At 55.4% G+C, this 56,534-nt stretch carries 53 protein-coding genes and 5 pseudogenes (1 of these 58 cut by a window edge); 27 read left to right on the forward strand and 31 right to left on the reverse strand.

What is annotated here, in order from left to right; all coding sequences use genetic code 11:
* Positions 1 to 295 precede the first annotated feature (295 nt).
* From QFZ34_RS06960 to QFZ34_RS06980, 5 genes are all read right to left on the reverse strand, one after another.
* Positions 296 to 1,966, reverse strand: coding sequence for a thiamine pyrophosphate-binding protein (locus QFZ34_RS06960; RefSeq protein ID WP_307278620.1), 1,671 nt, complete (start codon positions 1,964 to 1,966; stop codon positions 296 to 298).
* Positions 1,967 to 2,163: 197 nt separating this feature from the next.
* On the reverse strand, positions 2,164 to 2,658 hold the full coding sequence (locus tag QFZ34_RS06965) for a lipocalin-like domain-containing protein (protein WP_307278624.1): 495 nt from the start codon (positions 2,656 to 2,658) through the stop codon (positions 2,164 to 2,166).
* 631 nt (positions 2,659 to 3,289) lie between these two features.
* Positions 3,290 to 3,874, reverse strand: a complete 585-nt coding sequence (locus tag QFZ34_RS06970; protein WP_307278628.1) for a dioxygenase family protein — start codon at positions 3,872 to 3,874, stop codon at positions 3,290 to 3,292.
* Between the two features lie 51 nt (positions 3,875 to 3,925).
* A complete protein-coding gene (locus QFZ34_RS06975) occupies positions 3,926 to 5,008 on the reverse strand; it encodes an aldo/keto reductase (protein ID WP_307278631.1) in 1,083 nt (360 codons plus the stop codon).
* Between the two features lie 29 nt (positions 5,009 to 5,037).
* Positions 5,038 to 6,030 (reverse strand): MBL fold metallo-hydrolase, encoded by a 993-nt coding sequence (locus tag QFZ34_RS06980; protein WP_370878704.1) that lies wholly within the window; start codon positions 6,028 to 6,030, stop codon positions 5,038 to 5,040.
* On the opposite strand from QFZ34_RS06980, the gene QFZ34_RS23355 reads away from it, so the two are divergent.
* Entirely contained in the window at positions 6,025 to 6,114 is a 90-nt protein-coding gene (locus QFZ34_RS23355; RefSeq protein WP_370878718.1) for a hypothetical protein, read from the forward strand. The genes QFZ34_RS06980 and QFZ34_RS23355 overlap by 6 nt on opposite strands.
* A 43-nt stretch (positions 6,115 to 6,157) precedes the next feature.
* Complete coding sequence (locus QFZ34_RS06985) at positions 6,158 to 7,063, forward strand: LysR family transcriptional regulator (RefSeq protein WP_307278637.1); 906 nt, start codon at positions 6,158 to 6,160, stop codon at positions 7,061 to 7,063.
* Positions 7,064 to 7,285: 222 nt separating this feature from the next.
* On the opposite strand, the gene QFZ34_RS06990 is transcribed toward QFZ34_RS06985, so the two are convergent.
* From QFZ34_RS06990 to QFZ34_RS07005, 4 genes and pseudogenes are all read right to left on the reverse strand, one after another.
* Complete coding sequence (locus QFZ34_RS06990) at positions 7,286 to 7,429, reverse strand: molybdopterin cofactor-binding domain-containing protein (RefSeq protein ID WP_307278640.1); 144 nt, start codon at positions 7,427 to 7,429, stop codon at positions 7,286 to 7,288.
* Positions 7,426 to 7,872 (reverse strand): hypothetical protein, encoded by a 447-nt coding sequence (locus QFZ34_RS06995; protein WP_307278645.1) that lies wholly within the window; start codon positions 7,870 to 7,872, stop codon positions 7,426 to 7,428. Before QFZ34_RS06995 ends, QFZ34_RS06990 begins: the two co-directional genes overlap by 4 nt.
* A 208-nt stretch (positions 7,873 to 8,080) precedes the next feature.
* Complete coding sequence (locus tag QFZ34_RS07000) at positions 8,081 to 8,269, reverse strand: FAD binding domain-containing protein (RefSeq protein ID WP_307278649.1); 189 nt, start codon at positions 8,267 to 8,269, stop codon at positions 8,081 to 8,083.
* 236 nt (positions 8,270 to 8,505) lie between these two features.
* A pseudogene (locus tag QFZ34_RS07005) lies at positions 8,506 to 9,343 on the reverse strand (SDR family oxidoreductase).
* A gap of 94 nt (positions 9,344 to 9,437) precedes the next feature.
* Between QFZ34_RS07005 and QFZ34_RS07010 the strand changes: the two are divergent.
* Positions 9,438 to 10,346, forward strand: a complete 909-nt coding sequence (locus tag QFZ34_RS07010) for a LysR family transcriptional regulator (RefSeq protein WP_307278654.1) — start codon at positions 9,438 to 9,440, stop codon at positions 10,344 to 10,346.
* Between the two features lie 50 nt (positions 10,347 to 10,396).
* Here QFZ34_RS07010 and QFZ34_RS07015 read toward each other — a convergent pair whose 3' ends face one another.
* From QFZ34_RS07015 to QFZ34_RS07040, 6 genes are all read right to left on the reverse strand, one after another.
* Positions 10,397 to 10,999 carry a class I SAM-dependent methyltransferase gene (locus QFZ34_RS07015; RefSeq protein WP_307278657.1) on the reverse strand — a complete coding sequence of 201 codons (603 nt, stop codon included), beginning with the start codon at positions 10,997 to 10,999 and terminating at the stop codon, positions 10,397 to 10,399.
* Positions 10,999 to 11,634 (reverse strand): DedA family protein, encoded by a 636-nt coding sequence (locus tag QFZ34_RS07020; RefSeq protein WP_307278661.1) that lies wholly within the window; start codon positions 11,632 to 11,634, stop codon positions 10,999 to 11,001. The genes QFZ34_RS07015 and QFZ34_RS07020 overlap by 1 nt, the downstream gene beginning before the upstream one ends.
* A 2-nt stretch (positions 11,635 to 11,636) precedes the next feature.
* Entirely contained in the window at positions 11,637 to 12,617 is a 981-nt protein-coding gene (locus QFZ34_RS07025; RefSeq protein WP_307278663.1) for an oxidoreductase, read from the reverse strand.
* Positions 12,618 to 12,756: 139 nt separating this feature from the next.
* Positions 12,757 to 13,806, reverse strand: coding sequence for an aldo/keto reductase (locus QFZ34_RS07030; RefSeq protein ID WP_307278666.1), 1,050 nt, complete (start codon positions 13,804 to 13,806; stop codon positions 12,757 to 12,759).
* 71 nt (positions 13,807 to 13,877) lie between these two features.
* On the reverse strand, positions 13,878 to 14,723 hold the full coding sequence (locus QFZ34_RS07035; protein WP_307278669.1) for an SDR family oxidoreductase: 846 nt from the start codon (positions 14,721 to 14,723) through the stop codon (positions 13,878 to 13,880).
* A 63-nt stretch (positions 14,724 to 14,786) separates the two neighbouring features.
* Entirely contained in the window at positions 14,787 to 16,100 is a 1,314-nt protein-coding gene (locus QFZ34_RS07040; protein ID WP_307278672.1) for an MFS transporter, read from the reverse strand.
* Between the two features lie 162 nt (positions 16,101 to 16,262).
* On the opposite strand from QFZ34_RS07040, the gene QFZ34_RS07045 reads away from it, so the two are divergent.
* The 6 genes from QFZ34_RS07045 to QFZ34_RS07070 all read left to right on the forward strand — a co-directional run bounded on the left by QFZ34_RS07045 (position 16,263) and on the right by QFZ34_RS07070 (position 23,314).
* Positions 16,263 to 17,186, forward strand: coding sequence for an AraC family transcriptional regulator (locus QFZ34_RS07045; protein ID WP_307278674.1), 924 nt, complete (start codon positions 16,263 to 16,265; stop codon positions 17,184 to 17,186).
* Positions 17,187 to 17,802: 616 nt separating this feature from the next.
* Positions 17,803 to 18,273: a DUF2147 domain-containing protein gene (locus tag QFZ34_RS07050; protein WP_307278678.1), complete on the forward strand. Its 471-nt coding sequence runs from the start codon at positions 17,803 to 17,805 to the stop codon at positions 18,271 to 18,273.
* Between the two features lie 311 nt (positions 18,274 to 18,584).
* Positions 18,585 to 20,192, forward strand: a complete 1,608-nt coding sequence (locus tag QFZ34_RS07055; protein WP_307278681.1) for a methyltransferase regulatory domain-containing protein — start codon at positions 18,585 to 18,587, stop codon at positions 20,190 to 20,192.
* A gap of 421 nt (positions 20,193 to 20,613) precedes the next feature.
* Positions 20,614 to 21,333, forward strand: coding sequence for a response regulator (locus tag QFZ34_RS07060; RefSeq protein WP_307278684.1), 720 nt, complete (start codon positions 20,614 to 20,616; stop codon positions 21,331 to 21,333).
* Positions 21,330 to 22,844, forward strand: coding sequence for an ATP-binding protein (locus QFZ34_RS07065; protein WP_307278687.1), 1,515 nt, complete (start codon positions 21,330 to 21,332; stop codon positions 22,842 to 22,844). Before QFZ34_RS07060 ends, QFZ34_RS07065 begins: the two co-directional genes overlap by 4 nt.
* Before the next feature lie 332 nt (positions 22,845 to 23,176).
* On the forward strand, positions 23,177 to 23,314 hold the full coding sequence (locus QFZ34_RS07070) for a hypothetical protein (RefSeq protein WP_307278690.1): 138 nt from the start codon (positions 23,177 to 23,179) through the stop codon (positions 23,312 to 23,314).
* A gap of 392 nt (positions 23,315 to 23,706) precedes the next feature.
* Here the strand turns inward: QFZ34_RS07070 and QFZ34_RS07075 are convergent.
* Positions 23,707 to 24,077: pseudogene (locus QFZ34_RS07075) on the reverse strand (IS21 family transposase); the annotation flags it as partial.
* 42 nt (positions 24,078 to 24,119) lie between these two features.
* Between QFZ34_RS07075 and QFZ34_RS07080 the strand changes: the two are divergent.
* The gene (locus tag QFZ34_RS07080; RefSeq protein ID WP_307278695.1) at positions 24,120 to 24,470 is read left to right on the forward strand and encodes a transposase; all 351 of its coding nucleotides are present in this window, start codon (positions 24,120 to 24,122) and stop codon (positions 24,468 to 24,470) included.
* Between the two features lie 74 nt (positions 24,471 to 24,544).
* Positions 24,545 to 24,742: pseudogene (tnpB, locus tag QFZ34_RS07085) on the forward strand (IS66 family insertion sequence element accessory protein TnpB); the annotation flags it as partial.
* 103 nt (positions 24,743 to 24,845) lie between these two features.
* Here the strand turns inward: tnpB and QFZ34_RS07090 are convergent.
* Positions 24,846 to 25,259, reverse strand: a complete 414-nt coding sequence (locus QFZ34_RS07090) for a winged helix-turn-helix transcriptional regulator (RefSeq protein WP_307278698.1) — start codon at positions 25,257 to 25,259, stop codon at positions 24,846 to 24,848.
* Positions 25,260 to 25,385: 126 nt separating this feature from the next.
* Here QFZ34_RS07090 and QFZ34_RS07095 point away from each other — a divergent pair, with 126 nt between their 5' ends.
* Positions 25,386 to 26,297, forward strand: coding sequence for an NmrA/HSCARG family protein (locus QFZ34_RS07095; RefSeq protein WP_307278700.1), 912 nt, complete (start codon positions 25,386 to 25,388; stop codon positions 26,295 to 26,297).
* Between the two features lie 118 nt (positions 26,298 to 26,415).
* Here QFZ34_RS07095 and QFZ34_RS23415 read toward each other — a convergent pair.
* Both QFZ34_RS23415 and QFZ34_RS07105 read right to left on the reverse strand, forming a co-directional pair.
* A pseudogene (locus QFZ34_RS23415) lies at positions 26,416 to 26,944 on the reverse strand (IS21 family transposase); the annotation flags it as partial.
* A gap of 198 nt (positions 26,945 to 27,142) precedes the next feature.
* The gene (locus QFZ34_RS07105; protein WP_307278703.1) at positions 27,143 to 27,772 is read right to left on the reverse strand and encodes a TetR/AcrR family transcriptional regulator; all 630 of its coding nucleotides are present in this window, start codon (positions 27,770 to 27,772) and stop codon (positions 27,143 to 27,145) included.
* Between the two features lie 128 nt (positions 27,773 to 27,900).
* Between QFZ34_RS07105 and QFZ34_RS07110 the strand changes: the two genes are divergently transcribed.
* Together QFZ34_RS07110 and QFZ34_RS07115 are read left to right on the forward strand one after the other, a co-directional pair.
* Complete coding sequence (locus QFZ34_RS07110; RefSeq protein WP_307278706.1) at positions 27,901 to 28,320, forward strand: nuclear transport factor 2 family protein; 420 nt, start codon at positions 27,901 to 27,903, stop codon at positions 28,318 to 28,320.
* Between the two features lie 133 nt (positions 28,321 to 28,453).
* Positions 28,454 to 28,612 carry a hypothetical protein gene (locus QFZ34_RS07115; RefSeq protein WP_307278709.1) on the forward strand — a complete coding sequence of 53 codons (159 nt, stop codon included), beginning with the start codon at positions 28,454 to 28,456 and terminating at the stop codon, positions 28,610 to 28,612.
* A gap of 147 nt (positions 28,613 to 28,759) precedes the next feature.
* Here QFZ34_RS07115 and QFZ34_RS07120 read toward each other — a convergent pair whose 3' ends face one another.
* On the reverse strand, positions 28,760 to 29,668 hold the full coding sequence (locus QFZ34_RS07120; protein ID WP_307278712.1) for a hydroxymethylglutaryl-CoA lyase: 909 nt from the start codon (positions 29,666 to 29,668) through the stop codon (positions 28,760 to 28,762).
* Positions 29,661 to 31,058, reverse strand: coding sequence for an aminotransferase-like domain-containing protein (locus QFZ34_RS07125; protein ID WP_307278715.1), 1,398 nt, complete (start codon positions 31,056 to 31,058; stop codon positions 29,661 to 29,663). The genes QFZ34_RS07120 and QFZ34_RS07125 overlap by 8 nt, the downstream gene beginning before the upstream one ends.
* Before the next feature lie 134 nt (positions 31,059 to 31,192).
* On the opposite strand from QFZ34_RS07125, the gene QFZ34_RS07130 reads away from it, so the two are divergent.
* From QFZ34_RS07130 to QFZ34_RS07145, 4 genes are all read left to right on the forward strand, one after another.
* On the forward strand, positions 31,193 to 32,482 hold the full coding sequence (locus QFZ34_RS07130) for a hydroxymethylglutaryl-CoA reductase, degradative (protein ID WP_370878719.1): 1,290 nt from the start codon (positions 31,193 to 31,195) through the stop codon (positions 32,480 to 32,482).
* Positions 32,483 to 32,544: 62 nt separating this feature from the next.
* Positions 32,545 to 33,003, forward strand: coding sequence for a hypothetical protein (locus QFZ34_RS07135; RefSeq protein ID WP_307278719.1), 459 nt, complete (start codon positions 32,545 to 32,547; stop codon positions 33,001 to 33,003).
* 1 nt (position 33,004) lies between these two features.
* Positions 33,005 to 34,387 carry a tripartite tricarboxylate transporter permease gene (locus tag QFZ34_RS07140; RefSeq protein ID WP_307278722.1) on the forward strand — a complete coding sequence of 461 codons (1,383 nt, stop codon included), beginning with the start codon at positions 33,005 to 33,007 and terminating at the stop codon, positions 34,385 to 34,387.
* A 37-nt stretch (positions 34,388 to 34,424) separates the two neighbouring features.
* Positions 34,425 to 35,462 carry an SMP-30/gluconolactonase/LRE family protein gene (locus tag QFZ34_RS07145; protein WP_307278726.1) on the forward strand — a complete coding sequence of 346 codons (1,038 nt, stop codon included), beginning with the start codon at positions 34,425 to 34,427 and terminating at the stop codon, positions 35,460 to 35,462.
* A 29-nt stretch (positions 35,463 to 35,491) separates the two neighbouring features.
* Here the strand turns inward: QFZ34_RS07145 and QFZ34_RS07150 are convergent, their stop codons facing one another.
* On the reverse strand, positions 35,492 to 35,830 hold the full coding sequence (locus tag QFZ34_RS07150; RefSeq protein ID WP_307278728.1) for a hypothetical protein: 339 nt from the start codon (positions 35,828 to 35,830) through the stop codon (positions 35,492 to 35,494).
* Positions 35,831 to 36,077: 247 nt separating this feature from the next.
* On the reverse strand, positions 36,078 to 37,055 hold the full coding sequence (locus QFZ34_RS07155; protein ID WP_307278732.1) for an asparaginase: 978 nt from the start codon (positions 37,053 to 37,055) through the stop codon (positions 36,078 to 36,080).
* Positions 37,056 to 37,320: 265 nt separating this feature from the next.
* Between QFZ34_RS07155 and QFZ34_RS07160 the strand changes: the two genes are divergently transcribed.
* The 7 genes from QFZ34_RS07160 to QFZ34_RS07190 all read left to right on the forward strand — a co-directional run bounded on the left by QFZ34_RS07160 (position 37,321) and on the right by QFZ34_RS07190 (position 45,927).
* Positions 37,321 to 38,196 (forward strand): LysR substrate-binding domain-containing protein, encoded by an 876-nt coding sequence (locus QFZ34_RS07160; protein ID WP_307278735.1) that lies wholly within the window; start codon positions 37,321 to 37,323, stop codon positions 38,194 to 38,196.
* 843 nt (positions 38,197 to 39,039) lie between these two features.
* Complete coding sequence (locus tag QFZ34_RS07165; protein WP_307278738.1) at positions 39,040 to 39,936, forward strand: ABC transporter substrate-binding protein; 897 nt, start codon at positions 39,040 to 39,042, stop codon at positions 39,934 to 39,936.
* A gap of 4 nt (positions 39,937 to 39,940) precedes the next feature.
* Positions 39,941 to 40,852: an amino acid ABC transporter permease gene (locus QFZ34_RS07170; protein ID WP_307278742.1), complete on the forward strand. Its 912-nt coding sequence runs from the start codon at positions 39,941 to 39,943 to the stop codon at positions 40,850 to 40,852.
* Between the two features lie 3 nt (positions 40,853 to 40,855).
* Entirely contained in the window at positions 40,856 to 41,632 is a 777-nt protein-coding gene (locus tag QFZ34_RS07175) for an amino acid ABC transporter ATP-binding protein (RefSeq protein WP_307278746.1), read from the forward strand.
* 161 nt (positions 41,633 to 41,793) lie between these two features.
* On the forward strand, positions 41,794 to 43,008 hold the full coding sequence (locus QFZ34_RS07180; protein WP_307278749.1) for a trans-sulfuration enzyme family protein: 1,215 nt from the start codon (positions 41,794 to 41,796) through the stop codon (positions 43,006 to 43,008).
* A gap of 40 nt (positions 43,009 to 43,048) precedes the next feature.
* Positions 43,049 to 44,446: a M20/M25/M40 family metallo-hydrolase gene (locus QFZ34_RS07185; RefSeq protein WP_307278752.1), complete on the forward strand. Its 1,398-nt coding sequence runs from the start codon at positions 43,049 to 43,051 to the stop codon at positions 44,444 to 44,446.
* Positions 44,447 to 44,448: 2 nt separating this feature from the next.
* The gene (locus QFZ34_RS07190; RefSeq protein ID WP_307278753.1) at positions 44,449 to 45,927 is read left to right on the forward strand and encodes an aspartate ammonia-lyase; all 1,479 of its coding nucleotides are present in this window, start codon (positions 44,449 to 44,451) and stop codon (positions 45,925 to 45,927) included.
* A gap of 562 nt (positions 45,928 to 46,489) precedes the next feature.
* Here the strand turns inward: QFZ34_RS07190 and QFZ34_RS07195 are convergent.
* The 7 genes and pseudogenes from QFZ34_RS07195 to QFZ34_RS07225 form a co-directional block, all read right to left on the reverse strand.
* On the reverse strand, positions 46,490 to 48,115 hold the full coding sequence (locus QFZ34_RS07195) for a GMC family oxidoreductase (protein WP_307278756.1): 1,626 nt from the start codon (positions 48,113 to 48,115) through the stop codon (positions 46,490 to 46,492).
* 26 nt (positions 48,116 to 48,141) lie between these two features.
* A complete protein-coding gene (gene dgoD / locus QFZ34_RS07200) occupies positions 48,142 to 49,368 on the reverse strand; it encodes a galactonate dehydratase (protein ID WP_307278759.1) in 1,227 nt (408 codons plus the stop codon).
* A gap of 16 nt (positions 49,369 to 49,384) precedes the next feature.
* A complete protein-coding gene (locus QFZ34_RS07205) occupies positions 49,385 to 50,278 on the reverse strand; it encodes an aldose 1-epimerase (RefSeq protein ID WP_307278762.1) in 894 nt (297 codons plus the stop codon).
* A gap of 10 nt (positions 50,279 to 50,288) precedes the next feature.
* Positions 50,289 to 51,278 (reverse strand): ABC transporter permease, encoded by a 990-nt coding sequence (locus QFZ34_RS07210; RefSeq protein ID WP_307278764.1) that lies wholly within the window; start codon positions 51,276 to 51,278, stop codon positions 50,289 to 50,291.
* An 11-nt stretch (positions 51,279 to 51,289) separates the two neighbouring features.
* Positions 51,290 to 52,237 carry an ATP-binding cassette domain-containing protein gene (locus tag QFZ34_RS07215; protein WP_370878720.1) on the reverse strand — a complete coding sequence of 316 codons (948 nt, stop codon included), beginning with the start codon at positions 52,235 to 52,237 and terminating at the stop codon, positions 51,290 to 51,292.
* A gap of 90 nt (positions 52,238 to 52,327) precedes the next feature.
* A pseudogene (locus QFZ34_RS07220) lies at positions 52,328 to 52,820 on the reverse strand (ATP-binding cassette domain-containing protein); the annotation flags it as partial.
* A 45-nt stretch (positions 52,821 to 52,865) separates the two neighbouring features.
* On the reverse strand, positions 52,866 to 53,846 hold the full coding sequence (locus QFZ34_RS07225; protein WP_307278770.1) for a substrate-binding domain-containing protein: 981 nt from the start codon (positions 53,844 to 53,846) through the stop codon (positions 52,866 to 52,868).
* A gap of 243 nt (positions 53,847 to 54,089) precedes the next feature.
* Between QFZ34_RS07225 and QFZ34_RS07230 the strand changes: the two genes are divergently transcribed.
* Both QFZ34_RS07230 and QFZ34_RS07235 read left to right on the forward strand, forming a co-directional pair.
* Complete coding sequence (locus QFZ34_RS07230; protein WP_307278773.1) at positions 54,090 to 54,860, forward strand: SDR family oxidoreductase; 771 nt, start codon at positions 54,090 to 54,092, stop codon at positions 54,858 to 54,860.
* Positions 54,861 to 54,895: 35 nt separating this feature from the next.
* Entirely contained in the window at positions 54,896 to 55,660 is a 765-nt protein-coding gene (locus QFZ34_RS07235; protein WP_307278775.1) for a FadR/GntR family transcriptional regulator, read from the forward strand.
* A gap of 516 nt (positions 55,661 to 56,176) precedes the next feature.
* Here the strand turns inward: QFZ34_RS07235 and QFZ34_RS07240 are convergent.
* A protein-coding gene (locus tag QFZ34_RS07240; RefSeq protein ID WP_307278778.1) for a GntR family transcriptional regulator crosses the window boundary here: on the reverse strand, positions 56,177 to 56,534 show its 3' portion. The gene runs 326 nt beyond the window's last position; the window shows 358 of its 684 coding nt (coding positions 327–684); its start codon lies off the right edge, out of view; its stop codon occupies positions 56,177 to 56,179.

Consider the following 56,534-nt stretch of genomic DNA (forward strand, 5'->3'; position numbering starts at 1 on the left):
TCGCTACGCTATTCATATTAATACCGTAGATGGTCGAGCGGTCATCAAAAACCGCTCAAAACTGTGTGAAGATTGAGACCGGTCGCTCAGTGACCTGGCCAGCTCGATGAAAGCGTCTATCCCAATACCCTTGCCAAAGGATCGCTGCGCCTATGCCGCTCCACGCCCGCCGTACACGTGGCGCTAATCGAGCCCGAGGGCCTACCATCCTTGGCCGTCGGCTGCTGCGCCGGGGTATGTCGGCGTACCGCATCTGATTGGCCAAGAGGCAAGACACAACGTACGGGAACACCCACTAACCATTGCCAATTGTAATTTCCACGAGATTGGGTTTTCCAGATTGAACTGCGGCACTAATAGTGGGTTCGATTTCATCCGCGTAATCAATTCGTCGCGAAGGCAAGCCGAACGCTGCCGCCAAAGCTTGAAAGTCGATAGCCGGATCGTTCAATTCCATTCCTGCTATAGATGAGCCTCCACTTCGCTCATAACCTTGAGCCACCGAGTAGCGCTTGAGAATGTTGTATTCGGCATTGTTCATCACCACGAATGTCACCGGAACTTTCAGTCTTGCCGCAGACCAAAAGCCTTGGGGGGTATACAAGGCTGAACCATCACCTAGCAAGGCGACAACCGGTGCGCGGCCTGCCCCGAGGGACACTCCGACAGAGGCTGGCAATCCCCAGCCCAAGATTGCGCTTCGCATGAAGAAATAGCGACGGACGGAGGTGCGCTCCAGGAATGCTCTCGTGTGATGCATCGTCGCGGGAGCCTCATCAACAACTATCACCTGATCACCGAGTGCTCTCAACGCTTCGCCGGCAGCCACAAAAGGCAAAATCGGCGTCATATGTTTTTGCTCTAGAAGTCGAGCATCTCTACCGGCCAATCGTCGTTCCCGATCTGCCTGAGCGATGGCTCGTATTGATGAGATCGCTTCCTGATGGTGTGCGGTCCTGTCGATAATCAGCGGTAAAAGTGCTTGGAGCGAGGTTTTAACGTTGCCGATACAGGCCAGCTCGGTCGTATAGTTCCGCCCCGCCTCAGACGCGTCCTGAGTAAGCTGAAACAGCGGTAGGCCATCCGGAACCGCTCGCCCCTCACTATAAAGGTAGGGAATAAATGGATTTTCCCCAACGATCAGCACTGCTTTTGCGCCCGAAAGAGCCGAGTGCATTTCTGCCGCGGTCGTTGGCAGATTTCCGCACCAGAGCGGATGCTCGCTTGGAAATGACATGGTTCCTGGCCAGGACGGCCCATAAACTCGAGCGCCAAGCATTTCGATGAGGCAAACAAGTTCGGACTTCGCATTGCTCGCATCAACCTCATCGCCTGATATGACCACCAAGCCGCCCGGCGGGAAACCGGATAGAGCGAAGGCCAATTCCTGCAACCCGCCAGCAGTGCTTAAACGATTGATACTGGAGCTGAATCCAGCATCCTCTGCGGTTTCGGCGGTCAAAACATCAATGGGCAGAGACAGAAATACCGGTCCTGCTGGCGGCGTCGTCGTGGCGTGCAGTGCTCTGCGCACAAGAGGTGGTATTTGATGGGGATGAGAGAGTTCGCAAGCCCACTTCACTGTCGGCTCAGACATTTTGAGAGCGTTTCCGTAAAGCAGGGGGTCACTAAGGATGTGCCGAGTATCCTGCTGTCCCGCCGTCACCAGCATAGGTGTTCTCGCAATATGAGAATGCAAAAGCGCGCCCATCGCGTGTCCCAGTCCGCCTGCAGTATGGAGATTGACAAAGGCCGGTCGACCGCTTGCCTTTGCATAGCCATCAGCCATGGCAACGACGGCCGCCTCCTGTAGCCCAAGAATATATTGGATCTCCGGGTGGTCGCGAAGCGAGTTCAGGATTGGCATCTCGGTCGTTCCCGGATTCCCAAAAATGTGATTGATCCCCTCGGAAGCAAGGACGTCTAACAGGAGGTCAGAACCAAATTTACTCGTGCGGTTTTTCAAAACATGTCCTCAATGGTTCGATGTCGATAAGGTTGGATCGGCGCTGCTTCAGCGTTGCAATCGCAGGTCAATAATAGCCCAGTTCGATGAACTGAGGGACAGCCCGTTGGGTGCGTTGCGGATCGATGCGCCGGCGCCGGCCGTCGATCAACTCTTCCGCCTTTTGAAGGCAGAAATCTCGACGCTATGGCAGGGCGCTATTTTACCCGCTCAAATTCAATGACTATCTTGGTGCCTTCGGGACGAACGAACTCTTCGTACATGCGGTCCGCCACAACGGTAAGCCTGAGCTCTTTTGTCGTGCGCGTATTGCCCACCCAGTTGGGGAAGGTTGAGCCTTCGACTCGATTCCCACTGAATGCACCATTTTGATCTACAGTATATGTGCCGAAATGACCGATACTCCGCCCCATTGCTTCGCGGTTCTCACTATCGGTTCCTTCGCCTCGGACATTGGACGCAAAACGAGGGGTGTCGGCATCTGTGAGCACTTCCACGTAACGCATGTCCGGTGTGAAAACGAGCAAACCATTGGGCTTTTCACCGTAGGCGGGAAGGTTTTTCCCATCCGGATCGATCCGGGCCGCGACCATACGCCAGGTGCCGACAACTTGATTAGCCGGGCCGGTCTGCGCCAAAACCGTCATCGGTGGAAAAGCGAGGAGAAGGCTGAGAAGTGTTGCGCGTAGCATTGTCATGTCCTTTCTGATCTGTCTGAAGAGCGCGCGGATGGTCGCGTCAGGTGTCAAAGAACTTGCCGGCCATCGGCAAGTTCTCGTGCTGCCGCTCTTTGATAAAGACACCCTGGAGACGCGGTCGCTAAGCTGAACACTGCGAAAAGAACGAAAATCAAGCCGATATCGGCGATCCACCGCCTTGGGGTGTGGGCAGCGTCATCAATGCGTCTGTGGACATAATACGCATCACGGTCGTTCGTCATTGTTGCGTCCTTCTGTTTTTGGGCCCCGAATTGAGCCGGGGACACGCAACGCAAGCTTCATCGCCTAAAGGCGCGTGCCAGGTTTGTCGTAGGGATGCTACAGTCCAGTTGTCACAGATATGTGCCCGGCAAAACCCATTTTGTATCAAAATGTATGAGCTTCGCGAGTGCACAGTCGTAGCTCTTAGGTCGATCATTCTAGTCTGTCAGATGTGCAAACTGACATCTCAGATGCTGGGGACGGCATACATTCCTTACGTATTTGCTTCCGCACAACTCAGGACGCCGTTTTAGCGTCTAAGTACAAACAGGCCCATTGAACGGATCGATCTTGAGTCCTAGTCGCCTGACGTGCATGGCGCTTGAGCCGCCGTAGGGTCGATCTAGACGACGAAGTCGAAGCGCCCAAAAAAGCCATCTCCGGTATCCTGCATGTCGAGGAGCAGAGAGTCGTGGAAAATCCTATCTCCGGCGTTTCCAGGTTCTCCAGGAAAGTAAAGCTGGGTTGTCAAGACACTTCCGCCTGGACGCTGAACCTTGAAATGGAAATGACGTGTTCGGCCAGGATAAAGCGCTGGCGTAATCGTGTGGAACCACCAGCGCCCTTGAGCGTCGGCAAACTGGTGTCCGCGCAATCGAAACCCATCCTGGTCGTATTTGCCGTTTTCGTCCGCATGCCAAATCTCAACAAGGCTGCCGGGAAGTGGATGGCAGCGATTGTCGACGACAAACCCCGCCACGGTTATCCGTTCCCCGCCGGGCGAACCGGGGAAGAGATCTCGATTGAGCGGCGTGTTCGGCTTGAAGAATGGGCCCGCTTCGCGTTCAAGGGTGAGGCCGTCCCCATCGTCGCATGCACGGGTAAGGGGCAGTTCCGGCGCGACTTGCGCGAATGCGCTCCTGTTGGCAGCCTCAAGGAGTGGTAGCGACAAAAATGCTGTCAGAAGAGAGCGTCGGGTCGAGCGCATGATATTCTCCGGTCTTTAGAAAGCCTGATGCGTGCAGCGGTTGACCTCGCGTTACTTTAGGCGCTCCGCAGCGTTTGCCTGCGCCTCTCGGATAAGGCCGGAGTACATCTTCTCCTTGCCCGGATACCACGGCATGCTGGCGATGGAAGCGAAGGCGGGGATCGTTTCCATATGCGAGACCATTCGTCTGCGCATACTTTCGTCCGGAAGCGGACCTGTCATCGCCTGAACATTGTCGCTCATATGATCAGGATTTGACGTCCCGCACAGGACGCTTGTCACGGCGGGATGAGCCATGACCCACTTCAGGAAGAACTGAGCCCAGGTCGTTGCGCCGAATTCCTGCGCGAAGTCCGGAAGAGCACGTCCTTCCACCACTTTCATCAGCCGCGCCTTTTCGAGTGGAAGATTGATCAGAACGCCGACGCCCTTGTCGGCCGCGGCGGGAAGCAAACGTCGCTCGGCGTCGCGGTTGAAGATCGAATAGTTCGTTTGCACAAAGTCGACATCGCCACGTTCCACGATTTCCGTGAGTTGATCTTGCGACGCGGACTCGTGATGGGTCACGCCGACATGGCGTATCAGACCTTCCTGTTTCCATGCCTTCATCAGCGGGATGACGACAGGCGCATTGGTGATGCTATGGCACTGCATCAGGTTGATCGTGTCTCGCCAGGTGCGCAGTCGCGACTGCCGGAAGCTCTCCTGCGCGTGGCTTTCATCGCCGAGATATTCTCCCGTCGACCACACTTTGTTGGCAAGAAAGAGTTCGTCCGATCCGGGAAATTCCCCCATGAACTGGCCAACACTGACTTCAGCCGAGCCGTAAAGCGGGGAGGTGTCCACCACGCGACCGCCAGCAGCTACGTATCGATTGAAGACCTGCCGAAGGTCATCGCGACGATGACCCGGCATCTTGTCGAAGGTCAAAAACGTGCCCAGACCAAGGACTGTGACCTTTTCACCGGTGCGCGGCAACGCACGGGTCAGAACATCCGGGTTCGATCCGGACCCTGTCGACTTTGAGTTCGTATCCTGAGCATGCACGGTCGCCGGAACGGCTAATGCCAGTCCAGTTGCGGCCGCGCCGACCGTTCCGAGAAAACCGCGGCGGTTGATTTTAGACTGATCCATAAATTTCTCCTCTTTTGCTGTTGTCGGTTTCAAAACTGCCAGCCGGCTGGGACCCAGGCGTAGCCGCCATCGGTCTTGAGCATTCGGCCAAGGCCGGGAAACGGATAGTGGAAACCAAGCACCGGCATGCGATCAGCGGCGGCCATGTCGAAGATGCGGCGGCGAGAAGCAAGGGCAGTCTCCTTGTCGCGATCAGGGCCCGGCAGCCAGGGATTGTCGATATTGACGACGGGGTGATAGGCAAGGTCTGCTGTCAACAACAATTGTTCATTTCCGGAATGGACGAGGAAGGTCGCCATGCCGGGCGTGTGGCCGGATGCAACGATCGTCGTAAGGCCCGGCACGATCTCGGCGCCAGCCTCGTACAATTCAACATCCTTCGTGACGGGTTCGAGGCTGCTCTTGATTGCTGCACCGAAGCGCACACGAAAATCCTCCGGCACGGGCATATAGGAAAGATCCGGATCGTTGCGAACGAAAAATTCCCAGTCCGCCTTTGGCAGGAAAACTGTGGCGCGAGGGAAAGCCTTCCCGCCATCTGCGGTTCGCAAATTGCCGACATGGTCTGGATGGGTGTGCGAGATCACCACCGTATCAATGTCTGCGGCGGTGAGATCAATGGCAGCCAGATTTTCGAATATCCGGCCAGCATTTGGACCCATCGTTCCGCCCGCACCGGCTTCGATGAGGATCCGCCTACCTCCGGTTTCAATGAGAAGGGTATTGAGGTTTAGCGTCATGTGGTCATTTGGCAGGAATGCACGTCGCAGCACCTCCTGAAGCTCCGCTTCCGGTGCATCACTTGCATAGACACGTGGTGGACCACCGATAACGCCATCGCTCAAGACCGTCGCACTGATCTCGCCGACCCGAAAACGATAGTGGCCAACATTACCGCCAAGGGATGATCTGGTCTGGGTATTGGCAATCCCGCTGCTGGCCATGCCTGAGACAAATGTGCTCGATGCGCCAACAACCGCAGAGAGCATGATAGTCCGCCTATTAAGTGTGAACGTATTCACTGGGGTTCCTTTCAAATTACCATTGATGCGGAAGGCGCGTCGAAGCCGTCGAGAATTCATCATGACATCTGCACTTCGCGCTGATAAGTAACGTAAATAAGATCGGGTTGATAAGGTAGGCTTCGCAATGACAGCACTTCGTCTCGATAGCTTCGATGTTTTTGTTGCGATCGTACGCTGCGGTGGTTTTCGCCCTGCGGCGCTTGAGCGCGGTGTTTCTTCGTCCGCATTGAGCCAAACAATCAACGCTCTGGAAGAGACGCTCGGCATCCGTTTGCTCAATCGAACCACAAGGAGTGTATATCCCACTGAGGCTGGACAACGTCTCCTGGACCGCCTCACTCCAGCTCTCACAGACATCAGACTTGCAATTGCCGAGGTTGACGAACTGAGGGACACTCCTTCAGGAACTTTGCGGATCAACGCCCCAGCTCCTGCTGTTGATCATCTTCTGTGTCGCCTTGTGTTCGACTTCATGGAAACATATGGCGAGGTAAAGATAGAGATTATCAGTGACGCCGCCGTAATCGACATCGTTGGACAGGGTTTCGATGCAGGAGTGAGGTTCGGAAATCAGTTGGCACAGGACATGATTGCGCTCCCGTTGGGAACCTCGCTAAGATATGCCATCGTCGCGTCACCGGCTTACATCGAAAGGCAAGGCAGGCCTGCAACGCCGCACGATCTCGTCAATCACGATTGCATCAGGCGAAGGTTCCCTGGCGGCACGCTTGTGACATGGCAGTTTGTCAACGGAAGTGAAGAGCTCGATGTCACACCGGAGGGACGCCTGACACTTAGCTCGGCGCACAATGAGCTTCAGGCGGCGTTGGCGGGCAAAGGTATCGCTCACGTTCTGAACGACTATGCGAAACCTCATATTGACAACGGTCAGTTGGTTGAGCTCCTTATTGACTGGCGCCCTGCCTTACCAAGCTGGTTCTTGTATTACCCTAACCGCCGCCTTCCAAGCGCGGCCATGCGGGCGTTTCTCGATTATATGAGGAACTACAAATGGGGCGTCAGCGAATAGTCGCGAATGCTTTGAGGGCCTCCCACGCTCTGCTCTCTACCCATGCTGTAGCTAATGTTGACGAACGGAACTAAAGCAGATCGTCAATGCGAATTAACAGGTGCCGGATACGTTTGCCGGTCGCGTTATGGGCCGCGTTGCCGATGGCTGCAGTTGCGCCAACCATAGCCACTTTACCAAGTCCCTTTACGCCCGATATATTGAGCTTGGTATCCGGCTCGTCTATGAAAGTTTGACCGGTTTGCGAAGCAGCATCGCGGCGCTTGCGGCCAGCCCGCTCTGCTCCTGTATGCCGCTCTTCTGGCCGAACCCTCCGCCGGTGTAGGGGCTTACGCCACGAAGCACCTGCGGCTCCATTCCCATCATGCCGGCGAGGCCACCGGCAAAAGCCGCCGCCGACTGGGTTCCTTCGTAAATTTGACATCAATGCGATAGGAGGCGCCAACGTAAGCGGTCTCGGCGTCGCCGGACGAAAGTTCGCTGACGGCCTCTGCCCCTTCGATCGCCGCCTCCAGCGTCTCGGCGATCGCTAGGGAGACCGGTTCACCCCGGTGGCGTACCTGCGTCGTCGTCATGGGCTGATAGCCTTTTCCAAGCCGTCCGTACGCCCCGCACGCTGCAGGTGTCGTTTTAAGCTGCGTGAAATCTTGGTAGGTGAAAATTCGCACGACACCCGAAATGCTTTGGGCGACGGTCGTATCGATCGCCTCTACACCTCCCTCGGCGATCACCGTGGGAACCGTCGTCCCATCAAGCAGTCCGGGAACTGGCTGATCGGCGGCATACAATGCTCGGCCGAGTACCTTCATTGGCATCGATCCTGGGACGATCAGCGGTGCGTTCCAGCGTCATTGGTACTTCCTTCCAGCATTCACGAGGGCGTCAGCAAGGGTTCGAGCGCTCAGTTCGATTTTGACGGCGTTGTGCTTGCCGGCTTTGGCGGCACCGAATGCCGCCCTGGCAGCATTCAGCGCTTGTGTCGGGTTGATGGTCCGACCAGTCAGGCGGAGCTCTGCCTCACGAGCGCCAAGGACGCGTCGCCACGCCGCCCAACGCGATATGCGCTTGCCTTACCCAACCTTCTCTATCCATTGCGAGTGCGACTGCAGCAGAAGCGAGCGCAAACGCGTAGGACTTGCGGTCGCGCACCTTAAGGTAGGTGGAATTTCGTCCAGCATCTGTTTTGGGCACTGAAATACCGGTCACGATCTCGCCTGGAGCTGCCCCGAACTCAAGGTGTGGTGTCTACCAGACGTCTCCCGGCTGGACCTTGGAGTTCTATCGTTGCATCCATCGCTGTCAGTGCCACCGGCCAATCGCCGGCTGCGCGATGGCAGCGACGGGCGAAATGGAGATGAATGTGCCGAGAAGTGCTGAGCGAAGTTTCATGATGAATTCCTTTGCTATAACGTTGTGGGGTTCGAATGAGCTTGATCTGAGGATCAAAGGTTCTGCCGGTCAGCGGATAGTGCAATCTGCTGCTGCCCTTGGATCGCCTCAAGACGCGCGGCCAAGGCTGTCGAAATGGAAGTGTAAGCAGTGCTGCCGAGCGCGAGACGCAAGCTAGGTTTGGCGCTGTCGGCGGCCGAGATGATCGCCCTGACTGTTCGAGCGGCATCACCCTTCAGGACGAAGCTGCCGTCACTGATGGCGCATCGCACTGCGCCTGCCGGTGTGTTTTCATAAATGTCCATGGGCGTGGCGCGCACCAGTCCAGCACCGAAATTCGTTCCGGTCGGACCCGGTTCGACGATGATGAAGTCTATGCCGAAGGACGCAACCTCCTGAGCGACCGATTCGACAAAGCCTTCGACGCCCCATTTGGTGGCATGGTAAAGGCTGAAGCACGGATAGGCGATCTGGCCACCTTCCGATGAAATCTGGATAATCCGTCCACCACCCTGATGACGAAACCGTGGCAAGACAGTCCGAATGAGTTGTATCGAGCCTGTCAGGTTCGTCGCGATTTGTTGATCGATCTGATCGTTCGTCAGCTCTTCCGCCGCGCCGAACAAGCCGTAACCCGCATTGCTTACGACAACATCAATCCGCCCCCATCTGCTCGAACGCCTTGCCGACTGCGGTTTGGATGCTGGTAACATCGTCCAGATCGAGAAGGGCGGCATGAAAGTTTGCGCCGTATCGTTGCTCGAGATCCAACAGCATATCTTTTTTGCGCACCGTTCCGACTACCCTGTCGCCACGGGCGAGTAGCTGTTGGGTCATCTCTTGACCCAAGCCAGAGGACACTCCTGTGATTAACCAGGTCTTCATCGTCATAAACCCTTTCATAAGAACTCAGTTTAATGTAGCGAAGACCGATTGGTGCAGTAAGGCATCCAATTCAGGATGACCAAGTGCAAAGAATTCACGAATGGTACGACCGACCCTGAATGACCTTGCTTCATTTGCTGCGGTGGCCAGCCACCGCAATTTTCGCGTTGCCGCCGAGACACTCGGCATCTCGCGGTCGGCTCTTAGCCATGCCATCATCGCTCTCGAGAGCAAGCTCGGTATCCGACTTTTCAATCGTACCACGCGCAGCGTGTCACTTACGCAGGCAGGAGCGCAGTTGCTCGCGCGTCTCGACCCCGTTCTTCAGGATCTGGACGAAGCGCTCGACACGCTCGCCGAAACGCGCGGAACGCCAAGTGGAATGTTGCGGATCAACGCCAACAAGAGCGGGGCTCGCATTCTTCTTCGCAGCGTCATTCCCCATTTTCTCGATTGCTACCCGGAAGTCGAAATCGATCTCGTTTCGGAAGGGCGCCTCGTCGACATTGTCGATCAGGGATTTGACGCCGGTGTACGGCTGGCCGAAGCCGTGCCGCTGGACATGGTTGCCGTGAAGTTCGGGGGGACAGTCCGATTCATAACGGTCGCCGCGCCGTGCTATCTCAAGGACAGAGTGCCCCCTGGCACTCCGGATGACCTCCAAGCCCACGCCTGTATCCGGCAGCGCCTGCCCAGCGGAAAGCGGTATCGGTGGGAGTTTTCGAGAAGAGGGGCAGAGGTTGCGATCGACGTGCCAGGTATGCTCACATTGGACGACAACGACCTTCTCGTTCAAGCTGCAGTGGACGGACAAGGCATTGCCTACGTTCCGGATAGCTTTGCACAGCCGTTCCTGGCCACAGGGCAACTTGTCACGCTCCTGGACGAGTGGTGTCCGCCATTTCCCGGGTTGGTCCTCTATTATCCTCGCAACCGCCATGTTCCGGCGACATTGCGGGCGTTCATCGATACCATGAAGGAAATCTTCCAGGATGAGGACAGGAAGTAGCTCCCCCATTCAGGCTATAGCGAAGGAAGGGTATATTTTTGTCAGGTTGTTCACCTCACCTGGTTGACGAGCCGCCGCGGAGCCCGGCGGCTAATACGATAGACTGCTGCGGGCGGGAGGTTTGCGAGCGTGCGCCCGACGTACGTTGCTTTCAGGCCCAAACGATCGAGTAATGGTCTTGGTACCGGACATTTTGGACCATAAGTGAATTGATAGAAGGCCCCGTTTTCACTTAAGTGCGAAAACGCACCGTCAAGTATAGCGATGACTTTCCGTGCCGGCATCGAAAGGAGCGGAAGGCCGCTCACAACTGCGCCAACCCGCGCTTGTGGCTCAGGTGCCAGTTTGTGAAGTTGCGCGGCATCCATCTGGATTGTTCTGGCCTTGGGAAATCGCAGTGCAAGCTGCGTCGCAAAATCCTCACCGTACTCCACCAGAATGAGGTTTTCTTCGAAAACTCCTCGATTGAGAAGAGCTCTGGTGAATGCACCCGTTCCTGGCCCAAGTTCGATAACAGTTCCGGTTTGCGCCGTGATCCCTGTCGTCATCAGCGCAGAAAGTGCGCGTCCAGACGGTGTGATGGAAGCGACCTGTAATGGTGCGGAAAGCCAGGCTCGAAAGAACAGGGACGCTTCGGCGATCTTGCTCGTCATCACTTGTTACCCCCGGTGGCAAGCAGGCGTGGCAGGAGGCTTTGAAGTCGCCAACCCAGGGCAACGAGCGCTTCGGTGACGACAAGTAAGGCAAGCACTTTAAGTGCAAGCACAGACGAGTTGATGTCGGGCACCACCAGTACGACGAAGTGACCGGCAGCGATGAAGAAACTATTCCATATCAGAATGCCCACGGCGGAGCCGGCCATGAACTTCGAGGGACGTATTTGCACAAGGCCGGCAATCACCGGCGAAATCAACCGCACGGTGGGAATGAGTTGCGAAACGATCGTCAGCATTCGCTCTCGCGTGTGCAGGTAGGAAAATGATTTGTCGATACGTCCATGCGACAGGCCGATCCATTTACCGATCCAATAGAGGAGGGACGTCGAACGTTTTGTCCCGAGAGCACGGACGGCTAGATACAAGCTGGAGGCTCCGACGAAACTCCCGATGGCTGTTCCTACAACAGCCGCAGGGACAGACCAGACGTCTTCGGCGGCCGCGATGCCTATGGCGACAAGGACGCCATAGGATGGTATGGCAGGGACGAAACGCTCCGCCATTCCCATCGCTATCAAGCCGAATATCCCATAGAGCGCAATCCAATCAATGAGGTTCCCAAGAGGATCCATGTCTAAATCTCCCGCCTGGTTGCCGGTTCGATGTCAGCGATCGCTGGCGGTAAGATCCGCGTGTCGAAGGCAACGCCGGTGAGCTTTTCGGACATTTGCCACAGCCGATGTGCGACATGTTTCTCCAAGGCTTGCGGGGGGATCTTCGCTAAAGTTGGGTGACCCCGCGTCTCGCCCAATTTATCCGGGCCATAATATGAACCGCCACGAGCCTCAGCGGAGGTCGCTGCAAACAGAGTGGGTAGTGCTCCTTGTGCTGCCGGTTGAAACAGGAACCACATAAACGATCTGAGAAGGCCCTGGACGCTTCGTCGACCCGGCTCGTTGTGAAGAAGGTCCGTACGCGAGATACCGGGATGTGCGGCAATGCTTTTGATGCCCCAACCACCTTCTTCACTGCGTCTTTGAAGCTCGAACGCGAACATCAGGCAAGCCAGTTTCGACTGGCCATAGACCGGCATGGGCTTGTATTCATGTTCTGCTTGCAAATCGGCAAAGTTGATTGCGACATTGGCGCCACGCACAGCCACGCTGGATAGCGTCACTACCCTGGGATCTTTGCCGCGCATCAGCATCGGCAGAAGGTTTGCTGTCAGAGCGAAATGACCGAGATAATTCGTGCCGAACTGCAGTTCGAAACCGTCGACCGTTGTCTTGCGGTTAGGGGGCGTCATGACGCCGGCGTTGTTGATGAGAACATCGATATGATTGCGTCCATCTTGTAGCCGATGCGCGAGAGCTGCGATTGACGCGAGGTCGCCAAGATTGACTGGCTCGAAGGTAACCGAGGCATCCGGCACCTGGCTCTTGATGCGTTTTATGGCCTCTGCGCCTTTGACCGGATTGCGTCCGGCGATGATAACGTCACCACCCGCACCGGCGAGTGCAAGCGCGTCCTCGAAACCTAGTCCCCCCGTGCCGGTGACCACGATCGTCCGACCGTCCTGGGAAGGCATATTCTCGAGTGTCCAGATTTTTGTCATTATTTTTCCTTTCGCGTCAGTCGCAAAATTGAGCATGTCCGCCGAAGATGCCGAGCATGGCGAGACACCTTGAAGGTCGCCAATGGGGTAAGGGCGATCTATGTCGGATCCAGGAATGGGACGGTTCCTGGATCCGGGTTCATTCTGCAGCCAGCAATGGGTCTACCAGCGGTGGCTTGGAAGGAACCTCACGGACACGTTGCATCCAGGCCGGATATTCCGGTGCGACCTTGCTCGCAGCGTCCAGGACGGCAAGATCTTCAGCACTTAGCGCGACCTCGGCGGCGCCGACATTGTCGTCGAGTTGCTCGATGCTTTTGGCGCCGACAATAACGCTCGTGACATGTTGTTGATTCAGCAGCCAGGAGAGCGCGATCCGGGCGACGCTTACACCCTTTCCTTCTGCCAGCCTCTCCATGACGTCGATCACCTCGTAGGCGCGTTCCATGGCAACGGGCGGAAAATCGAACGTGGTGCGACGGCTGCCTAGCTCTCCTTGCCGCTCGCGATTATATTTACCGCTGAGCAGTCCGCCGGCGAGTGGGCTCCAAACCAACAAGCCGAGCTTCTCCGCCTTGAGCAGCGGAACGATCTCGCGCTCCAGCTCTCGGCCCGCGAGCGTATAGTAGTTCTGAGTCGTTGCGATCTTCGCGAGGTTCAGGCGCTCGCTGTATCCCAGAGCGCGGGCGATCTGCCATGCCGACCAGTTCGACACACCGACATACCGGACAAGGCCTTGGCGCACGAGCATATCGAGGGCGGCCAGGCTTTCCTCGATCGGCGTTACGGTATCGATGTTGTGAAGCTGATAGAGGTCGATATGGTCTAATTGCAGCCGTTTGAGACTGCCCTTGACGCTGTCGAGGATATGGCCGCGCGAGTTGCCGGCATCGTTTGGACCAGAGCCTATCGGTCCACACGCTTTCGTCGCGATGACGATATCCTCGCGCCTGATACTCAGGTTCTTTAATGATTGGCCGACTATTTCCTCGGACCTGCCGCCTGAGTAGATATCCGCAGTGTCGATAAAGTTGATCCCATGTTCGAGTGCGCGTGCGATCAGAGCCTGGGCGCCGTCCTGTTGAACATTGCCTATGTTCGCCCAGACGCCTCTGCCTCCGAAAGTCATCGTACCCAGGCAGAGTTCCGAAACGAAGAGGCCGGTATTGCCAAGTGTGTTGTATTTCATATCGAGGGTTTCCTCTGAGAGTAACTGGTTTCGAACCCGTTACGGCGCAATTACGCCGCGGCTGGCATCCATCAGTTGATGCCGCCATTCGCAAATACGTTTTGTCCATCGATCCACGCCCCGTCCTGCGAACAAAGAAGGGCGATGACGTTGGCGATGTCCTCCGGCTGGCCGAGGCGTCGAAGTGGGGTTGCCTCTGGTATGCCTTGAAGAGCCTCTTGCCCATGCTGGCGCAAGAGTTGGGTATCGACGGCGCCCGGAGAGATGGCGTTGACTGAAATGTTGCGGCCTCCCAATTCCTTGGCAAGAACGCTGGAGTAGACCTCCTGCACCGCTTTGGTTGCAGCATAGGCTGCGGTCCCGGGAGGGCTCATTTTGATGATGCTTGAACTCAGGCTGATGATCCGGCCACCATCGCGGACGCGTCGTGACGCCTCACGCAGGACATTAAAGCTCCCCTTTACGTTGGTGGCCATCATCCGGTCAAATGCCTCATCCGTCATTTGAGCAAACGCACCGACATTCATGATCCCTGCATTGTTGACCACCACGTCCACGCCGCCGAAGGCCTCGTCATTGGCGTCGAACAAGGCCTTGACCGCAGCCGGATCCGCGACGTCGCCCTGGCGAACGATGGCGCGACCGCCAGCCGCTTCGATGTCGCGAACGACCGCTTCAGCAAGATCCTGGTTCGTCAGATAGTTTATCGTCACGGCAAACCCGTCCCGCGCCAATCGCCGGGCTGTGGCGGCGCCAATACCACGGGATGAGCCCGTGATAACTGCGCCGCGCGTCCCGCCGGGTTGGTTGCCAGCGTCGGACGTTTGGGAAGATGCAACGCCCGTTATGGCGAGCGCTGAAGGAACAGCGGCTGCAAGGGCCAGGAACGTGCGGCGGGAGTTATGGGTATTAGACATCGAACTATTTCCTCAGAAAGGTTTCAAGATGCTGCAGACGTCGTCCGGAGCCACGTTTCGTGCTCATCGCTGGCGAAGGAACGCACCAACACGTCGATTTGCGATGAGGAGGGAAATCCCTGTCAGAACGGTCGCCACGGGCACGATCAACATGCCGAGCCCCAGGCCGTTCGGAATCCCGGCTGCGCCAGCCGTATCACTAACGATGCCAACGAACAGGGGTCCGAGTGCAGGCCCTACAAGGCCGGATCCGATCATTACAAGGCTGGTCGCCTGTGCTTGCCGGCCCGGGCCAGCGACTAAATGGGCAGCTCCGAAACCCCACGGCAAAAAGAATGAGAATGACAACATTCCCGGGACGAAGAGCGCAATCGACATCCAACCCGCAGGTGCAAACAGAGCCGCAGTCGTCGTTACACTGGCGATGAGGAACAGAATTGCCGGGGGGGCGAGCACCTTGCCGGTCCCGGAGCGAACGGCGTGATCGAACCAGCGACCGCCGCCCAGCGTCCCGATGATCCCCATCAGACCTTGCAACATGCCGAACGAAACGCCGACCTCGGTGGCAGTAAAGCCATGAGTCCGGATCAGAAACGGTATGGAGAAGGCATAAAAGGGCGCTCCGGCGAAGCCGAGAAAAATCGCGCCTGTGAACATCCAGCGAAACGCTGGAGACGACAACAGGTTAAGGCTCGTTCGCAGAAATGGTTCGCTACTCGCCGCTTTGGATTGGAGCGGTGGTGTCGGGCCGGCGACAAGAATCGTCAACAATCCGATCAAAACGCCGACGGCTCCGGCGCCCATCAGCACAACGCGCCAGCCAAATATATCCGCGATCGCGCCGCCTGCCGCAAAGCCCACCATGGTCCCCAATGGAATGCCCATCGCGAAGAGACCGATTGCTAGCCCACGCCGCTCAGGTCCGATTTTGCGAACGATGAGGGCATGGCCAGCCGGAAGTGCGCCTGCTTCTCCGAAAGCCACACCGAAGCGTGTAAGCGCAAGAAACAAGAAACTTGCAGCAAATCCCCCCAATGTTGTCATCACGCTCCAAAGCAGGACGCATGACACCAGCACAAACCGGGGCGATCCCCGATCTGCTGCACGGGCAAGTGGCAACGATAGAAGGGCGTAACAAACCGCAAACGCAATGCCTGTCAGCAATCCTATCTGGGTGTCGGTAAGCAAGAGTTCCGCTTTGATTTTTTCCGCCAATATGAATGGAAGGATCCGATCGATCTGCGAGAACGCGTTGATCACGAGAAGCACGATGCATATGGCCGCCATTCGCAGGCCTTTTACGTATTCCCCACCGGACGCAGCAGGCGGCGCGCGTGTCTCCGCAGGGGCTATTGACCGGGCAGCAATTTCTGTCATCTTAAAGTCACTCCTCGCTTGTTCGCACCCTTAAGCTAGATGGAGTGTCCAATGACCAGAATGCCCGAACCTTCAAGAAACTTGCCTATTCCTGCAGAAGAAGATATTCTCCCGGGTGAAAGGCGGGTGTTGCCATGGCCGCGAAAACAACCGGAGCACAGCATGGCATCACCGATACTTAATGCCGTAACCGATTATATCGAGACCCAGGGCGGCGGACAGGGTCTGTTTCCCACCGCCATTGATGGGTTCAACATTGTGCGTTCGTATCAAGCGATGATGCCGATGCGTGCGCTTTATCGCCCCTCACTTTGTGTCGTCCTTCAGGGCGCCAAGGAAATCCGGTTCGGCGACGACCGGCTTGACTACCGTGCAATGGAATGCCTCGTTGTCAGCATTGGGCTTCCAGCTGCCGGACGAATCGTGGAGGCCAGTCCCGAGTACCCGTATGTCGGTGTACTGATCGATTTCGACGTCGCCACGATGCGACAGGTTCTGGAACAACTCGACACGCCGCCTGCTCCAGCCCCTACCTCCGGCCCTTGCGCTTTCGTGGGGAAGGTTGATCAACCGCTTGCGGATTGCATCATGCGTCTCGTCAGAATGACCGAAACGCCGAAAGCAATTCCGATACTGGCGCCATCAGTCATGCGCGAAATTTGCTATTGGCTGCTAAGCGGTCCACATGGCGGCGAACTCTGCAAATTGGCATTGCCAGAATCGAACATCGAGCGGGTCGTCAAGGCTATCTCGACGCTGCATGTCAACTTCGCGCATACATTGCGTGTCGAGCAGTTGGCGGATATTGCGCGGATGAGTCCGTCGTCGTTTCACCAGCACTTCAAAGCGTTGACCTCGATGACGCCTCTGCAGTTCCAGAAACAACTCCGCCTCCTGGAAGCGCGGCGCCTCATGGTGGCTGAGGCCGCCAATGTGGCCGATGCGGCCTATAAAGTGGGATACGAAAGTCCTTCACAATTCAGCCGTGAATACTCACGTGAGTTCGGGATCGCACCGAAACAAGATGTGTTGAACCAGCAGCGTCTCTACAACGAATATGCGAGCCGCACTGTACGTTCCGCTTGATCTTGTCGAGAAGAGCCGATCTTCGCACATTGTGCGGAGATTGGCTTCTCGTCGCGCGTCAAGACAATGAACGGCGTTCAAAGTGGATGTCCGTCGTCAGATGATTTGAGACCAGATTGGTTATAGAAGACAGGAGTTTCTGGCTCGTCTGGTTGTGGATCACGCGGCATCAGTGCTGTCATCGCGCTAGTGCTTGCAGAGAATGGTGCCAACGTCGCCATATGCACGCTCGGCTGAGCGAACTTGCCGAAAGCCACGGCGAATATGTGGCCAGCATGGTGGCGCTGGGGCAGCCCAAAATTTCATGGTATGGGAGCGCGCAAAGCCGGGGAAACGTCCTTCCCACAAGTCCTGAATATCCCCTTGGAACGGCACCCCTCGAGTGAGCCCGCATTCTTCCATGATTTGGAGGATCAGGCAGGAAGTTTGCAATTTCGGGCATTCGTCATCGTGCAAATAGTGCTTAACCTCACAACGCCGTGCTCAACAACAGTGCGGTTCAACTCCACGGGCGAACTCGATGTCGAGGAGGCTCTCTGGATCACTGAGCTTCAGATGAAGTCTCAGGCGCCTAAGGCAGACCGTCGGCTCCACGCCATCAGAAAGGAAACATAAAATGCGTAAGTTGGTAAGGGGGCCTTTGCTGGCCGCCGCAATCTTGGCAGGAATTGCTGGTATACCGCTCGGATATGCTTTCGCACAGGCCTCTTCGCCAAACGAAATCGTCGGCGTATGGGAAGCGGAGAACGGCAGCCTCAAGTTCGAGATTTTCGATGCTGGCGGAATTTACGCGGGGCGGATGATCTTTGGCGACCGGATGGTCGAGGCCGATGGCAAGACGTTCAAGAAGGACACCCTCAATCCTGATCCAAAGCTCAGAAGCCGGTCCCTGAAGGGAATCGTCTTCGTAAACAATCTCAAGTGGGATGCCGCTGATCGCCGCTGGGAAGGCGGTAGTCTTTATGACGGCTCGTCTGGCCGCACCTATTCCGGCCGCGCGACGCTCGTGAACGGAAAGCTTGAACTTCGGGGATACGTGGGTACGCCTGTGCTTGGTCAGACCATGCTAATGCGCCGCGTACAATGAATTGACGTGACTGCGCCAACGAAACCATGGCCCGCGCACTGGCACGCCTCTCAACAAAGCGCATGGCTACGTGAGATTAAAACCATTATGATAACGTCCGGCTCATCTGGCATCGGTCGGGACCTTGCCAAGCCCGCCGCTGGTCGTCATGACGCCGCGATGCGTTGGAGCGCGCGGTTACGGGGATTGTCCAAGTCTTCAATCCTTTGCCGAGGTGTTGCGCCTCGTGCCTACCCCAGCCGTCCTCTCCTTTCAATCCAGCAACAAAGGACCGCAGGCCCGAGCGCCGAACGTGTCCTGGAGTCTAACTGATGGCATGGTCGTACGGTTACTTTACAGATCTGAACTATTCCCATGGCTATTATCCGGAAATGAATCCGGCCATGCTGCGCTTAGCTTGTCTTGGCCAGGCGATAGAGTCGCAACTGCGCGACGAGCCGACCTATCTCGAGCTTGGTTTCGGACAAGGGGTCTCGATCAACATACATGCGGCGGGATCCGCAGGATCGTATTGGGGAACGGACTTCAACCCCGCGCAAACGGTGGAGGCCCGCAAGCTCGCTGCAGCTTCCGGTGCCGACGTGCATCTGTTCGACGATTCTTTCGAAGAACTCGCCAGCAGGAAGGATATTCCCGATTTTGATATCATCGCACTTCACGGTGTTTGGAGCTGGATATCGGAAAGGAACCGGAAGATTATAATGGATATCATCAGGCGGAAGCTCCGTCCTGGCGGGATCGCCTATATAAGCTATAACTGCCTGCCAGGCTGGGCTCCCGTCATTCCAATCCGCGAGTTGATGTCCCTCTATCAGGATTGTGGCGAGGGGAAAAACACGGGACCCACTGGAATGATTGAAGGCGCTTTGCAATTTGTAGGAGATGTCGCAAAGGCCGGTTCGATCTATTTCCAGGAGAACCCGATCGCCGGACATCATCTCAAACATTTGATGAAGCAGGGACGCAACTATCTTGCCCATGAGTATTTGAACGCAGACTGGCATCTCGGGCATTTTTCCGACATGATCCGCAGCCTTGAGGACACCAAGCTTTCATTCGTCGGATCAGCCAGTCTTTTGGGCGGCATCGATGCTCTCAGGCTTAGCGAGGACGGCCGCAAGCTGCTCTCCCAAGTCGGTCATCCAGTCATGCGAGAGACGGTACGCGATTATCTTTTGAACAGACGGTTTCGAAGCGACATTTTCATCAAGGGCCCCCGGAAACTGACGGACTCAGAACATCGCGATGCATGGCACGCGCAGGCCTTTGTGCTGTTGAAGCCGTCAGCCGATATTCCAAAAAAAATCCCGTGCGGACCGGGAGAAGTGGAACTGCCAGCCGAAAAGTATGATCCTGTCATTGAGGCCATGTCTGATGACGGATACAGGCTAAAGCGCGTTGACGAACTTTTGAAGCATCCCAAACTTCAGGATTTTGAACCCAAAGACATCGTTGAAGTGCTGACGATTCTCACCGGTGCAGGATTCATGAGTCCAGCACAGCAACCCTCCGACAAAGCAATAGAGCAATCCAGGGCGTTGAACAGGCATATTTTGGATCGCGCCCTCGTCAGCATGGATATGCATCATATGGTGTCGCCTGTGACCGCAGGTGGGATCGCGGTGCCGCACATGACGCAACTATTCATTCGCGCTTTGAGCGAGGGCAAAAGCAGTCCTGATGTGGTGGCTAACTATGTGTGGGACTTTTTGGACAGCATTGGTGAACGTCTATTGAAAGACGGCAATAGGATTGAATCCAAGAATGAAAACCTCAAGCAAATTGGGATTTTAGCAAGCAAGTTCCTAAAGTTCGATCGACCGCTACTGGAAGCCCTTCAGATCATTGAACCTTGCGTGAACGCCGCATCCTCGATGCGAGGCCAAAAAGCGGTGGGTAGCGGCGCAGGCAGCCCATGAATTCCCCAAGAGTGTCCCGGCGGCTGTGCAGCCCCATCTATGGCAAAGCGATGGCGCGCGAATTTGGACGGCGCCCATCCGATGTTGCGATTCAGCCTGCAACGACAGACGGGCGTAACAAGCTGTGATCTGCACGCCATTCTTGGTACATTTGGCCACAATTTGATCTACCAGGATGAGAGCGTCGAGATCGCCTCGTGCTCAGTCGGAGCAGATACGCCGGCAAAGTGGCATAAAGGCCGAATGACCAGGACCGCCGTCTTGCCAGTCCTGGTGCCCAACGCCACTGACCAACATATAATTTGCGCCGGGTCCTGCCGCCATGCGCAACTGAAGGGCTAGAAGCTGTGAAACTTTGATACACTTTTTCGGCTGCGATATCCTGCTGTTTAATGTATCGTTCGGGAGATGAGGTGCCAATATGGACGATGCCGCGCATATAGTGGTTGTCGATGATCACGGCGATATTCGAGATCTCGTTCAACAATATCTTGAACAGCAGGGGTACAAAGTCAGCGCTGCAGAAGGCGGCGCTGCGCTGCGACGTCTGCTCGAAAAGCAGGTTATTGACCTGATCATCCTTGATGTAATGATGCCTGGTGAAGACGGGCTTTCCATCTGTCGCCATCTGCGTGCATCAACCGGGACCCCCATCATTTTCCTGACCGCGATGGCGGATGATACAGACCGGATCATTGGACTGGAACTTGGTGCGGACGATTATCTTGTGAAGCCTTTCAATCCCAGGGAGTTGTTGGCTCGTATTCGAGCCGTATTGCGCAGATCCAGCAATACGCCTTTGCAATTCGCCGGCGCAAACCCGAAAAATGTCCGTGTCGGACCCTGGCGCGTCAATTTGGGACAGCAGGAGATTTCCGGTGATGACGGTGTCGGGATTCCTCTTAGCACAGCTGAATTCCGCTTGCTAAAAGTTTTCATCGGGCGACCGGGACTCGTCTTGAGCCGCGAGCAGCTTCTTGATCTGACAGTAGGTCGAACCGCCGATATCTTTGATCGCAGCATCGATAATCAGGTCAGTCGTCTGAGAAAGAAAATCGAGGACAATCCCAAAAATCCGACGATCATCAAGACGCACTGGGGTGGCGGATACAGTCTTTCGGCGGAGGTGTCGTTAGAGTGATAAGAATTTGGATAAGAAGCCTTGCTGCGCAGTTCCTCGGGTTCACGCTTGCGGCGTTGCTTATAGCCCAGGCCATGACCTTTGTAATATCGTGGAATGAGCATTCGAAGGCGCTGGATGCGGCCGCAAAAAGCGAATTTTTCAGTCGTGCGCGCACGATGACCCGTCTCGTCAATGCGGCTGTCCCCCAGTTTCGGCAGCAGGTCCTTACCGCCAGTGAAACGGGAGATTCGCGATTTTGGATCAGCGATCGCGACGCTGCGGACACGCCCTCTTGGCGTCTGGAGGCCGTCAGGCAATTTACCCGCCCGCTCGAGAATTATGTTGATCTTGTCCGGGTTTTTGAAGGTGGCACAGCAGTAGCACAAATACCGAGCGCCAAGAAGGTTGCGTCCTCCAATCACGACGAAGACTGGAAAACCCCATTTCAAGACTTATGGGCGCTGCCTCAGCCCGTGAAATATACGTACTTCGAGGGAGCTCGCGGATATGGCATGGTGGTAAAACTGGATGATGGGCGGTATTTGAACACTGCCTTTTACGTAAAACAAGATAGCTGGTGGACGTCGACGTCCCTCAGCTCACTTGTTCTGACCGCTGCCGTGCTCGCGGTAATCGGCGTTTTGATAGGAAACCGCATTGCCCATCCCCTTAAAAGTCTGGCCCGAGCTGCCGAGGCACTTGGGCGCGGGGAGAACTTGCCTCCTTTGGAAGAGAAGGGACCGGAGGAAATCCGGCGAACGGCCTCCGCCTTCAACCAGATGCAAGCGCGTCTGCATCGCTTCATTGATGACAGAACGAAGATGCTCGCTGCGATTGGTCACGACCTGCGCACTCCACTGACCACTCTCCGGCTGAGGACGGAGTTCGTCCAGGACAAGGACATCCAGCAAAAAATGCTGATGACGATCGAAGAGCTTCAGAGCATGACCGAGGCTGCAATCGCGTTCGCCCGGGGCGAGTCGACAGAGGAAGAAACCCGCCCGATCCAGCTCGAGGCGCTGGTCGGTAGCATATGCGATGATCAGGAGGATTTGGGTCATGCGGTAACCCTGATTTCTGCCGGCAAGATAACGTATCGGTGCCGGCCGGATGGGCTTAGACGTGCGGTACGCAACATCATCGAGAATGCGGTCCGGTACGGTGACGAAGCTACGGTCCTTATTCTTCAAACGGTACACAGCATCGATATTGTCGTGGAGGATCGTGGGCCAGGTATCCCGGACGAGATGAGGGAAAAGGTCTTCGCTCCCTTCTTCCGATTGGAGACATCCCGGAACAAGCAAACTGGCGGAATCGGGCTTGGCCTTGCCATTGCGCGGGCTGTCGCCCGGCAGCATGGCGGTGACATCACATTTGTTTCCAGGGATATCGGAATGCGCACGATTATTTCCCTGCCGCGTCATGACGAAGGTGAAAGCGGGCCGGCCATCACCTCAAAGCGTTGGAGTTTCGCAACTGCGGTAAAACTGTCGCGCCGCCGACGACAGGCAAGCCCGGCCTCTTCTTGATGCGTTTTTTGTAACGAAAGCCGTTTGAGAATCAAATGCGAGAGCATTCGTCTGTCCCTGTATCATTGTGAGCCTCTTCCAGAACGCAGCCACATGCCGGGGGCACTTGTCATCTGGCACTGGCAAGTCGTTCGCCGGCCTCGATGAACTTGCGATTTCAATTTCGCCCCCACCGGGACATCTCGTTACACTTCATTACAGTTCGAAACGCTGCCGGGATATTCCTGCGACAGGGTCGCGATAAGCTGCCTCAAGTCGAAACGGAGCCTGGTGCCTCGCAGTTGACCCGGCCATCGCTTCGATGAAGATCCACGGAGATAAGAGGTACAGTCATGGAAAATTACCGTGAGTATTATTTGAACCGTTTGCATAGAAGGACTTACGGCGTCGTTCGCAGATTGCTTGCTGACGTCCTGCTCTTGGTCTTGATCGTCGGGTTTGGTGTGGTGATGAATTCCCTGGTGGTCTGATTAACTGGCGCTCGCCTTCTCACAGCGCCCGTATTGATACAATGAGAAGGAGTGGCCGGTCAGCAGTGAAGTGCACGTATCGGGTTTAGTCCAAGTCCGTTGACGTTGCTTTACTCAGCGGTGGGGGGTGAGGTGCTGCTTCCATCGTCATTCTCCATAGCAACACCCCAAATGAGTGTGCAAGCATGAGGGAATTTTTTGCTCCCGAACGGCGGCAGTTTGCGCATTTTCCCGGTGGCTAAGGACATAGGCCTTCTGATCAGCTCGGTTGGATCGGTCCGGTCAAAGGAGAGGTGGAAAGGACTTGGCCAAGCCATGGTAAGCCAATTCATGATCAATAGAGCCGGTGTTGGCGTAACCAGTGCGGGGTCCCGCATGGATGGCGGGCACCGCCACAGGTCCTGGCAATGCTGTTCCAGCCAGACATTCAACGCCTCCAAATCTTGAAAGTCCGGCATCAGTTGCCACAAGCGGGGTCGGGGCATCCTGGACGTTCTTCTCGACCTGACCCTTCTCCCAGTCTGCTGCTGGGTTGCAAAACTCAGTCGTAAAGACGTAGTGTTTCGTCATAGCGAGGAAGCGGATTGACCTGTCGCTCCTTGCCGCGGCCAACACGATCGACTGGGGGTGCGCATACTGTCATAGGTTCCCCGTTCAAATACGCCGCCGAAGACACAGGCCGTGCCAGTGGAAGTCAAACAACATCTCATGGTTTGCAACAGATTGGCCCCAAGAGAAACGCACGGCTGTGCGATAGCTTGGTAACCGGTGTTCTTCCGCCACGTTGCCCGCTGTCGCCTGATCTGTGATCGACTTTCCATGGACGAGCGAGAAGGAGTTTCTCCATGGACACTACATTGGAGGTTTCACGACAAGGCGGAGCCGGCGTGCTGGTTCTCGCCAATGGCCGGATGAGGTCAAGGCGCGGATTGTTTCGGAGAGTTTGCGTCCTGGTGTACAAGTGAATGAAGTGGCGGGGTGGTACGGTCTGAAGGCTAACTATCTGTTGTCATGGCGAACACTGGCGCGGCAGGGAAAGCTGGTTTTACCTGAGGCGGCAGACACAGTTGAATCCGCGATCATTGTTACCGAGACGCCCGCGCCGGAGTCGCCCACTGCCAAAGCAATCTCGCGCGCGGAGATCGTTGTGGGTTAGGTCACGATCCCTCTTGAGGAAGGCGCGTCGGCCGCCAGGATCGCTTCATTCGCGCGTGCGTTGGCGGACACAGCATGATCTTTCCGTCGAATCGCATGCGGATCATGGTGGCGACCAAACCCGTAGACTTTCGCAAGGGTCATGACGGATTGACGGCGCTGGTGAAGAACGAACTGCACAAGGACCCGTTCACCGGAACGGTCTTCGTGTTCCGGTCTCGCAGGGCAGATTGGCTGAAGCTGATCTACTGGGATGGCTCTGGTGTTGTCCTAGCTCACTGCCATCGCAAACGATCATAAGCAGAGCCGGATCGAGCAGCTAATCCCGTGGAATTGTTCCTCCAGGCGATAAATCGCTAAAGGCACCGTAGCCGATTCAATTGCCGCTCTGCTCCCCCGCGTCAAACTTGGTTCTGGATGCTTCGATGTCCTGCCATGTGTCCCGAATCCAATCGGTAAACCCGGCCAACGGTTTCAGCATCGACCTCCCTCGGTCCGTTAGCTCGTATTCCACGCGCGGCGGCAGTTCCGTGTAATAGTGCCGTGCCACAAGGCCATCTCTTTCAAGATTGCGAAGGGTCAGCGTTAGCATTCTCTGCGAGATGTTGGGAATACCCCGCCGGAGCGCTCCGAACCGCATTGGCGCGTCGGGGGAGAGCGAAAGCAGCGAGATCACGAGAATCGTCCACTTGTCGCCGAGCCGCGACAGCACACTCCCCGGAGCACAGGGCGTCAGTACAGGCCCATGGGACGTTTCGATGACAGGCCGACCATTGATCTCTCGCGACATGTGAACCTTCTCCGACGTTTTCCATTGGTTCTCTTTGTGTGACTGAGGACCAAAAATGTGCCGTCTTGCGCGGCTTTTATAATAGTTCCACATGGTAACTGCAAAGAGTTATTATGGAGAACCATCATGTCAAACTCCCCAGAATTTCTTGTCTTCGGGGCCACTGGTCAACAAGGCGGTGTTGTAGCAAGATCGCTGCGTGAAGCGGGCCGGGAGGTTCGTGCCTTCGTTCGCGATCCGCAGAGCGAAAGGGCCAAGGCGCTTGCCACCGAGGGAATAACACTCGCGGTCGGCGATTTGTTTGATCGAGCATCGGTTGATCGTGCGATGACCGGGATACGCGGAGTTTTCAGCGTGCAGACCAGTTCGCCTTCTGGACTTGTCACGGATGATCAGGAAGTTGCGCAAGGCAAGGCTATTGCCGACAGCGCTGTGGCTGCCGGGGTCGCTCATGTTGTATATTCCTCCGGTGGGGCAGCAGGAAAAGGCCATACCGGAATGGGTCATTTCGACAGCAAGTCTCGGATCGAAGAACACATTCGCAGCTTGACGATTGCTGCAACAATCACTCGTCCGGCCAGTTTTATGGAAATGATGATGCTCCCCGGAATGGGGTTGAATACCGGCGTTTTCACATTTTTCATGAAGAGGCATCAGTCGATGCAGATGATCGCGCTTGATGATCTCGGGCGCATCAATGCACAGATACTTTGCCAACCTGAACGCTATGCCGGTCAGGCGCTGGATCTTTCGGGGCAGGATGTCACGGGGGAATCTTTGGAAGAGGCGTTCTCACGGGCGGCAGGCCGTCCTATTCGTTATAAGCGGTTTTCCGAAGAGTTACTGGCCGGGAATGATTTTCTGCGACGGCTTACCATGCTTGTCGATAATGGCGTCGTAGCCGGGGTCGCAGACATCCCGGCACTAGAGCGTGAGTTTGGACCGATGCTGAAATTGGATCAGTGGCTTTCCGGCCCAGGAAAGGTCCTATTCGAGAAAGCACTTAATACGCCTCAGACTGGTATAGTGTTACGGTAATGCCTAAAATGCCGGGAGGCACGCTTACCTCCCGGGAGTGACCGCTTCGTCCGCGAAGCAGCCGAGCCACATACCGCCGATGCCTCCAAGTCAATGTGCCACTCTGACACCGCTTACACAGCTTGATATGCGCTACCTGAAGCTTTACGCGCTCGCTGGCTATGACGGCATAGTCCTCACTCCAATCGAATTGGAATGCTTCGTCGGGGTGGAAAGACAGCAGAACGAAAATGCCACGACCAGTAGTTGCTGCTCACGTTGCCTATCAGATCGCCATCTCGTGCAAAAGCTGCAACCCGGCCATGCGAGACTGCGAAACCGAGAGCCACCAGATCCTCATGAAGCTGCTTCATTGTCCTGCGCTGTTTGCGGGACTTGCCTCTGTCTTCGACCAGCCCGCCAATTTGTCGGCAAAGGGATCAAGCTTGCTCGGTCGTTCGGTGGGTTCAAGGATGAAGTGCGACTTTTAATAGATAACAATGACTTATCACATGCAAGGACTTGCCCATGGTCCGCGCCTACTCCCAGATTGACATGGATGAACGTCGGCCCGAGCGTACCCGCGTTCAAATACTTCGCGATCGTATTGCGTGAAAGTCCAGTTCTGCGGCCAATGTCGCGGATCCACGCTTCTCGCGCTATGCCATCCGACGGATGATGTTAAAAAGTCCCTTGTGGATCACTCCGCTACCCCGATCGAAAACCGCCCTGGGGAAAAGATCACATGGCTCAATTCTCAATAGAAAATTATGCCCTGACCGGCTCAGTTCTGCGTGAAAACTTATCGGATCGTCCAAACACACACGCAGCTCGACATGCGAGCCTCGCATATCGAAAGTCCGTTGTCAGCGGCCGGGCCAAATGGCAAGAAAGGTCGACGCAATCTCACTCAGTTCCTGCTCGTTTGCGCCGCTGCTCGCGGCGACAAGCAGGCCGTCGGTCGCCGCCTTCAGCAGAAGAGCCAAACCATGGGGATTGATAGTTTCGGGAAAATCGCCTTCCCGACCAGCCTGTTCAAACCGCTGGAGGAGCTTGGCACGCCAATACCGGCTCCTCTCGGTCACGTACTCACGAATGCTCTCATCGCCGGGCGCGTAGCTGATCGAGTGGACAATTCCCATGCTTCCTTTCGGAGTCGCCGTATTGGTCTGGAGATCAATTGTCCCCCGCAGGAGATATTCGGCTACACGCCGGCTGGTAGGCTGTTCGAGCGCATCTAGCATATATGCTGCTTTTTCTCGCTCGTAGAGCTCCATCACCTGTTTAAACAGCTGTTCTTTATCTCCGAAGGAAGCGTAGAGGGTCGCTCGACTGATGCCCATCGCCGCAATAAGCGTGCCAATGCTCGCGCCTGCGTATCCGTGCTTCCAAAATATTTCCATAGCTGCCGCAAGGGCAGCGTCCTGATCGAACTGTCTGGGTCGGCCCGGCCCATTGGGACGTCCATGCTCGGTTGAAGCGTTCTTCAAAGTCATTATGCTCGACTACCTCCACGGTATTGACAATATGGAACGATCGTTCTATCCAAATATTGGAACGAGCGGTATGGAAAGTCGGATGCGGCTTGGACTTCCAATGTTCCTGTAAACCCAAGGAGAAAATTATGCCATATTCTGAGCAGGAGAAAACGAACCTAACGACCGTCAAAGACGCATTGGCGGCTTCGGCGGATGATTTCACAAAATTCTTTGAAGCGATATTTGCACCGAATGCCGAGTGGACCATCGCTGGTCATGGCCCCGTCGCACGCACTTATCACGGAATGGAAGATCTTTTTACCAATGCTGAGGAGGCGCTTTTCTCGCGCTTCGCCGAACCGCTGAGGATAACTACACGCGGCGTCTGGGCAGACGGGGAGAGGGTGTTTGCGCAGATCGACAGCGCCACAACTGCAAAAGACGGCAAGCCTTACGCCAACGGCTACATGTATATCATGTCGATGGAGGGCGGAAAGGTCGTGTCCGGCATAGAGTGGCTCGACCTGAATGCCTATTACGAGATTTTAGATCGGGTGGATGCCTGATCTGGACGACTAGCGTGGTTCCACGCCAGCTCGTATAGGTCTCTCATCAAAGGTGCAGGGGGCGAGTTCCTCCTGCATTTCGTGGTCTACAATATCACGAGAGCATGGCCTGCTTCCGACAGCGATCTTCCCGATGATCACAACGGTGATCGCCGATGCAGGCCACGAGAGCAAGAAACTCGCGAGCGCCTTGGCAGAACAGCAGGGCTGGCAATTGCAGATCGTCAAGCCGTCTCAGCGTGCCTTCAAGATCACTGGCTTGACCTGGATCGTGGAACGCGGCTTCGCTTGACTCGGACGCAATCGTCTGCTCAGCAAGGATTATGAATATCGGGTCCTGACATCCGAGACGATGAACCGCCTTGCAAAACGTGATTTCCAAACATCCTCTTAGAGGCTTGGCAGGAGCCATAGGCGTGTAATCGCTCATCGTGGAGCCTTAGGACACCGCTGCCTTCGTCGGATCAGCCAGAATCTTCGAGATCGGAGAAGCAGGATCCCGGCCGAGCTGCGTAGCGGTCCGGACAGCTACGTTGCAGAGCTTCGGCAAATCGACACCGGTGCGGACGCCCATGCCTTCGAGCATGAACACTACCTCCTCCGTCGCAACGTTTCCGGTTGCTCCCTTCGCATATGGACAGCCTCCAAGCCCGCCCACTGAAGCATCGAACACCGTCACCCCCTCTTCCAGACAGGCAAGAATGTTGGCCAACGCCTGACCATAGGTATTATGCACGTGAAGTGCGATCGCAGTCATCGGCACAACTGTGGCCACAGCCCTTACCATGGCTGCAGCAACTCTCGGCGTACCAATGCCAATCGTATCGCCGAGTGAGATTTCGTAACATCCCATATTGTGCAGACGGCGGGCGACATCGACGACCGACGAGAGCGGGACGTTTCCTTCATAGGGGCAGCCTAGAACGCAGGACACATAGCCTCTCACCCGCATACCGATGTCGCGAGCTCCCTCCAGAACCGGCCGAAAGCGCTCAAAGCTCTCATCAATGGAGCAATTGATGTTTCTCTGCGAAAAGCTCTCCGATGCCGAAGCAAAGATCGCGATCTCCTCCGCGCCAGCCTCACGGGCGGCTTCGAAACCTTTCAAATTAGGTACAAGCATGGGAAAGCTAATACCCTCGCGCCGCCCGATTGATCTCAAAACGTCTGCGGATCCCGCCATCTGGGGAACCCATTTCGGCGAGACAAAGCTTCCCGCTTCGATGGTTCGAAGGCCAGCGTCGATCAAACCTTCGATCATCTGTATGCGGTTAGCGACGCTGAGCGGATAAGTTTCATTTTGCAAGCCGTCACGCGGTCCGACCTCAACGAGCCGAATATCATCCATTGGGTCCTCCACTTATATTGCTGTCTCTTATTTCCTTGCGCAGAAAGGCGCAAAAGCGAGGGTCGGCGCCGTAGGCTACATTTACTCTCATCGCCGGTTGGACAGAGGCTTCCCGATCAACGTAAAAAACACTTCCAGGCGCGATGAAAATATTATTTTGAGCTGCCCGGCGGCAGAACGCGGCTTCATCCAGATTGGGCGGAAGCGGGACCCAAATATAAAAACCCTGCACTTTGGGAAGTTTTACGTCGAGCCCCACATCCGAAAGCGCTTGCCCGGTCGCCTTGGTGCCGTCTTCAATCCAACCACGCAGGCGCCTCAGGTTCTTGAGATACTGCCCGCTTTCGATCATCTCCAGAACAACGCGCTCAACATGAAGCGACGTGGCAACCATCGTGATCATCTTCAAATCGACGAGACTTCGGATCGTGTCGGTTGCCCCGGCAATGTAGCCGCACCGAAGGCTCGCAGAGAGCGTTTTGGAGAACGACCCGACATAGAGAACGCGTTGCTGTTGGCCGAAAGCTGCGAGCCGCGGCAGGCTTGGAGCAATCAGATCGGCGAAAATGTCATCTTCGACCAAACGAAAATCATGAACCTCAGCCATCTGCAGAAGCGTAAACGCATGGGCGGGAGACAAGGTGCCTCCGGTCGGGTTGTGCGCTTGGCTCTGTGTGAAAAACAGCTTCGGACGATGAAGAATGAGCTTGCGGCGTAGCTCGTCGAGATCAGGACCATCCTGCAACCGGCGAATAGGAACGACGTTTGCCTTCGCCAGTCGAAGCTTGGCAAAAAGGGGATAGTAGCCCGGGCTGTCGACGAATACCGTATCGCCGGGCTCCAGAAAATGGCGAATGATCAGGTCCAGGCCGTGATTGACGCCGCTCGTCAACATCACTCCGTCTGGCTCGGTGGTGATCGAGCGTTCTGCGAGCGAAACACGGAGCCATTCTCGCAATCCGCTCAGGCCCCAGGAACTCCCATATCCGAAATCGACCTCTGCGGTTGCGCTGCGGCTCGTACGCAAGATGCGGCGCATGTCCGCGTCTTCGGTCCAGCTTGCTGGTGGGCGACCGTCACCCGGCCGTGTCAGATAGTTCTGATCAAGCTGCTCGCGGAGTAAGGACATGATGCTCGTGGCTTCCATGACATCTGGTTTTACCTGCTGCACTGGCGCCGGACGGTTTTCAGAAACGTAGTAACCTGAACCCTGCCGCGCGATGAGAAGCCCGCGTGCGACCAGTCGGTCATAAGCCTCCGCCATCGTATTTTTTGAGACGGCGAACTGACCAGCCCCTCCTCTGACCGAGGGGAGTCTTTGCCCGGGCCGGTACAGGCCGGACGCGATCTGCCCACTGATCTGAGCGACGATGTTGTCAATCACTTTCATAAAATCGTCCCACTCGAACGTTGGGACAGTGTCCACAACAAACCGGACAACTGTCCCTTGCATAGCGGTTATATTCTAGGACACTTTGCGATGGACGCAAGCTTAGAAATGTTTGGTTTGGGAGTGAGCCATTGATTAAAAGGACCGCCTCGTCGCGTATCGAGAATATGCGCAATCTGTCTCCTGCCGAGCGCTTGGAACAGGTCGCGCTAGCCGCGCAGCTGGACGAGAAAACCAGATCGGTCCTTGCGGCCCCTGACGCCCTTCCTGTCGGGCGCGCCAATGGTATGATCGAGAATGTCATTGGCACCTTCCAGCTTCCGCTCGGTGTAGCCACAAACTTTCTGATCAATGGCCAGGACTATCTGGTGCCTATGGCGGTAGAGGAACCGTCGGTGGTTGCCGCCGCCTCCTATATGGCTCGCATTGTGCGAGGCTGCGGCGGTTTTCATACATCGTCGACAGCACCGATCATGCGTGCACAAGTGCAGGTGCTTGGAACGTCCGATCCTTACGGTGCAAGACTGGCCATCCTGGCAGCGCATGACGAGATAATATCAGCCGCCAACTCCAAGGACCCAGTTCTGGTGAAGTTCGGCGGCGGATGCCGCGATATCGAAGTTCACGTTTTTCCTTCGACGTCCCGGGGGCCGATGGTCGTCCTTCATCTTCTGGTTGATGTGCGAGACGCAATGGGTGCCAACACTGTAAACACGATGGCAGAGGCGGTATCACCAATTGTCGAGCGGATAACCGGCGGTGAAGTCCGGTTGCGAATTCTCTCCAACCTCGCGGATCTGCGATTGGCAAGGGCCCGGATCGAAGTAACTGAAGAAGCCCTCGCCACGAAGGAATTCTCGGGACGCCGAATGATGGAAGGCATTGTCGATGCCTATGAGTTCGCAGCGATCGATCCATACCGTGCTGCCACACATAACAAAGGGATTATGAACGGTGTCGATCCGGTGGTGGTGGCCACGGGGAACGATTGGCGGGCAATCGAAGCGGGCGCTCACGCCTACGCCGCGCGCTCAGGACGCTACACATCTCTTTCGACTTGGGAGATCAGCAACAAGGGGACCCTTGTCGGAACCATCGAAATGCCGATGGCGCTTGGTCTTGTTGGTGGTGCGACCAAAACGCACCCTGCAGCACAGGCTGCTCTCCAAATATTGAATGTCGAAACGGCGGTCGAACTTGCGGAAGTTACCGTCGCTGTCGGACTCGCTCAGAATATGGCTGCCCTTCGGGCACTTGCAACAGAGGGCATCCAGCGCGGCCACATGGCGCTTCATGCGCGTAACATTGCGATCGGCGCCGGTGCTTCGGGCGAAGAGATCGATGAGGTCGCCAGAAGGCTCGCCAACGATCACGATGTACGATCTGCCCGCGCCGAGGAGATATTGGCGGAAATGCGTAAATAAACAAAATTTGGGACCGGTCAACGAGGAGATTTTCCGGTTTCTGAATGTAATGGGAGGACGACATGACGGATTCAAACGCAGCGCGTGGCGTGGGCGCGCATGGCCAGCTCGCCGAAATCTGGGGAGACGTTGTCTCGCGTCCCCAGCTCGCAAAAGCGATGCTCATCGGCGCCTTGGTAAGCGTGGCCGTATATTTTCTTGCTCTTCAGACAATTGCGCCGTTGGCGTCCACCCCGGCTGTCGGCAAGGCACTGGCCATGCTGGGTGGAATTTTGGGCTCCGTCGCCAGTGGAGCGATTTGCGCTCGCTTGTTTGCACCTAAACGAACAGTGGTCGAGCAGGCTCAGACAGGAACCGCCTGGCAAACCGAGATTCTGGAACAACTCGAGCTGGAGGGTGGCCCCATTGGCCGGGTAGAAGACCTTCCGCCCGTCGTCGCACAGGAAATGCGCGAAGTCGGACTCTACGACCTCTTCAAAAATTATGAAGATCGTCTCGGCGCTGGAAGGAAGGGAGAGTAATATGGACGGGTTGCTTTACGAAATAATTATCGCTCTTTCTCTCGGCCTGTTGGGTGCAGTTCTCTTTTCGGCCATCGGCCTGATTTCGGGCACCGACGAGACTACAACGATCGCTCCGGTGACGCTCCTGGTCGTCCTTTTGGGAGCGCCGCCAGCTGGGGTATTCACCTTCTGGATGTGTGCGGCTATATCCAAGCATATGACGCATGCGGTACCAACGGCATTGCTCGGAATTCCGGGGGATACAATGGCACTGCCACTGCTCCAGCAGGCCACTGCGCTGCGTAATCTCGGCGCACCACATGTGGCGCTACGAAAAATGCTGGCCGGCTCTGTCATATCTGCCTTCATAGCGGTGCCGCTCGCAGTGCTGTTCGCTGTTATTCTGGCACCCTTCGGAACTTACATTACTGCGTCTGCTCCATGGTTGTTCATCGGTGCCGCAATCATCATTGCCTATTTCTCTGCAGGCCGCTGGGCCTCAGTCGTTGCATTGATCCCCTTCACGCTGCTGATTATCGCGTTGCAAGGTTTCACAGCTGCGCATGACGTCAAGCTTGGTGTCAGTTATTTCCTTGGGATTGCAGTCGGTCCACTTGTTGCGGAACTGTTTTCGGCGATATCACCGCTTGAGCAAAAACGAATGAACCGCAACGAGCTGCGCCAGACGACGCTTGCGCCCGATGTAAAGAGTTGGGGTGGATATTTTCCAAACCCATTCCGGGTGCTTGACAGGAGCCAGGTGACCACAACGGCAGCCGCCGCTGCGATCACCAGTGCTACATTCGTGTTCAGCCCCGTGGCCGTTACCGTTATTGCCGGTGAGATTGTTGGAGCGCGCATCAAGCAGGCTTATCACCGGCTGACTTCCGTACTGGCGGTGCGAAACGGCGTTACAGAATCCACCTATATTGCTGAAGCCTTGATTCCGCTCATAGCGTTCGGCCTGCCACTTAGCCCGGTCGCTGCGGGTCCGGCTGCGCCATTGTTCAATGCACCGCCGCGCTTCACTGTCGACACAGCAACCGGAGTGGTCAACAACCTCCACACGATGATGTCGGTTTCTGAGTTCCTGATCTGGGGCATGATCTCCGTAGTGATCGCCGCTGCCATCGCCTATCCGTTCGCGATGAACCACGCACGCAGCGCAGCGGCGTTTGTGGCCAAATATATTAGCCACGAAGCTATCATAGCCACTTTCCTTGGCCTCATCCTCGTGATTGGTCTTTGGGAAGGTGGCTTGCTCGCACTTTTGGTCATCATGACTGTGGGACTTCTGGGTGGCCTGCTCTACCGGGTGCTTGGCATGAATACCGGTGTGCAGTTCATGGGTTACTACGCTGCAATCCTTAGTGTGCCCGCGATCATGAAGCTCATTGGCTGACCAAATCGCAATCTGAATGTTGAACTGGGAGGGAAAAATGCACCGGCTAGTGTCTACCCTGATCTTGACTTCGGGGCTGGTTTTCACGAGTGGCCTTTCTTACGGAACGGAAGACGATAAAGTGCTTCCTTCCCTAGAAATACCTCAGTCTTTGAAAAGCGCCGTTCCCCTGCCGATGGCAGAGGCAGATCTGCCATCGGTCGAGGCGACGAAGTATTTCAAAGTTTCCGACAAAGGCCTGCAACTGGAATGTCCAACCTTCGATGCGAAAGGCGATCTGGTGTTTTGCGAGGTTTTCGGCGGAACCGTCTTTCGCCTGACGGCAGAAAAAAAACTCTCAAGCTTTGTACCTGATCCGGAACTGCGCCCGGCAGGGCTTGCCGTTCATCCCGATGGCCGCATCTACATGGCCGAGCTCGGGGATTTTGCTTCGAGAGGCTCGGTCATTAACATGGCCGCAGATGGAACTGACGTTCAAACAGTGTTATCTCGAGATGATGGTTTTTTGCCCGATGACCTTGTGTTTGATCGGAATGGAGGCTTTTACTTTACCGATTTCAAAGGCGGTTCAAGTATAGCCACGGGCGGCGTTTACTACATTGGACCAAATGGGGGAAAGCCTGTCCTGGTTGTTCCTGATCTCAGGATCGCAAACGGGGTCGCCCTTAGCCCAGATGGAAAAACCCTCTGGGTGAGCGAGCTTGCAGGCGGCTTGCTTCACCGCATCTCATTATTGGACGCAACGACCATAGCTCCGTTCGGTTCATCGGTTGTCTACAATTTCGTTGGTGGCGGTCCGGATTCGCTTCGTATCGACGCTGACGGAAATGTCTATGTTGCCATGTATGGTCAGGGGCGCATTATGGTGTTTAACCCCCAAGGTTTTCCCGTCGGGCAGTACTTACTTCCTGACCGGGATCAAGGCCATAATTTGCGTTCTACATCTATGGTGATCCGACCCGGCACAGACGAACTGCTGATCTTTACGAACGACTGGGACAAGGGTCAAGGTTCTACAATATTTGCGGCGCGTGCACTCGCAGAGGCAGCCGTGCAGAACAATGGAGCGCCATAACCTCAGCCTCTTAGAGGGTGTTTGGGGAATTAACGTTTCGCAAGGCGGTTGAGCATGGGCCGGATGGCTACGATGTCGATCATCGTCTCGGATGTCTGGACCCGATATTCATAATCCTTGCTGAGTCGACGATTGCACCCCGAGCCAAGCGAAGCTGCGTTCCACGATCTCCAGGTCAAGCCAGTGATCTTGAAGGCACGCTGAGGCCGCTTGACGATCTGCAATTGCCAGCCCTGCTGTTCTGCCAATGCGCTCGCGAGTTTCTCGATGCGCTCACGGTTAGTATCCGGCGTACGGCACCATTGCGGGGCAACTACCAATGAACCGGACGATCTCGACCTTCTCGTAGGTCTAGTCCGACTCTCCATCAGGAATTATGCTTTTCAACCAGCAGCCTTCGAGCGCCAGGGCCATCATTATTGGACAGCATGTATCCATCCTTCATATTGGGTCAGCCAGCAGATGGCGCGGTTGCCTCTGAGCCTGCGCGTTATGGCCCGGCTGCATCTTCGCAACCGGGTTTTTTGTTAAGTTACATCATTAAGGGAGAAAATCAGAGGTCTAGCTACAACTGCTCCACCGCGTTGCTGCCTTCACCTGATCCGAAAACCAAGGCTAAAGCGAAAGGAACAACCGTTCAATGTCATCCCGGTTATCGCCTCGCGCGAGGCACAGCGCGAGTAGGATTCTTGCCTTGTGAGGTCCGATATCACCGCCCGCTATGATCTCCAGCCGTTTGTGCTGGGCGCTATCTACCACCGAGCCAGAGCCCGTTCTTGATGACTGGACAACCGTCAGTCCGGCTCGTATCAGATCCTGCAGGATAGCCGTTTCAGTCGGCGTTCCCATGCCCGGGCCGAAGCCCGCGGAAACAATACCCCGCGCACCGGCCGCGGCAAATGCGCGAGCAGCAGTTCCATCTGCGCCGATGTGACTGTAAGTGATATCGACACGCGGGAGCTCCCGAAGTAGCTCATAGGAAAATACAGGTTGCGGTGCTTTATCGGCCCGAGACATCCTCACAAGCGGCCCATCTACGTATCCGATCGGTCCCGTCCAAGGAGACTGAAAAGCTCCAAGTCTCAATGTATGTGTCTTGGTCACTGACCTCGGCGAGTGAATCTCATCATTCACAACGACCAGAACTCCAGAAAGGCCAGGGGTCGACGCAACGCGAACTGCCGCGGCGAGATTGGCGTGAGCATCTGTCGAGATACCACTCAACGGCCGCATGGACCCCGTCAGTATCACTGGTTTCTTCGCTTCAAGCACTAAGGAAAGAACCCAGGCTGTTTCTTCGAGACTTGCGGTGCCATGTCCGATCACAATCCCCGCCAGTTCAGGGTCGTCCATTAGTCCAGAGCAGACTTCTGCGAGTTCGGCCCAATCCTCATTGGTCAAAGCTGTACTATCAATTTCCCGAAAGTTGATCGGAATGATCTCGGCTATTTTGCCTTGAATGCCGATATGCTCAATCAAAGAAGTCGCGTCGACCCTTTTGTTCCCGGCGTTGTAATCCAGGAGATCGAATTGATCTTTGCCCAATGAGGCGATCGTTCCGCCGGTTCCAATGAATGCGACCTTCGAGAGCATGAGTGTTCCAATCTGGCAGAATGCGGTCTTTGTCTGGTTGATCAGTGCCCGACAAAGATTTGAAAAGATAGTAGAGGTAGGATTGCTTGTGCGCGGTGAACGGGATAGCTCAGTCTATAGGCTGCGGCAAGCCGGTTGCTTCGACCTTGCGACGCGTGGAAGAGGCAATTCAATCTGCACAGATTTGAAGCCTCCAACTTCGGCGCAAATGAACTTGGGTAGCGTGTCGGGACCGAGCTCAATTACGAACTTTTGGAAGTATGCGATGAACTTGCGGCAGGTGGAGATTTTCCGAGTTGTCATGACGAACGGCACTACGGCACGAGCGGCCGAAGTCTTGCATGTGTCTCAGCCGGCGGTCAGCAAGATGATCAAGGATCTCGAACGGTCTCTTGGCTTTGACCTGTTCAGCCGGATAAAGGGCAGGCTTCATCCCACGCCTGAAGGTCAACTTTTTTACCGTGAGGTGGAACATGCCTATCTAGGCTTAAGCCACCTTCGAGGAGCTGCGGCGCGTATTCGCGATTTTGGATCCGGCGAGTTGAGAATCGCTTGCCTTTCGGCTCTGTCCACAAATGTTCTACCACGGGCTTTAAGCGCATTTATGTCCCGTAATCCCAATGTTGCCATCACATTTCAGGCTCGTATGTCATCGACTGTCCGTGATCTTGTTGCATCCGGCCAATTTGATCTTGGTATTGTTGCCGATGAAATCGACCAGACGGGCGTCACGGTCGCTGAATTTTCCCAGTTTCGAGTTGCAGTTGGGGTACCAGGCGGCCATCCGCTGGCGAAGCTGAAAATGATACGCCCACAGGATCTCGATGGCGTCCCATTTATTGCTCTCGCGCCAGAAGATACCACCCGAGAAGAAGCTGACGCCGTTTTCGAAGGGCTCGGCGTAAAGGTAAGAGTGGTGATGGAGACACCCTACTCGACAACGATATGCGCCATGGTTGCGGCAGGCATCGGCGTCGGACTTGTTGATCCCCTGACAGCCGAACCCTATGTCGGTCGCGGTCTGACACTGATTCCGTTTGAAACGGGCTTGTACTTCCGCACGCTTCTGATCACTCCGCCGAACCGGATTGCCTCACGACACCTTGAAGAGTTCGTCAATGATCTGAAGCAGGCCATCTAGTCATTACGCGCTGGCTATAGCGGGCACCAAGGTTCTGCCGACACTTTCTCTCCAGATCGACAAGCGAACCTGCACTATCGCTAAAGGTCCGCTCGCGTCTTTTTGCTAGCCAGGGCGGCGCCAGAGGACCGGGAACCAATTTCCCCGAGCCGGTCCCCCGTTTTCATGCCGTTGCCCGAAAGGATGGCGATGTGGGCCCGGACCTTCAACATAGCCCCCAGGTGTGGACTGCTCCTGGAACGAGATAGCGAGCCAAAGCGATATATCGCGGATCGCCCGAGTATTTGTCGGACCAGGGTCTGTCTATCGTCACATTCTGGGCCTATTCCAAACAATTAGCTCCAACCTGGTCGTAAAACACCGAGCGGCTTCGATCGAATTGCTCCGCAGTTTGCCTGCAAATGGAGAGGGCTATGGCATAAGCTATACAAATCCTCCGGGTTCGATGACCTACGACTGTCTACAAATTGCCCGGGTGCGGATCAGCGATGCACACGCTGTAGGGTCCGTTGTTCTGGTGTCGACCGGGTCGCGGCCCGCACCCATAGGCTAGGTGCGTGCGTCTATTATTAAGTTCGTCACCGGTCGCGCTCTCGTTTCATAAGGTTGATACTATCTGGTCGACCCATGCCATAGTTCTAGGTACCAGCCTATTTCCCTTAAGCGCATTGCACTGAAAAACGCCATCGGCTTGACGTTCACCTATAACCTACAGGAATTGATTACCCGAATTTTATTGTTGGACGGCGAGTGGGTTTGAGTACCATATTGTCTTCAACGGATTACATCGTCTGGCTCCCAGATATCTGATGGGCCGTTCCAATAACAAGATGGGGAACATCAATGTTCAAAAATATCAATCGCCTGCCACTCATTGCAGCGCTGGCTATGTCCGCCATAAGCACCACAGGATTCGCGCAGAATTTCGACACCTCGTCGATCAAAGTCGATGAAGGTCTTGCGGGTCGCCTCCCGGCAAAAATTAAGTCGGCAGGAGTGCTGACAATCGGCTCTGACACGTCATATGCGCCTTGGGAATTCCTAAGCGAAAAGGATGGCCAGACACCGGAGGGGATAGACGTCGATATCGCGAACGCGATCGGTAAGAAGCTCGGCGTCAAGATCGATTTCCAGACCTCGGCGTTCGAAGCAATTCTTCCTGCCTTGGGTTCGAAATTTGATATCGGGGTCTCAGCATTTTCTATCACAAATGAACGAATGAACGCGGTCAATTTTGTAAGTTATGCTGACACTGGCGCACTGTGGGCCATCAAGGCTGGTAACCCCGCCAAATTCGATCCAGAAAATCTCTGCGGTCGTAAGATTGCCATCCAGTCCGGCACGTACTTCGAGCGGTCGATCAACCAGGAAAACGATAAATGCAAATCGGAAGGCAAGGCCGAAATCGAAGTTCTGCCTTTCTCGAAGCAGCCTGAGACACTAACGCGTGTGGCTGCAGGTGGTGCAGATGCTACGGTTTCCGGCGAGGCTGGCATTGGCTACGCAGCCAAACAGTCAAATGGTGTTCTCGAAACCATGGAGCCGAAGTCTGGTCCATTGAGTAAACACGGCCCGAATGGCATTGCTGTTGCCAAGTCCGATATGGCTCTGACGGAGCTTATCGCGGATACAATCAACTCGCTGATCGCGGATGGAACCTATAAAACACTCCTCGACACTTGGGGTATCGGTTCTGTCATTGTCGAAAAAGCTCTGGTCAATCCAGAAGTCAAGATCTGAAACCATGGCTTCAAATGTCGAAAGCATGGAGGCCAGCTCACCGCCGGTCTCCACAAGACCACGAGACGTCACGCACAATGTTGTTGCTCCACGTCGCCATCCCGGACGCTGGCTTGCCATTGCAGTCCTGGCGATTCTCGTCCTCCAGATTGGTCAGGCGATCTCGACCAATCCAAACTTTCATTGGGATGTTTACCTCAAATATCTGTTCGCGCCTCAGGTGGTGCGTGGCGTTGGCTGGACGCTCCTTCTGACCGTGATTGCCATGGCGGTAGCGATTGTTGTCGCAGGCCTGCTCGTCATTATGCGTGACAGTGACAACCCGGTCCTGCGCGGCCTTGCCTATTCGTGGGTGTGGTTCTTCCGCGGCACGCCAATCTATACACAACTGCTGTTCTGGGGCCTCTTCGCCGTGCTGTTCCCGAACCTGAGCATCGCGATTCCGTTCGGGCCCGAGGTCATCAGCGTAGAAACGAAGTATATCGTAACGCCGGCGATCGCCGCGATCCTTGGCCTTGGATTCAACGAGTCGGCCTATCTGACGGAGATTTTCAGGGCAGGCTTCAACTCGATCGATCGCGGTCAGGCTGAGGCGGCTCAGGCTCTTGGAATGAAGCCGCCGAAAATCTGGTGGCGGATCCTGATGCCGCAGGCGATGCGAGTGATCATCCCGCCGACTGGAAATGAAGCCATCGGCATGTTGAAGATGACCTCTCTTGTGCTGGCGATCCCATTCACCCTGGATCTGACCTTCGCAACCAACGCGATTTCAAATCGCCTGTATCTACCGATCCCGCTGTTGCTCGTCGCAGGCACCTGGTATCTCGCCATAACCAGCCTGCTGATGGTTGGCCAGCATTTCCTAGAGCGCCATTTCGGTAAGGGCGTTTCTGTTCATCCAGCAAGAGCGGAGTAGGCCATGAATGCGATTGTCTCTGAATTCTGCGTCGAAATGCAGAACATCCACAAGTTTTACGGCAACGTGCATGCCCTCAAGGGCGTTGATCTCCGCGTGAAGCGGGGCGAAGTCTGTGTTGCGATCGGTCCGTCCGGCTCTGGGAAATCGACACTTCTGCGGTGCATCAACCAGTTAGAAAGCACTTCCGCTGGCCGCGTGTTCCTGAAGGGCGAATTGCAGGGCTTCACGGAACACAATGGCCGGTTCCATCAACTGTCATTAAGCCAGATCTCTGCCCAACGACGCCTGACTGGCATGGTCTTCCAGCGGTTTCAGTTGTTTCCGCATATGACCGCCTTGGATAATGTCATGGAAGGGCCACTGCACGTCAAAGGGTGGCCAAAGGAACGGGCGCGCGCCAAGGCGAACGAGCTTATGAAACGTGTCGGATTGGATGGGTTCGGTAATCGCTATCCAGGCCAGCTCTCCGGGGGCCAGCAGCAGCGTGTCGCTATAGCACGCGCGCTCGCGATGGAACCCGAAGTGATGCTTTTTGACGAGCCGACTTCAGCGCTTGACCCCGAACTGGTGGGCGAAGTCCTGGACGTCATCAAGGATCTCGCACAGAGCGGGATCACCATGGTCATTGTCACGCACGAGATCGGATTCGCGCGAGAAGTGGGCAACCACCTTGTGTTCATGGATCAAGGTCAGGTCATCGAAGAGGGGCGCCCGCGTACGATGCTAGCCAGCCCAAAGAACCCACGCACAGCGGCCTTTCTGTCAAAGGTACTGTGAAAGGGTGCAGTGTTCTCCCGCAAAAACGTTGACGAGTTTCGATTCAGCACGCCTCGTCATCGTTTCAAATGTCGTCATCCAGGTCCCGCTAAGAACACTCGTGCAGGATCGCGCCTCTAATCGCTTCCAGGCGATCAAAAGAGCTTCAGAAAGGTTCGTTCATGAACGATCTCACCCAATGTGTCCTCACACCTAAAATCTCGACGGAAGGCTTTGATCCACTTGGTGTTGGCGTCCATCGCGCCTCGACGATTGTGTTCAAGGATGCCGTGGCCTATGCATCCCGTGGTGATCGCGGCCATGAGGGTTATTCGTACGGCCTCTATGGAACGCCAACGACCCGAACGCTCGAAGCGAAGCTGACAAAACTGGAAGGCGGAGCTTGGACCTTCCTGACGCCCTCAGGGCAAGCGGCAAACGCGCTTGCGGTTCTATCGTTTCTGACAGCGGGCGATCATATTCTGATTGCCGACACGGCTTACCCGCCAATGCGCGACTTCGCCGAAACGGATTTGAAACGACTCGGCATAGGGGTCGAGTTTTTCGATCCGCAATCATTGAATGACGTCGCCGCAAAGATCAACCAGAACACCAAAATTGTCTGGTGCGAAAGCCCAGGTTCCACAACGATGGAAATTGTAGATTTGCCGAACATCGCTGCGCTCGCGCATGAACGTGGAGTGCTTGTCGGTGTCGACAACACCTGGGCAACGCCGCTCAACTTCAAGCCGCTTGAACATGGCGCTGATATTGTCACAGAGGCGCTGACCAAATTCGTGTCGGGCCACTCGGACGTGCTTATGGGATCAATTACCATTAAGGACACGGCCCTCCTCAAACCAATCCGTTCGTTGATTGGCCGGATGGGTATCGGTGTTTCCCCGGACGATGCATCGCTGGTACTGCGTGGATTCGAGACGTTGGGCGTGCGACTGCGTCATTCGGAGAAGGTTGCCCTGGATTTTGCCGGTAAGATCGAGGGGCATCCCGTCGTCGATCAGGTGCTGCACCCGGCACTTCGAACGTTCCCTGGTCACACGCTCTGGAAAAGAGATTTCCTCGGGTCAAGCGGTGTCTTCAGCGTTGTCTTCAAGCAGGAAGCCGCTGCCCATGTTGCCGCTGCGCTCGACACGTTGGAGGTTTTTGCGATCGGGGCTTCCTGGGGCGGAACCCGAAGCCTTGCCGCTCCCATGTCCATCGATGGTTTTCGGACCGCAACATCCTGGGATGGGCCAGATGTCATTTTGCGCCTGAGCATTGGCCTTGAAGATGAGAAGGAACTTTGGGCGGACATAGAGCGGTTTCTCGATACGGTTGTGGCGCAAACCATAGCCGCTTCAAGCGGACGGCAGACGAAGGCAGCAAGCAACGGCTGATATCGGCTGCGGTTGTGCTCGACAACATAAAGGATATGACGTGCCAAATAGAGAAGACGTGCTGCAGGATATCGATCAGAATTTTGACGTCGCGGTTGGCAAACTGCTAGAGCTGATTTCCATACCGTCTATCTCCAGTGAGCCGGCGGGTGAAGCCGCCATTGCCAAGGCGGCGGCATGGCTCAAGGCGGAGCTGGATACTATGGGGCTTGCGGCGAAGGTTGTGCCGACGAAGGGTCACCCTGTTGTGTTGGCGCGGTCGGCACGAACTTCTGGTCCGAAGCGCCCATGCCTTCTGTTTTACGGTCACTACGATGTCCAACCTGTCGGTGACCAGACGCAATGGAAACACGCGCCATTCGAACCTCGCATTGTGGAAGAGCATGGTGTCCACCGCTTCTACGGGCGGGGCGCCTCCGATAGCAAGAGCCAGCTCTGGACCTTTATCGAAGCGCTGCGTGCATGGAGGGCCATTTACGGTGACTTCCCGGCCGACATTATTGTCCTGCTGGAAGGAGAGGAAGAATGCGGCTCACCAAGCCTTCCGGACTTCATCAAGGCGCATAGGCAAGAGCTTGAATGCGACGTTGCCTTCATCTGCGACGCAGAGATGTGGTCGCAGACCCAGCCAGCGATCACGACACAACTCAAGGGTCTGGTTCACGAGAAGGTGACCATTTCCGCTCCAAATCAAGACCTTCATTCAGGCCATTATGGTGCGGTCGCAGCAAATCCCATACGCATCCTGAGTTCGATTCTCGCAGGCCTTCACGATGACAAGGGGCGGGTAACGATCGAGGGGTTTTATGATGGCGTGAAGGATCTTCCCAACAAAGTACGTGAGCAATGGCATGAACTTGCAAACGAACCTAGCTTGTTGGGAGAGGTGGACCTGACAGGTGGGGTAACCGAGGAGGGATATTCTCCACTCGAGGCGATGTGGGGGAGGCCGACGGTCGATATCAACGGCATCACTGGCGGAAATCAGGGCCCCGGCGAGCGCTCGGTCTTACCGGGATCAGCGACTGCACGCCTTTCCTTCCGGCTGGTGGAGGGACAGCAACCCGAAGAGATCAGACGCCGTTTTCGCCGCCATGTTGATGCTCGCCTTCCTGAGGGCTGCAGTGTCGTGTTCGATGGTATCCAGGGTAGCTCAGCAGTGGTGTTGCGACAGGAGAGCCCGTTTCTGACAGCGACCGCACGTGGTCTCGAGGAGGAGTGGGGCACGCCGACCGTTCTTCGCGGTACCGGGGGCGCTATTCCTCTCGTTGAGCAATTCAGCAATGGGCTTGGAGCCGAGTGCGTTGTTGTCGGTTTCATCCTCCCGGGCGATGCAATCCACGCGCCGGACGAACGATATGACACCGAGCGACTGAAAAAAGGTGCTCGCAGCTGGGTGGGCATTTTGGAACAGGTCCAGCTCGATATGGCGATCTGACCGTGACCACTCCTCCACTAGCCCCCTCCCGCGTTGAAGAAGATGCTCTTGGGACCCGCCTGATGCCCTACGATACCGCCTACGGGATACAGACCGCCCGGGCAGTTGACAATTTTTCGATTTCTGGTCGAACCATCGCTGACATCGAGGGATTTGTGCCGGCGATCTTACTGATCAAGCAAGCGGCAGCCAGAGCAAACCATCAAGCAGGCGAACTGGAAACGTCGATTGCCGAGGCAATCGAGAGGGCAGCAACGGAGCAACTGCATGGCATAAAACGCGGAGATTTCCCCGTGGATATTTATCATGGCGGCGGGGGTACTGCCGCTAACATGAATATCAACGAAGTCCTGGCAAACCGTGCAAGCGAGATCCTGGTCGGGCGCAAAGGGTCTCACCCTGTGCATCCTAATACTCACGTGAATATGGCGCAGTCTACAAACGACGTTATCCCGTCGGCGATGAAGATCGCAATCGGTAACGAACTTGGATCACTTCGGGGTGGTCTGGCCGTTCTTGTAGAGGCTCTGCTCGAAAAAGAGAGAGCATTCGGAGACGTTCTCAAGCTGGCTCGGACATGCCTTCAGGACGCGCTTCCAATCACTTTTGGTCAGCAGTTTTCGGGCTATCGGGCTGCCTTTCAGCGACAAGCACACGACATTGCGGTTTTGGAAAAGTCCTGCCTGAGCTTACCGCTCGGCGCCACGGCGGTCGGAACAGGTTTCGCTTCTTCGGCTGCCTATCGACGGTTCGTTTACGAAGAATTGCGGATACTGACCGGCAAAGGTTATTATCCAGAAGAAAATTTGTTCGACGGGTTGCAGAATGCGGATCACTGGATCCAGGTTTCGGGTTCGTTGAAGGCAATCGCCATCACGCTTTCGAAGCTGTCCTCGGATCTCAGGCTCATGTCTTCCGGCCCCCGTTCCGGCCTCGCTGAAATCACGCTGCCGGCAGTTCAGCCGGGGTCGTCAATCATGCCGGGCAAGATCAATCCCGTGATGCCCGAAATGATGATGCAGGTCGCGTTCCGTGTGATCGGAAACGATGCCACGGTGACGCGAGCTGTTGAAGGAGAGCTCGATCTCAACGTCTGGGAGTCCGTTATACTGGATGCCCTCAGCGAATCCTTACGGCTCATGCGGAGAGCCATTCCGCTATTTGTCTCCGGCTGCGTGTCGGGGATCGAGGTGAACAGCAAACGCGGATTGTCAGATGCCTCCGGTTCACTCGCCCTTTCTACTATTCTCGCAGCAATCTTCGGTTACCCAGCGGCATCCGCAGTTGCCAAGCATGCCGCGCAACACGATCTGCCGATAGGGCAAGCCGCCGTCGAGTATGGGCTCATAAGCAAGCAGGACTCAGGCCGCCTTTTTGCTGACCCTTCCGTCTTCACTAATGCTGAACGCTCCGAGCGCTTGATTGCCGACTTCAAAGCGCAGCTACATGAGCCATTAACACGATCGATCCCTCATGTGTAGCTTCCGACGGTGTGACGGTGGAACGATGTCTGATTTTCTCCCGCGCACGAAAGAATGAACAGCATCACATCGACGCCTTTTGTGTGGCTTTGGGTTGGGAGTAGGGATTCGGGCCTCGCCACGTGGGGCTTATCGTTAGCGCCCGTCTGCGATTTGCTACGGAAAGGCGCGATCCTGCTGCCGCCGCACAGTGACGTGCCATAGCGGAAAGTGCTTCCATAAAATATGCATATGCCCCAAAGCTGGATTTATGAAGCGCTTAACTCATCTGGGTACCGCGTCGCTGATCCAGACCCCTACAAGGCGGGCCTTTGAAGTCAGATCTATCCAATGAGCGGGGGTCCGCCGGTAGACGGGCTATCTAGAATTGGTGGGTGAGCCAGGCATGGCGCGGTAGCTGAACAGACGCCACCAAATGACACGATAGGACCGGAAGCGGACTGGCAGCTGTCGGGTGCCAGAACTACCTGCCGTTCCAGAGACAGGCCGTACCGGGTTGATAAGCGAGGAAGCTGGTAGGATCGGTGTCAAGACACTCTCAATACAAAGCCCAGCTGGTGGATTAATTCGATATGAGGTCGGCCGCTTTGGCAGCCGCAGCAAGAACAGCGGCATTGGTGTTTCCGCTCACAATTGTGGGCATCAACGACGCGTCGATTACACGCAAGTTGTCCAAACCACGCACCTTTAGATCCGAGGTTAAAACAGCCTCCGGATCATTATCGCATCCCATCTTGCAGGTCCCAACCGGGTGATATCCTGTCTTGACCGTCCGCCTGCAGTGCGCAGCAATCGCCTCGTCACTGGTTACGTATGGTCCCGGAAAGATTTCTCGCTCGATCAGTTCGCGCATGGGTGAGGCAGAAAGAACGGAACGGGCAAACCGAAACCCGGCCATAGATAGTCGCAGGTCATCAGGATGACCAAAAATCTGCGTGTCAACCACAGGGTTTGCGAATGGATCCGCTGACGCAAGGGTCACGCTGCCGCGCGCTTTTGGTCGAAGCAGCAGAGCGTTGATGGTCACGCCGTCTCCCGGCTCAGTTCCCAGAACGTCGCGGTCGAGATAGACTGTTGGGACGCAAAACATCTGAATCGTTGGTATTTCATTGTTTCCGTCCGGATCAAAGAACGCACAGGTTTCAACGCCAGTTGTTGTAACCGGACCCGATTTGAACAGAAGATACTGCAAACCCGCTCTAAGCATGGCCAAACCTCTGTCCTGACCAAAATACCCGAATGCACCGCGCGTTGTCGCGACGACAGGAACTTCGTAGTGATCTTGTAAGTTCTTGCCTACGCCGGGGAGACTCACCAGAGTCTTGAGGCCATGACGCGCCAACTCTTCTTCAGGGCCTATGCCTGAGAGCATGAGCAGTTTCGGCGTCTGATATGCCCCGGCGGCCAGCAGAACTTCGACGTCCGCAGTCGCTGTTTTCGAATTGCCGCCCTGGACATATTCGATGCTGGTTATCCTGTTCTTTTCCATGCAAAGGCGGGTGACAGTCGCGCTCGTCTCGATTGTCAAAAGAGGATTGCCCATGACAGGTGCCAGGAACGCATCTACGGCACTGCATCGACGTCGTTTCTCCCAATCCATCGTATGCTGCATGAAACCAACGCCGAACTGGCGCAGGCCGTTGAAATCGGGATTGTAAGGAATGCCCATGCCTTGCAGTGTCTTCATGTAGGTTCGGGTCATGGGGCTTGTATGGCCAAGGTCAGAGACTTTCAAAGGTCCGCCAACACCGTGATATTCGCCGGCCAAATGATCGTTGTCTTCTTGCTGACGGAAATACGGAAGCATGTCCCTGTAGGACCACTGACCGTCATTGCCTCCCGGTTCTGCGACCGCTTCATTCCAGCGATCATAGTCCGCGGCCTGACCACGCATATAGACCATAGCATTGACAGTGCTCCCGCCACCCAGGACTTTCGCCTGTGGAACGATCGGGCCGCGTCCGCCTAACTGTGGCTGGTCCTTGGTCTTGTGCATGGTCAGGTAAGTGTCCCGGGCGAGAAACTTCATGTAGCCTGCCGGGTAGTGCATAATCTGACTGGCATTGCGTGGTCCCTGTTCAAGGATCAGCACACGCGCCTTCTGTTCTGTGACCAGACGGGCTGCAACAACACAGGCCGAACTCCCGCCCCCGACGATGACGTAGTCAAATTGCCTATTCTCAGACATTGGTTTCTCCCCGCAATCGCGCTTCGTTACCAGTCAACGACTGTGCCATCATCTATCAGCGCCGACTGTGTGATGAAGGGTTCTTGTTTGTAGGGATGCGCATCGGCTATCGCTTCGTCGACTTCTACCCCAAGCCCTGGAGCTTGTGGAATTGACCAGTAACCATCGACCAGCTTGATGGGCCCCCGGACAACTTCAGAGTACCATGACACGGCACCTGACATTTCTTCCTGAATGGTGAAATTCGGAGTCGAGACCGCGAAGTGGAGTGCTGCCGCGCCCGCAATCGGGCCGAGAGGATTGTGCGGAGCCATGCCGATCCCTGCCATTTCGCACATGGAGGCTATCTTCTTTGTCTCCAACAGTCCGCCCGTGTGGCAGATGTCGGGTTGCGCTATCTGGATTGCTCGTTCCGCGACAAGCAGCTCGAATTCTTCCCGGCCGATCAAACGTTCCCCTGTCGCAAGAGGAACGGGACAATGCTGTGACAGTTTGATCAGTCCCTTGATATCTTGAGGGGGCAGGGGTTCTTCGATGAACATGGGCCGATATGGTTGCAAGACTTTGGCGAATTGCAATGCCGCACCCCATGAACCACAACGCCCATGGAAGTCCACCATGATCTCGATATCGTCACCAACAGCTTCCCGCAGTGCCTTCATGGAATTGTCGACCTGGCGCAGTGATTGACCATCGGCCGTCATATGCACATAAGGGATGAAGACGACTTTGATCGCCCTGTATCCCTTTTCGATAACCTCGAGCGCGCGATCCACAACTTCGGCCGGCTCAAAAGAACCATAGACCGCATCCTGTTGCCCAAGTCCGAGATGCGTGTAGACCTTGACCCTGTCGCGCACCTGGCCACCCAAAAGACGCCAGACCGGAAGGTCCACCGATTTCCCAAAGATATCCCATAAGGCCATCTCGATGCCTGATACGGCCGTCATGCCGATGACGCCGAGACGCCAGAATCCCTGTTTGATAAAACGACGATAGATCCCCTCGATATTCCTTGGGTCCTGTCCGATCAACAATGGTGCAAGATCGTCGATTGCACCGACAACAGCGCGTGTCTTCCATTCCAGTGTAGCTTCGCCCCAACCGATCAAACCGTCTACATTCGTTTCAACGCGGACAAAAATCCAATTGCGCAATCCCGCGTTGACCACTTGGGTGGTGACCGAAGTAATACGGATTGTATCGCTTAGCTCGGTTATGGCCGGTATTGGCTTTTCGCTTGTCTGTATCATTTCCATTTTTCTCCGCTTAGCCAATCAATTCCGGGCGCAAACTGATTTCGCCTGACAGTGTCTCTCCTGGGTGCAGCACCTGTAAATCACCCAGCGACTTCTGGTGATGGCCGTCAGCTAGATGGCTCATCGGCTCAAAGCAGAAATAATCGCGTTGGAAATCCGGATCGAAGGTGGTGTCGGAGACGAAAATGAAAGCATGTCTGAAAAGGCTGTCCGCCTTCAATGTCAGTCGGATATTTCGCTCCGGCCAAGTAATTTGTGCATACCCGCTCCAATTTTCGAATCCATTGTTGACCCAGCGATGCGGCAGTTTGCGTGGTTGGCGAAAGTCGAGGTCACCGGGTATCTCCGCGGCTTCACCCGGGAGCCAACCATCGAGTTCCGTCCAGAAGCGCTCGGCCGGAGCTAACAATGTGGTTTCGGGCGTCATTGGAAAATAGGGGTGCCAGCCAAGGCCAAATGGCAAGGCGTGTTCTCCCTTGTTGGTAACCGACATACTGAGGGTAAGCCCACCTTTTTCCAGGCAGAACTTTTGCTCCGCTTCATAAACATAAGGAGTGTCATTGCTCCGATGCGAGAACCGCAGCGTCACCGCCCTTGGCGATGTGTCGACAATGTTCCAGGTCGACAGCCACCCTTCGCCGTGCAGATAATGTGGATCCCAATCAGTGTTCGGTTCCAGCTTGAATTCCTCGCCTACGAACGTGAATTTGTTACCTTTGACGCGGTTGCCAAAGGGAACAAGCGGGTAGCATCCGGACTGCAACGCTGTAGCGGTGTCGTCCTTCGCTTCACGTAGAAGGGCGGTCCGCTTTTCGTTTTGCAGCAACCAAAAACCAAGAACAGTTCCACCGCTGGTGGAAATGCGGGCTTCCAGATTGCCTTCTGAAAGGGTGAGGATAGGCATTTTGATACCGTCAACCCTTGTTGCGCGCGAGACTACGCTTGATTGCCTGGATATTGGCGAGCACAGCAATGACGATAATCAATCCTCTTACGACCTGCTGAAAGAATGGATTGATGCCCAGCAGCACGAGGCCATTGCCGATCAGGGTGATAACCAGGACTCCCAGAAGTGTTCCCAGCATCGAGCCTCGTCCACCCGACAGCGCGGTGCCGCCCACAACAACGGCGGCAATGACGTCAAATTCCAAACCATTGGCTGCGGTGGCGTTCCCCGAGCCGAGGCGGGAGACAAGCAGAATGCCGGAGATGGCGGCCATTGCGCCGGCGATGGCAAACAAGCCAACGCGGATTCGCGCGACATTGATGCCGCTCAGGAATGCGGCATGATCATTGCCGCCGATGGCAAACACGGAGCGGCCAAACGCGGTCTTGCGGCTGATGAAGGCAAATACTGCGAAGAAGAAAAGCATGATCACAGCTGCTGGCGGTATTCCGAGGATCGGCTGATCCAGAAGGTCGACAATATCATTGCGTCCAATTGATACGGGGAGCGCGTCAGTCAAAAAAAGCGCTGTTCCGCGCAGTGCACTCCACAGGCCAAGCGTGGCAACAAAAGACGGCACATCGAAATAAGCTCGTAATATGCCGGCGATCGAACCGAGTGCCGCACCGATCGCGATGGCAAGCAGGAAGGCCAGCGGTGTGGGTATCCCCCACTGCAAGAGATAAGCCAGTACAACGGAGATGAATGCCACCATAGGCCCGACGCTGACATCGATCTCGCCGGATATGATGATCAGTGATGCTGCCCAGGCAGCGATACCGATTGTTGCGGCATCACGCAAAATGTTGATCTGATTGTTAAATGACAGGAAGCCATTGGCCAAGCTGCCAAACACCACATAGAGCACGAGGATCGCCACGAAAAGACTGATCTCGTTCATATGATTTGAGATGCGCCAAGCGCTGCCTGCTGCGGCTTTTGTTGTCTGGATTGCCATGGTTTGCTCCGTCAATGGCCCGCGATGCAGGCTGCCATCAAGGCATCCTGATCAATGTTAGGGGCCTTAAATTCTTCATTCAGAACGCCATCGCGCAGAACGAGCGCGCGGTCACAAACAAGCGGCAGTTCCTCGATCTCGCTTGACACAAAGATGATACTGCAACCATCGGCAGCGAGTTGCCGCATGATTGCATATATCTGACCCTTTGCCTCGACGTCGACGCCCCTGGTGGGCTCGTCGAGAAGTAGAATACGGCTGTTGGCATAGACCCAGCGCCCTATAACTACTTTTTGCTGGTTGCCGCCTGAAAGGGTGCCAACCGGAGTATTGGTCTGCGCCGCTTTTATATGAAGGCGCTCCATTATCTGACGGGTGGCATCCATCATCATCCGAGCGGACAGGACACCCAGTCGGCTGACAGCGGAAAAATTGGTTGCAAGTGTATTCTCATCAACGCCAAGGAGCGGAACAATACCCTCATCCTTGCGGTTTTCCGGGGTATAACCAACGCCAAGATCAAGCATCTTTCTGTAGTGAGGAGCGCCGACATTGAGTCCGTCGACATGGATTTCTCCATTGTCCAGGCTGCGGATGCCTGTGATCGCCTGAAGCAGTTCTGTGCGTCCTGCTCCAAGCAGCCCTGCTATTCCGAGTACCTCTCCCTGCCTGAGGGCGAATGAAACGGACTTCAGTTTCGGCAAGAGCGAGACGTTTTTCACCTCGAGAACGGTCTTGTCCCTGGCGACGGAGGCGGGTGCCTGGGTCGCGGCAGACTCCGATCCGAGCATGAGCCGGACGATCTCTTTGGTGTCCGCCTTGCGCACGTCCACCGTTTCGATGATCCGTCCGTCACGCATAATCGTTGCCGTTTGCGCAATCTGCCGAATTTCATTCATGCGATGGCTGACATAGATGACGGCAATTCCTTCGGACGCGATGTTTTTTACCGCGTTCATAACTTTCTCAGCTTCCGCTGAAGCGAGGGAGCTTGTTGGTTCATCGAGAATGACAAGACGCGGCTTGCCCAGCAGAACGCGCGCGATCTCAACCAGTTGATGCTCGGCCGGGGAAAGGCTCATAACGAGCTGGCTCGGTGAAAGCGAAAGGCCAAGGCGGGCCATGGCTTCCGCAGCCTCTGCCTCCATAGCTTTGTATTGGATTATGCCGTTTTGTTTTGGCCAGCGGCCGAGAAATAAATTCTCAGCGAGCGTCATGCCGGGAACAAGGCTGAGCTCCTGGTAAACCACGCGCACGCCGTGGCCGAAGGCTTCGGCCGCACGAAGCGCACCGCTGTGAGTGAGCGGCTGGCTGCTGATGGCGACCGTTCCTGTATCCGGGTGTTTCGGCTCCGGTCAGCATCCGTATTAATGTTGACTTCCCTGCGCCATTTTTGCCGAGGAGAGCCCGGACCTCCCCGGCGCGAACAGAAAAATCGGCATTATCGAGTGCAAGAACACCTGGGTATCGCTTTGTCACACCGACGATCGAAGCGATGGGTGATTGAGCGTCGGCTGCTGTATGGTTGATTTCTGCAGGCATAATGACCCCATGCGATCTTACTAAGGGAAAACTGAATCCCAATCTTTATGGGACGCCATCGGAATGGGCTGTCAGCCACTGCTTCCCGGCATCGGCACTGGCGTAGAGATCAATATCGTAGGGTACGCGAATATCAGCTGGTTTTTTGCCGTCGATGGCGTTTATAGCCTGCGTCAGCGCAAGTTTACCTAGACCTTGGCCGGAAATATCCACCACAGCTTTGATCACCGTATTGTCGGCAAGTTCCTGGGCTATTTCTGTGGTCATATCGCCACCAAAGACCACTGTCTTTCCCGTGCGGCCCTGACTTTTAACTGCACGCGCAGCACCAAGCGTTGCGCCGCCTGCCTCACCAAAGAAGGCATCAAGTTCAGGGTTGGAGGAAAGCATTGTGCTGGCGACCGAAACGGCTTTGTCCAGGGTGGCACCTTCCTGGTTGGCAACAATTTTCGCTCCCGGAACTTTCGCCATCAGAGCTTCTTCAAACCCCTTGCGGCGCGTAACGCAAACCTCGACAAACTCGCAGTTCAGTACCGCAATTTTTGGCTCTGTCATCTTTGCTGCTATAAAATAGTCGCCTGCCGCATCCCCGAGCTTGTGACCAAACTGGAACGGGTCGCCTACTGCATAAGCGGAAACGTACTCAGCCATGTCCTTGTCATTCAGACATGTATTGTAGCAGATGACCGGGATACCCGCGTCGTGCGCACGACGGATCGAGCGATAAGAACCGTCAGCAGAAACGGGTGAGACGATGATGGCCTGAACGCCAGCAGAGATGAGCGAGTCAATGAAGGATGATTCCTTGCTGACGTCACCTTGCGCATTGGTCTCGATAATATTGAGTTTTCGCCCAGCCTCACTTGCTCCCGTCTGAATGCCTTTGCGAACACCAGCATAGAAGCCCTGTGCATCCATATAGATTGCGCCGACTTTCAGCTCTTTTTCTTGTGCAGATGCAGATACTAGCCCGCCCAAGGCGAGAATAGCTGAAAGTGCGAGCTTTGCGCTATTTTTCGGTAACATGGAAACCTCCCGGTTCAAAAATATCGGCCGACATCTGTGATGAGATCGGCGCAGCTCCTCCAGAGCAACCTTCTTCTATCTGTTGATCATATTTATTGTCAATATAAATATGATTTATTTGGCAAGTCTAGATAAAAGGAGAGTTTGTTTGCGTTATATCGTTCGATAGAGCGCGGTTGCATAAGCAGGGGGATTTTTATATCATATGATAAATGCAATAAATATGATTAAATAGGATGGCAGATGGTTGGGCGGCTTGCGGGAAAACATGCGATCATTACGGGTGCGGCACAGGGCATCGGAAAAGCCATTGCTGAAGTATTTGCCTCAGAAGGTGCCCGGCTGACCCTTATCGATGTTGACAAGCTTGGTCTTGATCAGATTTTGAGCGCGCTCCTTGATAGCGGTGCGTCCGCAACGTCCGCTGTTGCAGACATTACCGACAGCAGGCGGCTTCAGTCCATCGTCGATAAAGCTGCGAACCACGGCCGGATCGATACTGTTATAAACAATGCAGGGATTAATGTCTTTCGGGATCCGCTCAACATGACGGATGAAGATTGGGAAACTTGCATGGCGGTCGACTTGAAAGGGGCGTGGAACCTGACACGCGCCGCTCTGCCGTCATTGATTGATGGTGGTGGCGCAATCGTCAACATCGCTTCCAGTCACTCTTTTACTATTATCAAAGGCTGTTTTCCCTATCCCGTTGCAAAGCATGGGCTCATCGGCTTAACGCGTGCCATAGCGATCGAGTACGCCGATAAAGGTGTTCGCTGTAATGCTATTGCCCCTGGTTATGTTGAAACGCAAAAGGCAGTTGAATGGTGGAAGACGTTCGATGATCCTGAGGCGGCGCGGCAGAAGACGTATGATCTTCATCCGCCCAAACGCATTTGTTCACCAGTCGAGGTAGCCAAGACAGCCTTGTTTCTGGCCTCTGATGATGCGCCGTTCATTAATGGAGCAACCATACCGATCGACGGCGGCCGAAGCATTGTTTATCACGACTAGCTCGCCATCGAAGGCGGAAGAATTAAGAGGGATTGATGCAATTTAGAGATACGAAAGATGGCGTTGCAGCAGGAGGCACTTCCGGAGGCGGCGGAAAACGGCGCGTCCAGGAAGTTCTTCTGCAAAAGTTGGTCAATCAGATTGTATCTGGTGAAATCTCGGAAGGTTCGAAACTTCCTAACGAAAGCGAATTAACAGAGGAATACAATGTCAGCCGGACGTCTATCCGGGAAGCTATGCAGCACTTGCTTGCGCAAGGTATGGTCCGGTCCCGTACACGTGCAGGTACAATCGTACTGCCACGCGAAAACTGGAACTATCTCGATCCTCTGATCCTGGACGCGGCATTGCGGTACAGTGCGGATGATCGCTTTTACCTGTCATTGGTGGATGCAAGGCAGTTGCTGGAGCCTGCAGCTGCGGCTCAAGCGGCCGCAAATGCGAGCACGCGGCAATTGACAGCGATCGCCGAGGCTTTCGATGACATGGTTAACGCCAATGCGCGCGACACGGAAGAGTGGAGCAGGGCAGATCTCGATTTCCATACGGCGATTATCAACGCAAGTGGCAATTGGGTCTATCGCCAGTTCGCAACCGCAATTCGAGCCGCACTATTAGCCAGTTTTCGTCTCACCAATCGCGCCAGCCAATCTCATGACCATGCTATCATGATGCATCGCGATGTCTTGGAAGCCATCCGTATGCGCCGACCCGACGCTGCTCGTGACGCCATGGAACGCCTGATTGGCACCGCCAGAAGTGAGATCACCCACGCCCTGCATCGCAATCACGATATGTGAGATGCGGCGGCTCGACCCAGGACGGTAAGGTGGTCGGAGAACCATCATCTCCGTACGCTCTAAAGAGTGATTGTAATTTCCAGGAATCAATAGGAGTGGGTGGGAAATCGGCTTTTATCGGCATTTTCAAACGAAGGATTGCCAATGCTCTCTGAGTTTGTACCGACGATAGGATTCGAGGTTACGAAGGTTTCCGCTAGCCACGCGCTGTTTATAACTCAGCCACTCGTGATCGCGGACACCGTTGACAAGCAGCTAAAACGGTCTCTGTGAAGTGAGAATGACAATTCGTGCTTCATAACCGGACAGCCCTCCTTTCCCTATTATCGGATGACACATCACTCCTGACGGTCAGTAGGCTCGTTAGCGCTGTCAAGTATGAGACGACTGCTCGACCTTCTTTTGGAAGTCATTGCACTTCCTGATGATTGTCGCTCTCCGCCACATCCCTATTTTTGTCCAACTCACAGAGACATATCCATGGATCAGAACAGGCGGAACGCAACAGCGAGATTCCTATTCAAAAAGCCCTGGGTTATCCGCCTCGATTTGTGGCAAATCACTCAAAATACCGTTCAGATGTGTGTACATCGCATTTCCTGCTGTATCGGCATCCTTCAAGTCGATGGCGGTGACGATCTTCTCATGCTGCATTATCAAATTGCTCATTGAAGTGGGATTGCGCAGCTGCAGGTTGCAGACACGGTCCATATGCGCCTTGATATCTGCGATTGCATTCCAGGCCAGTCCGCAACCGGCACCCTCGGCAATCGCCATGTGAAACTGCTCATCTTCCCTCCGGAAGGAGTTGTGATCTCGCGCTTCCATGGCAGCTCTCTGCCGGTCAAGAATACCGTCAAGTTTTCGGCGGGTC

The organism is Phyllobacterium ifriqiyense, assembly GCF_030817885.1.
Classification (GTDB): domain Bacteria; phylum Pseudomonadota; class Alphaproteobacteria; order Rhizobiales; family Rhizobiaceae; genus Phyllobacterium; species Phyllobacterium ifriqiyense.

What these genes read in the sequence shown, in the direction of transcription:
- QFZ34_RS06965 (WP_307278624.1), bottom strand. Translation starts at nt 2,658, where the DNA reads ATGCTACGCGCAACACTTCTCAGCCTTCTCCTCGCTTTTCCACCGATG.
- QFZ34_RS06970 (WP_307278628.1), bottom strand. Translation starts at nt 3,874, where the DNA reads ATGCGCTCGACCCGACGCTCTCTTCTGACAGCATTTTTGTCGCTACCA.
- QFZ34_RS06975 (WP_307278631.1), bottom strand. Translation starts at nt 5,008, where the DNA reads ATGGATCAGTCTAAAATCAACCGCCGCGGTTTTCTCGGAACGGTCGGC.
- QFZ34_RS06985 (WP_307278637.1), top strand. Translation starts at nt 6,158, where the DNA reads ATGACAGCACTTCGTCTCGATAGCTTCGATGTTTTTGTTGCGATCGTA.
- QFZ34_RS06990 (WP_307278640.1), bottom strand. Translation starts at nt 7,429, where the DNA reads ATGATGGGAATGGAGCCGCAGGTGCTTCGTGGCGTAAGCCCCTACACC.
- QFZ34_RS06995 (WP_307278645.1), bottom strand. Translation starts at nt 7,872, where the DNA reads ATGAAGGTACTCGGCCGAGCATTGTATGCCGCCGATCAGCCAGTTCCC.
- QFZ34_RS07010 (WP_307278654.1), top strand. Translation starts at nt 9,438, where the DNA reads ATGGTACGACCGACCCTGAATGACCTTGCTTCATTTGCTGCGGTGGCC.
- QFZ34_RS07015 (WP_307278657.1), bottom strand. Translation starts at nt 10,999, where the DNA reads ATGACGAGCAAGATCGCCGAAGCGTCCCTGTTCTTTCGAGCCTGGCTT.
- QFZ34_RS07020 (WP_307278661.1), bottom strand. Translation starts at nt 11,634, where the DNA reads ATGGATCCTCTTGGGAACCTCATTGATTGGATTGCGCTCTATGGGATA.
- QFZ34_RS07025 (WP_307278663.1), bottom strand. Translation starts at nt 12,617, where the DNA reads ATGACAAAAATCTGGACACTCGAGAATATGCCTTCCCAGGACGGTCGG.
- QFZ34_RS07030 (WP_307278666.1), bottom strand. Translation starts at nt 13,806, where the DNA reads ATGAAATACAACACACTTGGCAATACCGGCCTCTTCGTTTCGGAACTC.
- QFZ34_RS07035 (WP_307278669.1), bottom strand. Translation starts at nt 14,723, where the DNA reads ATGTCTAATACCCATAACTCCCGCCGCACGTTCCTGGCCCTTGCAGCC.
- QFZ34_RS07040 (WP_307278672.1), bottom strand. Translation starts at nt 16,100, where the DNA reads ATGACAGAAATTGCTGCCCGGTCAATAGCCCCTGCGGAGACACGCGCG.
- QFZ34_RS07045 (WP_307278674.1), top strand. Translation starts at nt 16,263, where the DNA reads ATGGCATCACCGATACTTAATGCCGTAACCGATTATATCGAGACCCAG.
- QFZ34_RS07050 (WP_307278678.1), top strand. Translation starts at nt 17,803, where the DNA reads ATGCGTAAGTTGGTAAGGGGGCCTTTGCTGGCCGCCGCAATCTTGGCA.
- QFZ34_RS07055 (WP_307278681.1), top strand. Translation starts at nt 18,585, where the DNA reads ATGGCATGGTCGTACGGTTACTTTACAGATCTGAACTATTCCCATGGC.
- QFZ34_RS07060 (WP_307278684.1), top strand. Translation starts at nt 20,614, where the DNA reads ATGGACGATGCCGCGCATATAGTGGTTGTCGATGATCACGGCGATATT.
- QFZ34_RS07070 (WP_307278690.1), top strand. Translation starts at nt 23,177, where the DNA reads ATGGAAAATTACCGTGAGTATTATTTGAACCGTTTGCATAGAAGGACT.
- QFZ34_RS07090 (WP_307278698.1), bottom strand. Translation starts at nt 25,259, where the DNA reads ATGTCGCGAGAGATCAATGGTCGGCCTGTCATCGAAACGTCCCATGGG.
- QFZ34_RS07095 (WP_307278700.1), top strand. Translation starts at nt 25,386, where the DNA reads ATGTCAAACTCCCCAGAATTTCTTGTCTTCGGGGCCACTGGTCAACAA.
- QFZ34_RS07105 (WP_307278703.1), bottom strand. Translation starts at nt 27,772, where the DNA reads ATGACTTTGAAGAACGCTTCAACCGAGCATGGACGTCCCAATGGGCCG.
- QFZ34_RS07110 (WP_307278706.1), top strand. Translation starts at nt 27,901, where the DNA reads ATGCCATATTCTGAGCAGGAGAAAACGAACCTAACGACCGTCAAAGAC.
- QFZ34_RS07115 (WP_307278709.1), top strand. Translation starts at nt 28,454, where the DNA reads ATGATCACAACGGTGATCGCCGATGCAGGCCACGAGAGCAAGAAACTC.
- QFZ34_RS07120 (WP_307278712.1), bottom strand. Translation starts at nt 29,668, where the DNA reads ATGGATGATATTCGGCTCGTTGAGGTCGGACCGCGTGACGGCTTGCAA.
- QFZ34_RS07125 (WP_307278715.1), bottom strand. Translation starts at nt 31,058, where the DNA reads ATGAAAGTGATTGACAACATCGTCGCTCAGATCAGTGGGCAGATCGCG.
- QFZ34_RS07135 (WP_307278719.1), top strand. Translation starts at nt 32,545, where the DNA reads ATGACGGATTCAAACGCAGCGCGTGGCGTGGGCGCGCATGGCCAGCTC.
- QFZ34_RS07140 (WP_307278722.1), top strand. Translation starts at nt 33,005, where the DNA reads ATGGACGGGTTGCTTTACGAAATAATTATCGCTCTTTCTCTCGGCCTG.
- QFZ34_RS07145 (WP_307278726.1), top strand. Translation starts at nt 34,425, where the DNA reads ATGCACCGGCTAGTGTCTACCCTGATCTTGACTTCGGGGCTGGTTTTC.
- QFZ34_RS07150 (WP_307278728.1), bottom strand. Translation starts at nt 35,830, where the DNA reads ATGGAGAGTCGGACTAGACCTACGAGAAGGTCGAGATCGTCCGGTTCA.
- QFZ34_RS07155 (WP_307278732.1), bottom strand. Translation starts at nt 37,055, where the DNA reads ATGCTCTCGAAGGTCGCATTCATTGGAACCGGCGGAACGATCGCCTCA.
- QFZ34_RS07160 (WP_307278735.1), top strand. Translation starts at nt 37,321, where the DNA reads ATGAACTTGCGGCAGGTGGAGATTTTCCGAGTTGTCATGACGAACGGC.
- QFZ34_RS07165 (WP_307278738.1), top strand. Translation starts at nt 39,040, where the DNA reads ATGTTCAAAAATATCAATCGCCTGCCACTCATTGCAGCGCTGGCTATG.
- QFZ34_RS07170 (WP_307278742.1), top strand. Translation starts at nt 39,941, where the DNA reads ATGGCTTCAAATGTCGAAAGCATGGAGGCCAGCTCACCGCCGGTCTCC.
- QFZ34_RS07175 (WP_307278746.1), top strand. Translation starts at nt 40,856, where the DNA reads ATGAATGCGATTGTCTCTGAATTCTGCGTCGAAATGCAGAACATCCAC.
- QFZ34_RS07180 (WP_307278749.1), top strand. Translation starts at nt 41,794, where the DNA reads ATGAACGATCTCACCCAATGTGTCCTCACACCTAAAATCTCGACGGAA.
- QFZ34_RS07195 (WP_307278756.1), bottom strand. Translation starts at nt 48,115, where the DNA reads ATGTCTGAGAATAGGCAATTTGACTACGTCATCGTCGGGGGCGGGAGT.
- dgoD (WP_307278759.1), bottom strand. Translation starts at nt 49,368, where the DNA reads ATGATACAGACAAGCGAAAAGCCAATACCGGCCATAACCGAGCTAAGC.
- QFZ34_RS07205 (WP_307278762.1), bottom strand. Translation starts at nt 50,278, where the DNA reads ATGCCTATCCTCACCCTTTCAGAAGGCAATCTGGAAGCCCGCATTTCC.
- QFZ34_RS07210 (WP_307278764.1), bottom strand. Translation starts at nt 51,278, where the DNA reads ATGGCAATCCAGACAACAAAAGCCGCAGCAGGCAGCGCTTGGCGCATC.
- QFZ34_RS07215 (WP_370878720.1), bottom strand. Translation starts at nt 52,237, where the DNA reads ATGAACGCGGTAAAAAACATCGCGTCCGAAGGAATTGCCGTCATCTAT.
- QFZ34_RS07225 (WP_307278770.1), bottom strand. Translation starts at nt 53,846, where the DNA reads ATGTTACCGAAAAATAGCGCAAAGCTCGCACTTTCAGCTATTCTCGCC.
- QFZ34_RS07230 (WP_307278773.1), top strand. Translation starts at nt 54,090, where the DNA reads ATGGTTGGGCGGCTTGCGGGAAAACATGCGATCATTACGGGTGCGGCA.
- QFZ34_RS07235 (WP_307278775.1), top strand. Translation starts at nt 54,896, where the DNA reads ATGCAATTTAGAGATACGAAAGATGGCGTTGCAGCAGGAGGCACTTCC.